The 55,388-nt window shown below is 59.6% G+C and carries 52 protein-coding genes and 6 pseudogenes (1 of these 58 running past the window's edge); 19 read left to right on the top strand and 39 right to left on the bottom strand.

All coding sequences use genetic code 11. The features are described from left to right. From glpK to ACS4RR_RS24630, 10 genes are all read right to left on the bottom strand, one after another. Positions 1-1,291 carry the 5' portion of a glycerol kinase GlpK gene (gene glpK, locus ACS4RR_RS24675; RefSeq protein ID WP_456190288.1) on the bottom strand. 212 nt of this gene lie to the left of the window's left edge, so the window shows 1,291 of its 1,503 coding nt (coding positions 1-1,291); it begins with the start codon at positions 1,289-1,291; its stop codon lies off the left edge, out of view. A 150-nt stretch (positions 1,292-1,441) separates the two neighbouring features. Further along, positions 1,442-3,166: an ABC transporter substrate-binding protein gene (locus ACS4RR_RS24670; protein ID WP_456190287.1), complete on the bottom strand. Its 1,725-nt coding sequence runs from the start codon at positions 3,164-3,166 to the stop codon at positions 1,442-1,444. Between the two features lie 81 nt (positions 3,167-3,247). Next, a complete protein-coding gene (locus ACS4RR_RS24665) occupies positions 3,248-3,544 on the bottom strand; it encodes a DUF2160 domain-containing protein (protein WP_003552210.1) in 297 nt (98 codons plus the stop codon). Then, positions 3,544-4,455, bottom strand: coding sequence for a carbohydrate ABC transporter permease (locus ACS4RR_RS24660; RefSeq protein WP_170280653.1), 912 nt, complete (start codon positions 4,453-4,455; stop codon positions 3,544-3,546). Before ACS4RR_RS24660 ends, ACS4RR_RS24665 begins: the two co-directional genes overlap by 1 nt. A gap of 1 nt (position 4,456) precedes the next feature. Continuing rightward, the gene (locus tag ACS4RR_RS24655) at positions 4,457-5,323 is read right to left on the bottom strand and encodes a carbohydrate ABC transporter permease (protein WP_162116627.1); all 867 of its coding nucleotides are present in this window, start codon (positions 5,321-5,323) and stop codon (positions 4,457-4,459) included. A gap of 2 nt (positions 5,324-5,325) precedes the next feature. Further along, positions 5,326-6,396 carry an ABC transporter ATP-binding protein gene (locus ACS4RR_RS24650; protein WP_456190286.1) on the bottom strand — a complete coding sequence of 357 codons (1,071 nt, stop codon included), beginning with the start codon at positions 6,394-6,396 and terminating at the stop codon, positions 5,326-5,328. Positions 6,397-6,405: 9 nt separating this feature from the next. Next, positions 6,406-7,485 (bottom strand): ABC transporter ATP-binding protein, encoded by a 1,080-nt coding sequence (locus tag ACS4RR_RS24645; protein ID WP_222385976.1) that lies wholly within the window; start codon positions 7,483-7,485, stop codon positions 6,406-6,408. A 41-nt stretch (positions 7,486-7,526) separates the two neighbouring features. Beyond that, positions 7,527-9,041, bottom strand: a complete 1,515-nt coding sequence (gene glpD, locus ACS4RR_RS24640) for a glycerol-3-phosphate dehydrogenase (RefSeq protein ID WP_456190285.1) — start codon at positions 9,039-9,041, stop codon at positions 7,527-7,529. Between the two features lie 122 nt (positions 9,042-9,163). Then, the gene (locus tag ACS4RR_RS24635) at positions 9,164-9,937 is read right to left on the bottom strand and encodes a DeoR/GlpR family DNA-binding transcription regulator (RefSeq protein ID WP_222385974.1); all 774 of its coding nucleotides are present in this window, start codon (positions 9,935-9,937) and stop codon (positions 9,164-9,166) included. Positions 9,938-10,035: 98 nt separating this feature from the next. Next, the gene (locus ACS4RR_RS24630; RefSeq protein ID WP_260299879.1) at positions 10,036-10,953 is read right to left on the bottom strand and encodes a DMT family transporter; all 918 of its coding nucleotides are present in this window, start codon (positions 10,951-10,953) and stop codon (positions 10,036-10,038) included. Between the two features lie 73 nt (positions 10,954-11,026). Between ACS4RR_RS24630 and ACS4RR_RS24625 the strand changes: the two genes are divergently transcribed. Beyond that, positions 11,027-11,956: a LysR family transcriptional regulator gene (locus ACS4RR_RS24625; RefSeq protein ID WP_260299880.1), complete on the top strand. Its 930-nt coding sequence runs from the start codon at positions 11,027-11,029 to the stop codon at positions 11,954-11,956. Between the two features lie 29 nt (positions 11,957-11,985). On the opposite strand, the pseudogene ACS4RR_RS24620 reads toward ACS4RR_RS24625, so the two are convergent. Together ACS4RR_RS24620 and ACS4RR_RS24615 are read right to left on the bottom strand one after the other, a co-directional pair. Beyond that, positions 11,986-12,473, bottom strand: a pseudogene (locus tag ACS4RR_RS24620) (GNAT family N-acetyltransferase); the annotation flags it as partial. Between the two features lie 77 nt (positions 12,474-12,550). Then, positions 12,551-13,072: a DUF992 domain-containing protein gene (locus tag ACS4RR_RS24615; protein ID WP_017969341.1), complete on the bottom strand. Its 522-nt coding sequence runs from the start codon at positions 13,070-13,072 to the stop codon at positions 12,551-12,553. A 592-nt stretch (positions 13,073-13,664) separates the two neighbouring features. Between ACS4RR_RS24615 and ACS4RR_RS24610 the strand changes: the two genes are divergently transcribed. Both ACS4RR_RS24610 and ACS4RR_RS24605 read left to right on the top strand, forming a co-directional pair. Next, positions 13,665-13,913, top strand: coding sequence for a YMGG-like glycine zipper-containing protein (locus ACS4RR_RS24610; protein ID WP_170256981.1), 249 nt, complete (start codon positions 13,665-13,667; stop codon positions 13,911-13,913). Between the two features lie 20 nt (positions 13,914-13,933). Continuing rightward, on the top strand, positions 13,934-14,293 hold the full coding sequence (locus ACS4RR_RS24605) for an EF-hand domain-containing protein (RefSeq protein WP_222387702.1): 360 nt from the start codon (positions 13,934-13,936) through the stop codon (positions 14,291-14,293). Between the two features lie 77 nt (positions 14,294-14,370). Here the strand turns inward: ACS4RR_RS24605 and ACS4RR_RS24600 are convergent, their stop codons facing one another. From ACS4RR_RS24600 to ACS4RR_RS24585, 4 genes and pseudogenes are all read right to left on the bottom strand, one after another. Then, positions 14,371-14,535, bottom strand: a complete 165-nt coding sequence (locus ACS4RR_RS24600; RefSeq protein WP_162116620.1) for a DUF1328 domain-containing protein — start codon at positions 14,533-14,535, stop codon at positions 14,371-14,373. Between the two features lie 99 nt (positions 14,536-14,634). Beyond that, a complete protein-coding gene (locus tag ACS4RR_RS24595; RefSeq protein ID WP_162116619.1) occupies positions 14,635-15,225 on the bottom strand; it encodes a hypothetical protein in 591 nt (196 codons plus the stop codon). Between the two features lie 147 nt (positions 15,226-15,372). Then, positions 15,373-15,630: pseudogene (locus tag ACS4RR_RS24590) on the bottom strand (VOC family protein); the annotation flags it as partial. 105 nt (positions 15,631-15,735) lie between these two features. Further along, positions 15,736-17,358 (bottom strand): ABC-F family ATP-binding cassette domain-containing protein, encoded by a 1,623-nt coding sequence (locus ACS4RR_RS24585; protein ID WP_222387704.1) that lies wholly within the window; start codon positions 17,356-17,358, stop codon positions 15,736-15,738. A 204-nt stretch (positions 17,359-17,562) separates the two neighbouring features. Between ACS4RR_RS24585 and ACS4RR_RS24580 the strand changes: the two genes are divergently transcribed. Both ACS4RR_RS24580 and ACS4RR_RS24575 read left to right on the top strand, forming a co-directional pair. After that, on the top strand, positions 17,563-17,892 hold the full coding sequence (locus ACS4RR_RS24580; protein WP_032986043.1) for a DUF6665 family protein: 330 nt from the start codon (positions 17,563-17,565) through the stop codon (positions 17,890-17,892). Positions 17,893-17,997: 105 nt separating this feature from the next. Further along, complete coding sequence (locus tag ACS4RR_RS24575) at positions 17,998-18,867, top strand: aldose 1-epimerase family protein (RefSeq protein ID WP_260299882.1); 870 nt, start codon at positions 17,998-18,000, stop codon at positions 18,865-18,867. 45 nt (positions 18,868-18,912) lie between these two features. Here ACS4RR_RS24575 and ACS4RR_RS24570 read toward each other — a convergent pair whose 3' ends face one another. Continuing rightward, entirely contained in the window at positions 18,913-20,502 is a 1,590-nt protein-coding gene (locus tag ACS4RR_RS24570) for a DHA2 family efflux MFS transporter permease subunit (RefSeq protein ID WP_222281244.1), read from the bottom strand. A gap of 24 nt (positions 20,503-20,526) precedes the next feature. Beyond that, complete coding sequence (locus ACS4RR_RS24565; RefSeq protein WP_222351078.1) at positions 20,527-21,711, bottom strand: HlyD family secretion protein; 1,185 nt, start codon at positions 21,709-21,711, stop codon at positions 20,527-20,529. 136 nt (positions 21,712-21,847) lie between these two features. On the opposite strand from ACS4RR_RS24565, the gene ACS4RR_RS24560 reads away from it, so the two are divergent. Next, positions 21,848-22,495, top strand: coding sequence for a TetR/AcrR family transcriptional regulator (locus tag ACS4RR_RS24560; protein WP_222281246.1), 648 nt, complete (start codon positions 21,848-21,850; stop codon positions 22,493-22,495). Positions 22,496-22,563: 68 nt separating this feature from the next. Here ACS4RR_RS24560 and uxuA read toward each other — a convergent pair whose 3' ends face one another. Together uxuA and ACS4RR_RS24550 are read right to left on the bottom strand one after the other, a co-directional pair. Next, positions 22,564-23,751 carry a mannonate dehydratase gene (gene uxuA, locus ACS4RR_RS24555; RefSeq protein WP_456190284.1) on the bottom strand — a complete coding sequence of 396 codons (1,188 nt, stop codon included), beginning with the start codon at positions 23,749-23,751 and terminating at the stop codon, positions 22,564-22,566. A gap of 42 nt (positions 23,752-23,793) precedes the next feature. Continuing rightward, positions 23,794-24,516, bottom strand: coding sequence for a GntR family transcriptional regulator (locus tag ACS4RR_RS24550; RefSeq protein ID WP_456190283.1), 723 nt, complete (start codon positions 24,514-24,516; stop codon positions 23,794-23,796). Positions 24,517-24,740: 224 nt separating this feature from the next. Here ACS4RR_RS24550 and ACS4RR_RS24545 point away from each other — a divergent pair, with 224 nt between their 5' ends. The 3 genes from ACS4RR_RS24545 to ACS4RR_RS24535 all read left to right on the top strand — a co-directional run bounded on the left by ACS4RR_RS24545 (position 24,741) and on the right by ACS4RR_RS24535 (position 27,100). Further along, positions 24,741-25,139 carry a DUF2934 domain-containing protein gene (locus ACS4RR_RS24545; protein ID WP_170280642.1) on the top strand — a complete coding sequence of 133 codons (399 nt, stop codon included), beginning with the start codon at positions 24,741-24,743 and terminating at the stop codon, positions 25,137-25,139. Between the two features lie 44 nt (positions 25,140-25,183). Further along, on the top strand, positions 25,184-25,435 hold the full coding sequence (locus tag ACS4RR_RS24540; protein WP_222281249.1) for a hypothetical protein: 252 nt from the start codon (positions 25,184-25,186) through the stop codon (positions 25,433-25,435). Positions 25,436-25,825: 390 nt separating this feature from the next. Further along, a complete protein-coding gene (locus tag ACS4RR_RS24535) occupies positions 25,826-27,100 on the top strand; it encodes an O-antigen ligase family protein (protein ID WP_222281250.1) in 1,275 nt (424 codons plus the stop codon). Positions 27,101-27,128: 28 nt separating this feature from the next. Here the strand turns inward: ACS4RR_RS24535 and ACS4RR_RS24530 are convergent, their stop codons facing one another. The 3 genes and pseudogenes from ACS4RR_RS24530 to ACS4RR_RS24520 form a co-directional block, all read right to left on the bottom strand. After that, positions 27,129-29,144 carry a polysaccharide biosynthesis protein gene (locus ACS4RR_RS24530; RefSeq protein ID WP_222281251.1) on the bottom strand — a complete coding sequence of 672 codons (2,016 nt, stop codon included), beginning with the start codon at positions 29,142-29,144 and terminating at the stop codon, positions 27,129-27,131. 121 nt (positions 29,145-29,265) lie between these two features. Beyond that, the gene (locus tag ACS4RR_RS24525) at positions 29,266-29,832 is read right to left on the bottom strand and encodes a sugar transferase (RefSeq protein ID WP_170278351.1); all 567 of its coding nucleotides are present in this window, start codon (positions 29,830-29,832) and stop codon (positions 29,266-29,268) included. 235 nt (positions 29,833-30,067) lie between these two features. Continuing rightward, positions 30,068-30,420, bottom strand: a pseudogene (locus ACS4RR_RS24520) (LysR substrate-binding domain-containing protein); the annotation flags it as partial. A gap of 384 nt (positions 30,421-30,804) precedes the next feature. Between ACS4RR_RS24520 and ACS4RR_RS24515 the strand changes: the two are divergent. Further along, positions 30,805-32,274, top strand: coding sequence for a DHA2 family efflux MFS transporter permease subunit (locus tag ACS4RR_RS24515; RefSeq protein WP_456190282.1), 1,470 nt, complete (start codon positions 30,805-30,807; stop codon positions 32,272-32,274). 222 nt (positions 32,275-32,496) lie between these two features. Here the strand turns inward: ACS4RR_RS24515 and ACS4RR_RS24510 are convergent, their stop codons facing one another. From ACS4RR_RS24510 to ACS4RR_RS24495, 4 genes are read right to left on the bottom strand one after another with little or no spacing between them, the layout of a single operon-like run. After that, entirely contained in the window at positions 32,497-33,486 is a 990-nt protein-coding gene (locus ACS4RR_RS24510; protein WP_456190376.1) for a substrate-binding domain-containing protein, read from the bottom strand. Between the two features lie 53 nt (positions 33,487-33,539). Next, on the bottom strand, positions 33,540-34,583 hold the full coding sequence (locus tag ACS4RR_RS24505) for an ABC transporter permease (RefSeq protein WP_018070765.1): 1,044 nt from the start codon (positions 34,581-34,583) through the stop codon (positions 33,540-33,542). Next, complete coding sequence (locus ACS4RR_RS24500; protein ID WP_456190281.1) at positions 34,583-36,100, bottom strand: sugar ABC transporter ATP-binding protein; 1,518 nt, start codon at positions 36,098-36,100, stop codon at positions 34,583-34,585. Before ACS4RR_RS24500 ends, ACS4RR_RS24505 begins: the two co-directional genes overlap by 1 nt. Continuing rightward, positions 36,097-37,095: a LacI family DNA-binding transcriptional regulator gene (locus tag ACS4RR_RS24495; RefSeq protein ID WP_456190280.1), complete on the bottom strand. Its 999-nt coding sequence runs from the start codon at positions 37,093-37,095 to the stop codon at positions 36,097-36,099. The genes ACS4RR_RS24500 and ACS4RR_RS24495 overlap by 4 nt, the downstream gene beginning before the upstream one ends. Positions 37,096-37,293: 198 nt before the next feature. Between ACS4RR_RS24495 and ACS4RR_RS24490 the strand changes: the two genes are divergently transcribed. Continuing rightward, entirely contained in the window at positions 37,294-37,734 is a 441-nt protein-coding gene (locus ACS4RR_RS24490) for an RbsD/FucU family protein (protein ID WP_456190279.1), read from the top strand. 709 nt (positions 37,735-38,443) lie between these two features. Then, positions 38,444-38,554, top strand: a pseudogene (locus tag ACS4RR_RS24485) (LysR family transcriptional regulator); the annotation flags it as partial. Positions 38,555-39,622: 1,068 nt separating this feature from the next. Here the strand turns inward: ACS4RR_RS24485 and ACS4RR_RS24480 are convergent. Next, positions 39,623-40,105, bottom strand: coding sequence for a hypothetical protein (locus ACS4RR_RS24480; protein ID WP_456190278.1), 483 nt, complete (start codon positions 40,103-40,105; stop codon positions 39,623-39,625). A 925-nt stretch (positions 40,106-41,030) separates the two neighbouring features. Here ACS4RR_RS24480 and ACS4RR_RS24475 point away from each other — a divergent pair. From ACS4RR_RS24475 to ACS4RR_RS24465, 3 genes are all read left to right on the top strand, one after another. Continuing rightward, positions 41,031-41,975 (top strand): reverse transcriptase domain-containing protein, encoded by a 945-nt coding sequence (locus ACS4RR_RS24475; protein WP_456190277.1) that lies wholly within the window; start codon positions 41,031-41,033, stop codon positions 41,973-41,975. Next, on the top strand, positions 41,926-42,894 hold the full coding sequence (locus tag ACS4RR_RS24470; RefSeq protein ID WP_456190375.1) for a group II intron reverse transcriptase/maturase: 969 nt from the start codon (positions 41,926-41,928) through the stop codon (positions 42,892-42,894). Before ACS4RR_RS24475 ends, ACS4RR_RS24470 begins: the two co-directional genes overlap by 50 nt. Positions 42,895-43,130: 236 nt before the next feature. Beyond that, the gene (locus ACS4RR_RS24465) at positions 43,131-43,406 is read left to right on the top strand and encodes a WGR domain-containing protein (protein ID WP_456190276.1); all 276 of its coding nucleotides are present in this window, start codon (positions 43,131-43,133) and stop codon (positions 43,404-43,406) included. Positions 43,407-43,604: 198 nt separating this feature from the next. On the opposite strand, the gene ACS4RR_RS24460 is transcribed toward ACS4RR_RS24465, so the two are convergent. Next, the gene (locus tag ACS4RR_RS24460) at positions 43,605-43,769 is read right to left on the bottom strand and encodes a hypothetical protein (protein ID WP_456190275.1); all 165 of its coding nucleotides are present in this window, start codon (positions 43,767-43,769) and stop codon (positions 43,605-43,607) included. Positions 43,770-44,168: 399 nt separating this feature from the next. On the opposite strand from ACS4RR_RS24460, the gene ACS4RR_RS24455 reads away from it, so the two are divergent. Then, positions 44,169-44,447 (top strand): HU family DNA-binding protein, encoded by a 279-nt coding sequence (locus ACS4RR_RS24455; RefSeq protein WP_011654510.1) that lies wholly within the window; start codon positions 44,169-44,171, stop codon positions 44,445-44,447. Between the two features lie 62 nt (positions 44,448-44,509). On the opposite strand, the gene ACS4RR_RS24450 is transcribed toward ACS4RR_RS24455, so the two are convergent. From ACS4RR_RS24450 to ACS4RR_RS24420, 7 genes and pseudogenes are all read right to left on the bottom strand, one after another. Next, complete coding sequence (locus ACS4RR_RS24450) at positions 44,510-44,842, bottom strand: hypothetical protein (protein ID WP_456190274.1); 333 nt, start codon at positions 44,840-44,842, stop codon at positions 44,510-44,512. Positions 44,843-44,898: 56 nt separating this feature from the next. Next, entirely contained in the window at positions 44,899-45,222 is a 324-nt protein-coding gene (locus ACS4RR_RS24445; RefSeq protein ID WP_456190273.1) for a DUF736 domain-containing protein, read from the bottom strand. Positions 45,223-45,687: 465 nt separating this feature from the next. Next, on the bottom strand, positions 45,688-46,107 hold the full coding sequence (locus ACS4RR_RS24440) for a hypothetical protein (RefSeq protein ID WP_456190272.1): 420 nt from the start codon (positions 46,105-46,107) through the stop codon (positions 45,688-45,690). Continuing rightward, entirely contained in the window at positions 46,097-46,357 is a 261-nt protein-coding gene (locus ACS4RR_RS24435; protein ID WP_033182464.1) for a type II toxin-antitoxin system prevent-host-death family antitoxin, read from the bottom strand. Before ACS4RR_RS24435 ends, ACS4RR_RS24440 begins: the two co-directional genes overlap by 11 nt. Before the next feature lie 73 nt (positions 46,358-46,430). After that, positions 46,431-46,790: pseudogene (locus tag ACS4RR_RS24430) on the bottom strand (DUF2493 domain-containing protein); the annotation flags it as partial. Then, positions 46,789-48,384: pseudogene (locus ACS4RR_RS24425) on the bottom strand (ParB/RepB/Spo0J family partition protein); the annotation flags it as partial. The pseudogenes ACS4RR_RS24430 and ACS4RR_RS24425, both read right to left, overlap by 2 nt. 54 nt (positions 48,385-48,438) lie before the next feature. Continuing rightward, positions 48,439-48,585 (bottom strand): hypothetical protein, encoded by a 147-nt coding sequence (locus ACS4RR_RS24420; protein ID WP_456190271.1) that lies wholly within the window; start codon positions 48,583-48,585, stop codon positions 48,439-48,441. Between the two features lie 606 nt (positions 48,586-49,191). Between ACS4RR_RS24420 and ACS4RR_RS24415 the strand changes: the two genes are divergently transcribed. The 3 genes from ACS4RR_RS24415 (at position 49,192) to ACS4RR_RS24405 (ending at position 51,518) form a co-directional block, all read left to right on the top strand. Then, positions 49,192-49,662: a hypothetical protein gene (locus tag ACS4RR_RS24415; RefSeq protein ID WP_456190270.1), complete on the top strand. Its 471-nt coding sequence runs from the start codon at positions 49,192-49,194 to the stop codon at positions 49,660-49,662. Positions 49,663-49,777: 115 nt separating this feature from the next. Continuing rightward, positions 49,778-50,611 carry a type IV toxin-antitoxin system AbiEi family antitoxin domain-containing protein gene (locus ACS4RR_RS24410; protein ID WP_456190374.1) on the top strand — a complete coding sequence of 278 codons (834 nt, stop codon included), beginning with the start codon at positions 49,778-49,780 and terminating at the stop codon, positions 50,609-50,611. Continuing rightward, positions 50,601-51,518, top strand: a complete 918-nt coding sequence (locus tag ACS4RR_RS24405; protein WP_456190269.1) for a nucleotidyl transferase AbiEii/AbiGii toxin family protein — start codon at positions 50,601-50,603, stop codon at positions 51,516-51,518. The genes ACS4RR_RS24410 and ACS4RR_RS24405 overlap by 11 nt, the downstream gene beginning before the upstream one ends. A 263-nt stretch (positions 51,519-51,781) precedes the next feature. On the opposite strand, the gene repC is transcribed toward ACS4RR_RS24405, so the two are convergent. The 3 genes from repC to repA form a co-directional block, all read right to left on the bottom strand. Then, positions 51,782-52,996, bottom strand: a complete 1,215-nt coding sequence (repC, locus tag ACS4RR_RS24400; protein ID WP_456190268.1) for a plasmid replication protein RepC — start codon at positions 52,994-52,996, stop codon at positions 51,782-51,784. A 155-nt stretch (positions 52,997-53,151) separates the two neighbouring features. After that, entirely contained in the window at positions 53,152-54,177 is a 1,026-nt protein-coding gene (gene repB / locus ACS4RR_RS24395) for a plasmid partitioning protein RepB (RefSeq protein ID WP_026154663.1), read from the bottom strand. After that, on the bottom strand, positions 54,174-55,388 hold the full coding sequence (gene repA / locus ACS4RR_RS24390) for a plasmid partitioning protein RepA (protein WP_017969074.1): 1,215 nt from the start codon (positions 55,386-55,388) through the stop codon (positions 54,174-54,176). The genes repB and repA overlap by 4 nt, the downstream gene beginning before the upstream one ends.

The raw sequence follows: 55,388 nt of genomic DNA, 5'->3' as shown, positions 1-55,388 counted from the left end.
CGACAGGATTTCCGGTCATGTCGGCCAGGCACTGCATCGTCCAATCCGACGCCGCCATACCGCCATCGACGCGCAGCACCGTTTCCAGGTGGTTGACGCCCCAGTCCTTCTTCATCGCCACCAGCAGATCGAGCGTCTGGTAGGCGACGGATTCGAGCACGGCGCGGGCGAATTCCGCCGGCCCGCTGTTTCGCGTCAGACCGAAGATCGCGCCGCGCGCAGCCGGATCCCAATAGGGAGCGCCGAGGCCGGTGAAGGCCGGAACGATGTAGACCTGCTGTCCGGGATCGGCCTTGGCGGCAAGCACCCCGGCCTCGGATGCCTGGCCGATGATGCCGAGGCCGTCGCGCAGCCATTGCACAGCGGCACCGGCGATGAAGATCGAGCCTTCGAGCGCATAGGTCGTCTCGCCGTCGAGCCTGCAGGCGATCGTCGTCAACATCCGGTTGGAGGAGGAAACACGATCCCGGCCGGTGTTCAACAGGGCAAAGCAGCCGGTGCCGTAAGTGGATTTCATCATGCCGGGTTCGAAACAGGCATTGCCCATCGCCGCTGCCTGCTGGTCGCCGGCGACACCAAGGATCGGAAGTTCCGCGCCGAACAGCGCCTTGGCGACGCGGCCGAAATCATCGGCGCATTCCCTGACGTCAGGAAGCATGGCGGCCGGAATGCGGAGAATGCCGAGAAGCTCCTCATCCCAGGCATCGTCATCGATATTATAGAGCAGCGTTCGCGACGCATTGGTCGCATCGGTGGCATGCACGCGTCCATCAGTCAGATTGTAGATCAGCCAGCTATCGATCGTGCCGAAGCAGACCCCACCGGCCTCGGCCTTCTCACGCAGACCATCGACGTTGTCGAGCAGCCAGCCGAGCTTCGTTCCGGAGAAATAGGGGTCGAGCAGCAGGCCGGTCTTGGCGCTGAACAGCTTCTCATATCCATCGGCCTTCAGGCTCTCGCACATTTCCGCCGTGCGCCTGTCCTGCCAGACGATCGCCCGGTGAAGCGGCGCGCCTGACCGTCGGTCCCAGATGACCGCCGTCTCGCGCTGATTGGTAATGCCGATCGCGGCAATGTCGGCGGCATCAATACCGGCATCGGCGATCGCCCTGCGCACAGTATCGACGACGGACTGCCAGATTTCGGCGGCGTCGTGCTCCACCCATCCGGGCTGCGGATAATATTGGGTGATCTCTGCCTGCGCCGAGCCGGCCATTTTCATGTCGCCATCAAAGATGATCGCGCGCGACGACGTTGTGCCTTGGTCGATCGAAAGAATATAGCCGCTCATATCCGTCTCCGGCTCGCACGAAACCGCTCCGCCCGGCAAAGCGGGCGGATGCGGAGATTTCATGAGAGAAAGATTTTGGGTGCCACCGGCTTGCGGCCGGTGGCGGGAAGTGATGGCCGGAAGCCTCGTTGCCTCCGGCCGAGGTCCGCCTTACTTCGACTGCCAGCTCTTGACGAGTTCGTCGTAGTTGACCGTGACCGGCTTTTCCTTCTCGTTCTCGATCTTCAGCTGCGGCGCAAGGTTGCCCTTCTTCACCGCATCCGCGTTCCAGTAAGCGAGGTCATGCTCTTTGGCGAGTTTCGGGCCGATATCGCCCTGGACGCCCGATTTCTCGATACGGCCCATGACCTTCTCTTGCTCGCCGCAAAGAGAATCCATGGCTTCCTGTGGCGTCTTGGCGCCGGCAGCGGCGTCACCGATAGCCTGCCACCAAAGCTGAGCCAGCTTCGGATAGTCGGGAACGTTGGTGCCGGTTGGCGACCACTGAACACGCGCAGGCGAACGATAGAACTCGATCAGACCGCCAAGCTTCGGAGCGCGCTCCGTAAAGCTCTTGTCGCGAATGGTGGATTCGCGGATGAAGGTGAGACCGAGCTGGCTCTTCTTCACGTCAATCGTCTTCGAGGTCACGAACTGTGCATAGAGCCACGCGGCTTTTGCACGGTCCGTCGGGGTCGATTTCATCAGCGTCCAGGAACCGACGTCCTGATAGCCAAGCTTCATGCCGTCTTTCCAGTACACGCCATGCGGGCTCGGTGCCATGCGCCATTTCGGCGTACCGTCTTCGTTCATGACAGGCAGGCCAGGCTTGACCATGTCTGCGGTGAACGCCGTGTACCAGAAGATCTGCTGCGCGACGTTACCCTGCGCCGGCACCGGACCGGATTCCGAGAAGGTCATGCCCTGAGCTTCCGGCGGTGCGTACGCCTTCAACCAATCGAGATACTTCTGGATCGAATAGACCGATGCGGGGCCGTTGGTATCGCCGCCACGCGCGACGCACGAACCGACAGGACGCGAATTCTCGTCGACCTTGATACCCCATTCGTCGACCGGAAGACCGTTCGGCAGACCCTTGTCTCCGTTGCCAGCCATCGACAGCCAGGCGTCGGTGAAGCGCCAGCCGAGCGACGGGTCCTTCTTGCCGTAGTCCATATGGCCGAAGACCTTCTTGCCGTTGACGTCGCGGCCAGTGAAGAATTCGGCGATGTCCTCATAAGCGGACCAGTTGACCGGAACGCCGAGATCGTAGCCATACTTCGCCTTGAAATCGGCCTTGTTCTTCTCGTCGTTGAACCAGTCATATCGGAACCAGTACAGGTTTGCGAACTGCTGGTCGGGAAGCTGGTAGAGCTTCTTGTCCGGTGCCGTCGTAAACTTGGTGCCGATGAAGTCGTCGATATCGAGGCCGGGGTTGGTAACGTCCTTGCCTTCGCCGGCCATCCAGTCGGTCAGGTTGCGCACCTGCTGATAGCGCCAATGCGTACCGATCAAGTCGGAGTCGTTGACCCAGCCGTCATAAAGGTTCTGACCGGTCTGCATCTGTGTCTGGATCTTCTCGACAACGTCACCCTCTTGAATGACGTCGTGCGTGACCTTGATTCCGGTAATCGCGGTAAAGGCCGGAGCCAGAACCTCGGACTCATACTTGTGGGTGGTCAAGGTTTCCGAAACAACCTTGATGTCCATCCCCTGGAAAGGCTTCGCAGCATCGATGAACCATTGCATTTCCTTTTCCTGGTCGGCGCGAGAGAGCGTCGACACGTCGCCGATCTCTTTATCCAGAAAAGTCTTTGCCTCGTCCATGCCGGCATAGGCCGACCCGGTCATGGCCAGCAGCACGGCTGCTGTCGTCGTCAATAAATGCCTTCGCATGATATCCTCCCAGGGTTTTGCGATTGCAGTCTTCACGTCTCAGGCGGCCAGAAAAGCCCCGGCCGTCTGCATCAGTTTGCCTCACACGTAACGGAATACGCCAACGGCGTAGACAACGGAGAGAGCGAGAGCCCACCAGAGGCTTGATCCAGCGAGACCAAGCCAGGCAAGATGGATAAAGGCGCTGCCGAGCAGCGAAAGGAAAAGCCGGTCACCGCGCGTCGTCTCGAAGCGCAGGATTCCGATCCGGGGATTGCCGCCCGGAGCGGCGTATTCCCAGACCCCCATGCCGATCAGCAGCAATGCGATGACGACGAAGAAAGTGGCCGTCGGCCAGGTCCATGCCATCCATGAAAAATCGGGAAGCGAAAAGCTCATCAAACCCTCCCCAGGGCGAAGCCCTTGGCGATGTAATTGCGCACAAACCAGATCACCAGCGCCCCTGGGATCAAGGTCAGAACACCCGCGGCGGCGAGCAGGCCCCAATCCATGCCGGATGCAGAGACGGTACGGGTCATGGTGGCAGCGATCGGCTTCGCGTCGGTCGTCGTCAGCGTGCGTGCGATCAGCAACTCGACCCAAGAGAACATGAAGCAGAAGAAGCAGGCGACACCTATGCCGCTCGCAATCAGCGGCGTGAAGATCTTCAGGAAAAAGCGCGGGAACGAATAGCCATCGATATAGGCCGTTTCGTCGATTTCCTTCGGCACGCCGGACATGAAGCCTTCAAGGATCCAGACCGCAAGCGGCACGTTGAAGAGGCAATGCGCCAATGCCACGGCGATGTGCGTATCGATGAGCCCAAAGGCTGAGTAGAGCTGGAAGAACGGCAGGGCAAAGACCGCCGGCGGCGCCATCCGGTTCGTCAGCAACCAGAAGAAAAGATGCTTGTCACCAAGGAACCGATAACGGGAGAAGGCATAGGCCGCCGGCAGCGCGGCTGCCACCGAGATCACCATGTTGATCACGACATAGGTGATTGAATTGATGTAGCCGGAATACCAGGCCTTCTCCGTGAAGATCGTCACGTAATTGGCGATCGTCGGGTTATGAGGATAAAGCGTCAGAGAATTGACGATTTCCGCATTGGTTTTGAAGCTCATGTTGACGAGCCAATAGATCGGCAGCAGGAGCACAATGATATAGATCGTCGGAACCAGCCACCACCAGCGCGATTCCTCGCCGCGCCGGCGCATCAGACGGCTGACTTCATCGGCGGAGAGCCCGCTTGCGACACTGGTAACGCCAGAGATTTTTCGGCTCGCTGTCGTTTCGTTGGAGGCGCTCATTTCAATTCTCCGCGTCGTGGCTTGTCATGACGGTGTAGAACACCCACGAAAGCAGCAGGATGATCAGGAAATAGACCAGCGACATGGCAGCGGCCGGGCCGAGGTCAAACTGTCCGAGGGCGGTCTTGACCAGATCGATCGACAGGAAAGTGGTCGCGTTGCCGGGACCGCCACCAGTGACGACAAAAGGCTCGGTGTAGATCATGAAACTATCCATGAAACGCAGCAGTACGGCGATCAGAAGAACGCGCTTCATCTTTGGCAGCTGGATATAGCGGAACACAGCCCAACGAGAGGCACCGTCGATCTTGGCTGCCTGATAGAAGGCATCCGGAATGGAAACGAGGCCTGCATAGCAGAGCAAGACGACCAGGCTCGTCCAGTGCCAGACATCCATTATGATGACCGTCACCCAGGCGTCGAGCGGATCCTGCACATAGTTGTAATCGATGCCGATGGCATTGACGTAATAGCCGAACAAACCAATGTCGTTGCGGCCGAACACCTGCCAGATCGTGCCGACCACGTTCCACGGGATCAACAGCGGCAGCGCCATCAGAACCAGGCAAACCGGCACGCCGATGCCTGATTTCGGCATGTTGAGCGCAATGAAGATACCGAGCGGGATCTCAAGAGCGAGAATGATCAACGAAAAAATCAAGTTTCGCTGCAGGGCGGCCCAGAATCGGTCGGAATGCAGGATTTCGGTAAACCAGTCCGTTCCGTTCCAGAAGAACTGGTTGTTTCCGAAAGTGTCCTGAACGGAATAGTTCACAACCGTCATCAAGGGAATGACAGCCGAGAAAGCCACCAGCACGAGGACCGGCAGAACCAGAAACCAGGCTTTGTTGTTCCAGGTTTTTTCCATGATTAAGCCTCCGGTCCGGCGCGCCAGGAGTCGGCATAGATACTGATGCCCGATGGCTCGAAGGTCACCCGGGGATCAGCCGGAATTTCCTCGTCCTCAGGAACGATGACTGCGATTGGCTGGCCGGCAAATTGCGCGCGGACGATCTTCTGCCGGCCGATATCTTCCACTTTGCTGACCGTCACAGGCATACCCTCGCGGCCGACCCGGATAAATTCGGGCCGGATGCCAAGCTCTACCTTGGACGCCGACGAAGTCTTTGGCGCATAGTCGAGCGACAGCGCGTGCTCGCCGACCCGAACCGTACTGCCCTCTACCTTGGCCGGCATAAAGTTCATGCCCGGCGAACCGATGAAGTAGCCGACGAAGGTATGGCTTGGACGCTCGAAGAGTTCGGTCGGAGTGCCGATCTGCACGATCTCGCCGTCGTACATCACAACGACCTTGTCGGCGAAGGTCAGCGCCTCCGTCTGGTCATGCGTGACATAGACCATGGTAAAACCGAACTGCTTATGCAGCCGCTTCAGCTGCGATCGCAGCACCCATTTCATATGCGGATCGATAACAGTGAGCGGCTCGTCAAAGAGAATCGCGTTCACATCCGAGCGCACGAGTCCGCGGCCGAGCGAAATCTTCTGCTTTTGGTCCGCAGTCAAGCCGCGCGCCCGCCGCTTGGCCCAGCCGGCAAGATCAATCATCTCGAGGATCTCGCGGACGCGCCGGTCGACTTCCGCCTCGGCCACGCCGCGGTTGCGCAGAGGAAAGGCGAGGTTGTCGTAAACCGTCATCGTGTCGTAGATGACCGGAAACTGGAATACCTGCGCGATATTTCGCTGCTGCGTCGGCAGGTTGGTAACATCCTGCCCGTCGAAGAGAATCCGTCCTTCGGAAGGCTGAATGAGGCCGGAAATGATATTGAGCAGCGAGGTCTTTCCGCAGCCCGAAGGCCCGAGCAGCGCATAGGCGCCGCCGTCGTTCCACTCGTGATGCACTTCCTTGAGAGCGTAATCCTTCTCGCTCTTCGGGTTTGGCCCATAGGCATGGCGAATATGATCGAGGGTGATACGTGCCATGATCTTCTCCTAGCCCCCTTGCCTGGCTGTGGTGATCGCCCGGCCGTCCGCGCCGAACGCCATCAGGTGACGCGTATCGATGAAAACGGAGATGTCCGTATCCGGGTCGATATTGTGGATGCCGTGCGCAAGCATTACCCAGCGGGTGTCGGCAAATTGCAGGTGGACGAAACTTTCCGACCCGGTGATCTCCGAAACCTGCGTCCTTGTCGTCATCCGCGCTGAACCAGCCGTCTGGGCGGTTGGTGCAAGATGATGCGGGTGAAACGCGATCGTTGCCGGCCCGTCCGGCACATTCCGAAGATGCGGCGGCACTGCAAGAAGCAAAACGCCATCGCGCAGGAAGTTGCCTTCCGATTTGACCAGATCAATGAAATTCAGCGGCGGATCGGCAAAGGTTTTCGCCGTCGTCAGATCGAGCGGATGACGATAGACCTCGACCGTCGGGCCAAACTGGGTGATCCGGCCCTCGCTGAGCGCTGCCGTATTACCGCCCAGCAACAAGGCTTCGGAGGGTTCGGTCGTGGCATAAACGAAGATTGCGCCGGACTGCGCGAAGATGCGCGGCAATTCCTGCCGCAGTTCCTCACGCAGCTTGTAATCGAGGTTGGCAAGCGGCTCGTCCATCAAAACGAGGCTCGCATTCTTCACGAGTGCACGGGCAAGCGCCGTGCGCTGCTGCTGGCCACCCGAGAGGTTGAGCGGCGTGCGATCGAGATAAGGCCCGAGTTTCAGAAGTTCGGCGGCCTTGCGCACCTCCAGATCGATGGTCTTGGCATCCTTGCCGGCAATCCGCAGCGGCGAGGCAATATTCTCGTAGACCGTCAATGCCGGATAATTGATGAACTGCTGGTAGACCATCGCGATGTTGCGCTTCTGGACAGGCATACCCGTCACGTCAGCGCCATCAAAATGGATCGTACCGGTCGTCGGCCGATCAAGGCCGGCCATCAGACGCATCAACGAGGTCTTGCCCGACAAGGTCGGCCCAAGCAGAACGTTTAGCGTTCCTCTTTCAAAAACAAGATCGGTTGGGTGGATATGATAGTCTCCTCCCACCATCTTTGCGGCCTTCCGCAGTTCCAGCATTCCTGTTCCCGTGCCTCCACGCAGCGGGGACCACACGCCGCCTATCCGACCATCGCCGGTATGGCAGCCATGTACTCCTCCAGTGACTGGGCCTGCTCCTTCGAAAGGCGCAGACCATCCTTTGTTCTCCTCCACAGCACGTCTTCAGCGTGCCGGGCCCATTCATGTTTGACCAGATAGGTTACCTCGGCCTCGTAGAGATCGCCGCCGAACAGCCGTCCGAGATCGTCGAGGCCGCGGGCTTCGCCGAGCAGCATCTTGGTCCTGGTGCCGTAGCGGCGCACCAGCCGGCGGGCATGCCGATCTGCGAGGAACGGATAATGCCGTTTCAGGTCGGCGACCTCGGCATCGTAACCCCGGACCGGGAAGTCGCCGCCGGGCAGATGGCTTTTCGCCGTCCACGGGGCGCCCTTGACGCCGATCGCAGCGCCGATCTTCTCCAGCGCATGTTCGGAAAGCCGGCGATAGGTGGTGAGCTTGCCGCCGAAGACGTTGAGCAGCGGCGCGGCATTTCCTTCGCCCTCCAGCTTCAACACGTAGTCGCGCGTCGCCTCCTGCGCCTTCGAGGCGCCGTCGTCATAAAGCGGCCGGACCGCCGAATAGGTCCAGACGATATCCTCCGGCCCGACCGGCTCCTTGAAATATTCCGACGCCGCATTGCAGAGATAGACCGTCTCCTCCTCCGAAATCCTGACATCCTTGGGATCGGCGGTGTAGTCGCGATCCGTGGTGCCGATCAGGGTGAAGTCGCCCTCATAGGGGATGGCGAAGATGATGCGGTTGTCGGGATTCTGGAAGAAATAGGCGCGCGGATCGTCGAATTTCTTCTTCACGACGATATGGCTGCCCTGGACGAGGCGGACATGGTGGGCTTCGTTTTGGCCGAAAGCAGAACGTATGACATGGTCGACCCAGGGACCGGCGGCATTGACCAGCATACGAGCCTGATGGCTATCGTTGCGGCTGGCGACCGTGTCGGTGGTCTCGATATGCCACAGACCGTTCTCGCGCCTTGCCGACACCACCTTGGTGCGCGGCATGATGGTCGCGCCCTTGTCGGCGGCATCGCGGGCGTTCAGCACCACCATGCGGGCATCGTCGACCCAGCCGTCGGAATATTCAAAGGCCTTTGAAAACAGCGCCTTCAGCGGCTTGCCGGCCGGATCGCGGCGCAAGTCAAGCACCGATGTCGGTGGCAACAGCTTGCGGCCGCCAAGATGGTCGTAAAGGAAGAGACCGAGCCGGATTAGCCAGGCCGGCCGGATGCTGCCCTTGTGGTAAGGCAGTACGAAACGCAGAGGCCAGATGATGTGCGGCGCCATCGCCCAGAGGATCTCGCGCTCCATCAGCGATTCTCGCACCAAGCGGAACTCGTAATGCTCGAGATAACGCAAGCCGCCATGGATCAGCTTGGTGGCGCCCGACGAGGTACCCGAGGCGAAATCGTTCATTTCCGCCAACGCCACCGAATAGCCGCGCCCGACGGCATCGCGCGCGATGCCGCAGCCGTTGATGCCGCCGCCGATGACGAATATGTCGTAAATCTCCCGGCCCAATATCCCCTCCGAGCCCACTCCAAATTTCGCATCGCACAAAACTTGCGCAATTGCGAAAGCAACATCAGTTAAAACGAAAGAGATCCGAATGTCAAACGAATGTTTGGCGGGGAGATGGTCGTCTAGCGAAATCTGCTGTTGGTTTCGATCAGCTTCACATTGTTTTCGAGGCAGAGATTGCGGATCGACGGCACCGGACAGTGATCGGTGATGAAGGTATGAACCTGGGAAAGCTGGCCGATCCTGACTGGTGCGGTGCGTTCAAACTTCGTCGAATCGGCAACGAGAATGACATGTCGGGCATTGGCGATGATTGCCTGAGCGACCTTCACTTCGCGAAAATCATAGTCAAGAAGCGCACCGTCGATGTCGATCGCAGACGCGCCGATCACGGCGTAGTCGACCTTGAACTGGCGGATGAAATCGACGGCCGCCTCGCCGACGATCCCGCCGTCCGCACCGCGCACGACCCCGCCTGCGATTACCACCTCGATCGCCGGGAAAAGGCGCAACCTATTGGCAACGTTGATATTGTTGGTGATTACCATCAGCTCGTGATGGTTGGCGAGCGCCTCGCCCACCGCTTCTGTCGTCGTTCCGATGTTGATGAAGAGCGAGGCGCCGCTCGGGATGAGCTCGACCGTCGCAATGCCGATTGCCTGTTTCTCGGAAGCGGCGATCTGGCGGCGCGCTTCGTATTTGACATTCTCCGTCCCACTCGGGAATGTGGCGCCGCCATGGATGCGCGTCAGCAGCTGCGCATCGCAGAGATCGTTCAGGTCCTTGCGGATCGTCTGGGGCGTCACCGAAAAGCGGGAGGCGAGCTCCTCGACTAGAACCCTGCCGCTCGATTTCGCAATCGCCACGATTTCAATTTGCCGGTCGGTCAAGAACATCAGCGCGCGCCTTTCGATCTGCCTTCGTTTTAAAGAAAGCGAACCGCAGCGCAATGCCTAACTGGTACCGGGCAGCCTTCCCCGCCCGAATCCGACGCTTACCGCTTCCGCATCACGTTGACGACCAGCACGCCGAAGATTGCCATGACGCCACCGACCGCGCCGAGCACCGTCGGCGTTTCGCCCAGCCAGACGAACCCGATCAGCGTGGCAACCGGCGGAACGCCATAGAGGAAATTCGAGGCGCGGGCGGCGGTCAACCGCTTCAGGGCGATCGCCCAGGTGAAGTAGCCGATCGCGGTTGGGAAGATGACGAGATAGGCAACGCCCCAGTTCACCTCCGCCGGTGCGGCGGCCAGCGCCTGGATCGTCGCCGGAACGGCTGGAAACAGCGGCACGGAACCGATCATCAGGATCCAGGCAGTGACGGCAAGCGCCGGCAGCCGCCCGAGCAGCGGCTTCTGCAACACGCTGGCGATCGATGAGCAAAGCGCTGCGCCAAGGATGAGGACGGCATTTGGATCGAGCTTGAAACCTCCGTCGGAGGCGACTGCAATCAGCGCCACGCCGCCGAAGGAAATCGCGGTGCCCGCCCAGCCCCATCGGCCGAAGCGCTCGCCGAGCGCGAATGTGGCAATGAGGGCGGTGAAAACCGGCATGGTGTTGATGATGAAGCTCGCCGGTCCTGCCGCAACGGTCTGCTCGCCTGTGTTCAGCAGAACCGCATAGGCAGCAATGAAAAGCACGGCGGCAACGGAGAGGCGAACGAAATCGCGTTTTTCCGGCATCGGCCGGTAGATAACGAGATAGACGAGCGCGATGACACCGGCTGCCACATAGCGGGCCGTCGCCAGTTCGATCGGCGTCAGCGGTCCGAGACAGATACGGATCACCACGAAGGAGGACGCCCAGAAGAGGATGGTGACGAGGATCGCCACAAAGGCCACCAGATCAAACCCGCCTTGCTGTTTCGTCGAAATCGGTGCGCTTGCCGCCATGCTCATTTTCGCCTCCATATGTTCCTGCGACAGTGGATTAGGTCTTCGAGGCGTGCTTGAAAAGCATCGCAATCGATGATCAAATGTGCGTATGGTTCACAGCTCGCCAGTGCTTCCGCCGCTCGATACGCTCGAGACCTTTGCCCGCGCCGCCCGGCTCGGATCGTTTTCGGCTGCAGCCGAGGAAAGCGGCATCACCCACGGCGCGGTGTCGCGACAGGTCTCGCGCCTGGAGCGCTGGATGGGCGTACGGCTGTTTGCGCGCGAAGCTCGGGGCGTGCGCCTGACGCCGGAAGGTATGCGGTTCTTCGCGCGGGCGGAGGAAGCGCTCGCGCTGCTCGGCAACAGCGGCGAGCGCTGGCTGCCTCGTCGCAACAAGGCAGTGGTGCGCCTTTCGGTGACGCCCTCCGTCGCCTCTCTATGGCTGTTTCAGCGCCTGCCGAAGCTCGAAGGAAACGAGCTGCATGTCGAGCTGACGCTCGAACACCGGCTGGCGGATTTCGGCGAAGGCACGGATCTTGCCATTCGCTGCGGCAAGGGGCCGTGGGCCGGCGTGCGTGCCCTGCCGCTCTGGCAGGAGAAATCGTTTCCGATCGCCGCCCCGATGCTGGCGGACCGGCTCGGGCAGCGCTCCGATGCCTTTTCGCTGCTCGAGATGCCGATCTTGCATGATTCGAATATTGAAGGCTGGCGCCGCTGGCTCTCCCCTGAGGGTGTCGACTACACGCCGCGCGGCCACGACCGGCGCTTCGAGGACTACAATCTGGTGATCGATGCCTGTGCACAGGGGCTCGGCATCGCGCTCGCGCGCCCGCCGCTGTCGGATGCCGCGCTGGCCATCGGGCGCGTTGTCGCTGTCTCGGAGCGGACGCTCGATTACCATGTGGCTTTTCACCTGATTAGACCGGACGATGCGCTTAGAAGCCCTGCCATCGAATTCGCCAGCCGCTTTCTGCGCGAGGCTGGCCATGATGAGGCAACGATCGCCGCCTTTGTCGCACCTGGTAGGGTGAAAGCGTAGGAAGCCCAGCCGCGGCTCCGGCGATCATACTCCGGCGAAAACTTCAGGGGCATTTCCTTCACCAGTTGGAAACCAGCGGCCCCATAGATGGGTAAGCCTGGATCCGGGGCATGAATGACGGCGGCGGTGCAGCCAATCGACCTCAGATAGTCGACAGCCTTGTTGGTCAGCGCCAGTGCGATTCCGCGCCGGCGGAAAGCGTCTCCGACATAGACGGACCAGATGTAACCGTGCAGCCGCCGCTCCGGCCGGATGACCTCCGGAAACGACGATTGGTGCAGCTGGCAGGATGCGGAACCCGGCGATGGCCCTGTCGATGATGGCAAGGAACGAGGTCAGCCGGCGCTCTTCGCGACCGTCTGATGAACGACAAGATCCGCGCCGCCGCATCAGGCCTGTAGTGTTCCGGTGGTGTGCCGTAGCTCTCCCAGATATTCAGATAGTGCCCAACCAGGATCTCGTCCTCGCCGGGCGTTGCCATTCGAATATCCATGATGTCGTGATCCGGCTTGGGCATGCGAGGGCGCGAAATCGCTCCTCAGAAGAGGTGGCGCCCCCTTGCCGCCATGCGGCGGGAGGCGCCAAAAAGGCATATCAATTCGCTGCCGTCAGCGTCATCGAGGCACTGCCGGCCGCAACGTTGAGGCCGAGCTGACCGGTCAGGCTGACCGTCTGCAGATGGATCGAACCGGAGGTGCCGCCAACCAGGAGATTAGCGCCGACACCAGCGCCGAGCGTCGCTTCGGCTGTAGCGCCGACATAGAGGCCGGCGAGCGATCCGCGGTGATAGCCGGCCGTCGGCGCGAACACCGCCCAGATCAGGCGGCTGCGCGTGGTGAAGCCAATGTCGATGCCGAGCTTTCTCACTTCGCCGGTATAACGATCCGAAAGTTCGTTGCCGACGGTCGACTGGAAGATGCAATCAGCTTCCTTGGATGAACCAAGCACATAACCCGTGCCGCCACCAATATCGCAGGTGAGGTAGCCGATTTTCACGCCATTGCGCAGGTCCGGCTCTTCATATGTCCTCGTGACGAGGTCAGCGGCATTGACCGCCCCTGCGCCGACAAGCGTCAACGATACCGCGGCAAACGCCGTCGCAACAATTTTCTTCATAAGTCTCTCCTTCTCAAATCGTGACGGGAGCATACCCGGCTACTCGCCACCAGATTCGGCAACAGATAACGGACGGAACCGCAAAACGGATCCCGAACCGGCATCATTTACGCATCGCATGTCGAAGCGCGTGGGAGGGCGCAAGCGACAAACACGCTTACGGTTCAGCCCCCTTTGGGACATTTCGAAGGCATCTTTTCGCGTCATCCGGTTATTTAACGATGTTATCAGCGATGGTTGCCGGAAAGGCACGATCCCGAGCGCTGTCAACTCTCAACGAGCGGTATTATGCACATCGCAGGCACCCCTATTTGCGTAGACGATCGATGATCGCGTAGGTTGCCATGCCATATAGATATCTGTACTATTTTTGAAATACTCTCCATGCGGCACTGTAACTGGAGAGGAAACGGCATGATGTCTTGGCATTGCCGCAGAATTTCCGCTTGCTTTCCGGAATTATGCTTCTGTTCGAACAGAAACTAAGTTTGAATTTGAGAAATATAATCAGGCGATATTTTCTCGGGGGCCGGACAATCGTACGCCCGCCGATCTCTATTGGAGATGGCGGGCAATCTATCGGGAGGGAAAGATGGGCATAAGCAGGACAAATATCATACTGGCGGGATGCCTTGCCGTCTCCGCCTGCCAGTCCGGGCCGACGTCGCAGGCCGTCTCGGATCGTAATTCCGAATTCGGCTGCATTGCGGGAACCGTCGGCGGCGCGATTGTCGGCGGCTTGATCGGCAGCACGATCGGCGCCGGAACCGGGCAAGTGCTTGCTATCGGCGCCGGCATCGGCGGCGGCGGTTACGTCGGCAACCGTCTGGCTTGCCGCTAATTGGAGAGGGATAACAAGCGATGAAGACCTTGGCTTTGGTGACCACATTCATACTGTGCCAATGCGTTGGGGCAGTGGCGCAACAACAGCAACAGCCTGGATCGATGTATCAGGGCCAGATGGATCGGCTTGACACGAATACCACCAAGACCGTCGACCGATCAGAATACGAGACCTTCATGGGCACGGCTTTCGGAAGTCTCGACAAAAACAAGGACGGCAGCCTGCAGTCCGATGAGACGGTGCAGATTCTGACGGTCGCGCAATTCACTTTGACTGACGCGAACCACGACGGCCGCATCAGCCGCAGCGAATTCATGCAGCGGGTGATGGCGGATTTCGCGACAGCCGACCACGACCGGGACGGAAACCTTCAGTGACGGAGGCGTCAAACCGGATGTGGCAATGAAGAAAAACCCGGCAATGTTCGCCGGGTTTTATGCTCGATTTGTTCGCACTAGGTTCTTCTCATCAGTTGCATAACGAGCGAGACGACGAACAGCACCAGGAAAATGAAGAACAGAACCTGGGCAATGGAAGCTGAAGCCCCTGCGATGCCGCCAAATCCGAGGACGCCGGCAATCAAGGCCACGACGAGAAACACGAGAGCGTAATAAAGCATCGCAATCTCCTTGTACGTTGCTGCGGTGATAACGAAGGCAGCCCCATTTGGTTCCCGTCCGTCTGATGGCCGGGACATGCAGCGTCGCATCAGCTCCATTCAGCCGACGTGAAAGACGCCGCTGTACATTCGGTCGCCTTCATTCGGCTCGGGAGGTTCGGCTGCGTCGAGATAGGCCTTGAGCGGCCCGGTTAGGACGAACCAGATGCTGGCTCCCAGCATGAAATAGGCTCCCACCGGATCGTCGATGCGGGCGATGAACGGAAGGCAGGCGGATGCGAAGAGGACGATGATCCGCACCGACCACTCCGCCTCACGTTTAGCGATGGCGCGCGCTCTTAGCGACTTGTATTCCCGGGCGCCGTAACCGCCTTGCCCTGCCTTCACAGCCGAAAGCAGCTTTCGAGCGGACGGCAGCGCCAGCATGACCAGCGCGGCAACACTGAGCGTGAAAGTCTCGCCGGCCATGACCTGCCCGCTCGCGATCAGGAGAAAGGAGAGCACAACGAGATTCCACGTCGGCTCCAGCAGCTCCGGCGGTTGCCGCGTGCGGATATGCCAACTCCGCAGCAAACCCGCCGCGCCGTGCAGTAGCGGCTGATCGATGTAGCGATTGATCCAGTCCATGCCGATGCGCCCGTCCCCGATTGCATGAAGAGGCCTCCGAACACCACGGAATTTGGTCATCATCGTGGCAACAGCCGCCGAATCCGTTCTTTGCGTGGAAGAAGCCGCCTGCCCGTACGGCCGATGACGGCAAAATACGAAGGTGGCATCAGAGTACTGCAACAGCCGTCTAAAGTGCGTCGCTTTAAATCTTTATTTTTGCGCATGTCGTTATCGCAAACCGCTGCACACTTTTGCGCGACATGCTTTGGCGCAATTCCGCGCGACCTCCCAGACATGGCCCGACGGATCGGCAAAAGCCGCGGTGCGGCGGCCGCATGGGCGATCGGTCGGGCCGTTGAGCAGCGCGACCCCGAGTTTGCGCAGTTCTGCAAAAACCGCATCGACGTCATCGACCTTGATCGTCAGCAGCAAGCGTACGCCCGAACCGAGCGCTGACACTGCGACCGGCTCGACCAGTTGATGCGCCTGCGCTGCATCGAGTTGCTTCGAGCGGCCAACCGATATCGCTGGCCGGCTCTCCGCTTGTCGTTCCGACGCTGACGGTTTAGACATGCCGCGCAAAGAAAATCGTCAGCTTCGCAGTCCGGGCGCCTCGTGGCCGGTGCGCGCCACATATTCGGTATAGCCGCCGCCATATTGATGGATGCCCTCGGGCGTCAGCTCCAGTACCCGGTTGGAGAGTGCGGCCAGGAAATGCCGGTCGTGCGAGACGAACAGCATCGTGCCCTCATATTGCGACAGCGCCTTGATCAGCATTTCCTTGGTGTCGAGGTCGAGATGGTTCGTCGGCTCGTCGAGCACGAGCAGGTTCGGCGGATCGAACAGCATGATCGCCATGACCAGCCGCGCCTTCTCGCCACCGGATAGGACCCGGCACCGCTTCTCGACATCGTCGCCGGAGAACCCGAAGCAGCCGGCCAGCGCGCGCAAGGGCCCCTGCCCTGCCTGGGGAAACTGGTCCTCCAGCATCTGGAACACGGTGCGCTCGCCGTCCAATATGTCCATGGCGTGCTGGGCGAAATAACCCATCTTGACGCTGGCGCCCAGTGCAACGCTGCCCTGATCAGGCGCGGTGGAGCCGGTCACCAGCTTCAGCAGCGTCGACTTGCCGGCGCCGTTGATGCCCATGATGCACCAGCGTTCCCGGCGGCGCACGACGAAATCCAAACCGTCATAGATGCTGCGGCTGCCATATTTCTTGTGGACATTCTTCAGGTTGACCACGTCCTCGCCGGAGCGCGGCGCCGGCTGGAACTCGAAGGAAACGATTTGACGGCGCTTGGGCGGCTCCACCCGGTCGATCTTCTCGAGTTTCTTCACGCGGCTCTGCACCTGGGAGGCATGCGAGGCGCGTGCCTTGAAGCGCTCGATGAACTTGATCTCCTTGGCGAGCATCGCCTGCTGGCGTTCGAACTGGGCCTGCTGCTGCTTCTCGTTCTGCGCCCGCTGCTGCTCGTAGAATTCATAGTCGCCGGAATAGGCCGTCAGCGTGCCGCCGTCGATCTCGATGATCTTGGTGACGATACGGTTCATGAACTCGCGGTCGTGCGAGGTCATCAGCAGCGCGCCTTCATAGCCTTTCAGGAATTCTTCCAGCCAGATCAGGCTTTCCAGATCCAGATGGTTGCTCGGCTCGTCGAGCAGCATGACGTCGGGACGCATCAGCAGAATGCGGGCGAGCGCCACGCGCATCTTCCAGCCGCCCGACAGCGCACCGACATCGCCGTCCATCATCTCCTGGCTGAAGCTTAGGCCCGCGAGCACTTCGCGGGCGCGTCCATCGAGCGCATAACCATCCAGCTCCTCGTAGCGCGCCTGCACCTCGCCGTAGCGATCGATGATCTCTTCCATGTTGTCGGCCTGCTCGGGATCGGCCATGGCCGCCTCGAGCTCACGCAATTCCCCGGCAACGATGCTGACAGGACCTGCGCCATTCATCACCTCGGCAACGGCGCTGTGGCCTGCCATCTCACCGACATCCTGGTTGAAATAGCCGATGGTGACGCCTTTCTCGCAGGAGACCTGCCCCTCGTCGGGTTGCTCCTCGCCGTTGATCATCCGGAAGACGGTCGTCTTGCCGGCGCCGTTCGGGCCGACGAGACCGATCTTCTCGCCTCTGTTGAGCGCTGCGGACGCCTCGATGAAGAGGATGCGGTGGCTGAGCTGCTTGCTGATATTTTCGATACGGATCATGGTTTGCGCGGGAGCCTGGAAAGAGATTTTGGCGCCCTTATGCCACGCGTTGACACGGCAGGATAGGCCTGTTTCCCACCCTCTTGATGTCGGGAGCATGATGCTGAAACAGTGAGCGGTTTTCGGACGACATCATGCTCACCTTCTTTAATTTTGGGCCGGATTGGCTAATATTGTGGCTCGCGCCAACGGAGACCTGTGCCAATGAGCGTTCGTCCGCCGCAATCCTTCAGACAATCCGAGCAGGATAGAAACGGCTTCAACGTCCTCGAATACGAGTTGATGTCGGCGCGCGCGGATTCGCTCGGACGGCACGGGCTAAAGGTGGAGGCAGCCCTTGCCGCCCTGAAGGCCTGGGCTGCCGACCGCCAGAGCGCCGAAGACCGCGAGAGGCTTCTCAACGAAGCCTCCGACGCCGTCTGGGCGTTCTTCATCCAGCGTGAGATTTGCGGCTTGCGGAACAACCGCGACGCCATCCAGCGCTACGGCATCCCGAACGAAGTGATCGCGAGATTGGGCGCGATCAGGAAATGACGAGGGCAGCGGCTGGTGTGCTGCCGTCCCGCCCCTCTACTGGGTGGAAATCCCCCGTGCGGAACGGTATGGCTTGGTGCCGCACCAATGCGAAAGGGAAGCGCGATGCCAATCTCCATCCGGATCGGGAATCAGGATCTCACCATCGATGTCTCCTCTCTCGGCGCCGAGATGCAGGCGCTGACATCAAGCGACGGACGCTCGTGGTTATGGACCGGCGACGCAGCCTTCTGGACCGGGCGGTCGCCTATCCTGTTTCCGATCGTCGGCAAGGCGCCTGATGACAAGATCGCGATTGATGGCGCGGTCTATCCAATGGCCCAGCATGGCTTTGCCCGCCGCAGCGAATTCGCCCTTGCTGCCTCCACTGAGACGATGTGCCGGTTCGAACTGGCCGCCTCGGAGGCGACGCGGGCGGTCTATCCGTTCGAATTTCAGCTGGCCGTGGTGCATGCGGTCGAGGGCCGCGCGTTGACTGTCACGGCGGAGGTCACCAATCGCGACCCGAAGCCGATGCCCTTCGGCCTCGGCTTCCATTCGGCCTTCGCCTGGCCATTGCCCGATGCTGCCGGCCGCGACCATATCGTCATGCTCGACAATAAAGGCGAGCCGGCGCTGGTGCGGCTGGGAGGCGGTCTCATCAATCCCGCGCCCCTGCCCTCGCCGTTCGATACCGGCCGGCTGGTGCTCGATCATTCGATGTTCGAGCAGGATGCGATGATTTTCCCTGATGGTGCGGGCGAAGGCCTGACCTATGGCGTCGAAGGCGGCCCCACCATGCACTTCCAGTTCGAAAACCTGCCCAATCTTGCGCTGTGGACCAAGCCGGGAGCGCCCTTCCTCTGCATCGAGCCCTGGCATGGAACGGCCGCGGAAGCCGGCGGCTCCGGCGAGCTATCGAAGAGGCCATCGACCACGATCCTGGCGCCGGGCGCCGTGGCCCGCTTTGCCTTTACGGTCGAAATCCCGCAATAAAAGGCAGCAGAAGGCGCTCGCCGGGAAGTCCGGTGAGCGCTGGTTTCAGTGAGCGCCGGCGCCACCGCCGGCCCGCGGTTTTTGGGTGAGCAGCAGGGCGACGGCCGCAATGGCGAGAACCACGCCAATGACGGCGAAGGTATCGGCAAAGCCGAGGATGAGGGCCTGGCGTTTGACGACCTGACCAAGCGCCACGACGGCTTTCTGGGCGGCGACGGCATGATCGGAAACGCCATGCTGCAGGAAGTAGCCTGTCAATTGGTCGAGACGGGTGCGAACTTCGTCACGGCCGAGCGTCACCGACTGGCCAATGATGTTCGAGTGGAACTGCTCACGTTTGGTCAGCACCGTTCCGAGCGTTGCCGTGCCGACGGCGCCGCCGAGATTGCGCAGCATGTTGGTGAGGCCCGAGGCGGCGGCCGCATCAGAAGGGGCGATGCCGGCGGTGGTGATGGCGGTGATCGGCGTCAGCACCAGGGCCTGGCCGATGGCGCGGATGATATTCGGAATCCAGAACTGGTCGCCTGCGGTATCGGCCGACAATGTGATGTTCATGAAGCAACTGATCGCAAAGATCGAGATGCCGAGGAAGCCGATGTAACGCGCATCGAAGCGCTTCATCATCATCGGCACGAGCGGGATCAGAAGCAGCTGCGGCAGGCCGGTCCAGGCCAGCACGTTGCCGATCTGCTCGGCATTGTAGCGCTGCACCTGGCCGAGATATTGCGGCAGGATATAGACGGTACCGAAGAGGGCGACGCCGACCAGCACGTTGACGGCAACGCCAATGCCGAAGTTGCGCTGCTTCAGCAGGCGCAGCTTGACCAGCGGCTTTTCCACCGTCAGCTCGATCCAGATGAAGGCGACGAGGAAGACGAAGGCGAGGATGCTCAGCTTGACGATGAAGGGCGAGGAGAACCAGTCCTCCTTGTTGCCTTCTTCGAGCACCGTCTGCAGCGCCGAGAGGCCGATCGCCATGCTGATGATCCCCGCCCAGTCGCCTTCCCTCAGCAGGCCGAGCCGCATCGGCTGCTTGTCGAGCGTCAGGGCAAGGGCGACCGCCATGATGGCGCTCGGGATGGCGTTGATGAAGAAGATCGTCTGCCAGCCGTAATTTTCGGTGAGATAGCCGCCGATGGTCGGGCCGATCGCCGGTGCAAAGGTGACCGAGAGCGCGAAGGCTGCAAGGCCGAGCGGCTGCTGGTGCTTCGGCAGCTTGGTCAGCACCATGGTGAAGGCCATGGGGATCAGCACGCCGCCGGCAAAACCCTGCAGGCCGCGCAGCACGATCATCGTGCCGAGATCATGGGCGAAGGCACAGCCAATCGAAAACAGCGGGAAGAGGACTGAGTTGACGAGGATATAGCGGCGGAACGAGAAGACGCTGCTGAAATAGGCTGTCAACGGGATGACGACGATCTCGCCGATCAGGTAGGAGGTCGAGATCCAGGCGCCATTGTCGACGCCTGTTCCGATGCCGCCCTCGATGTCGAGCAGCGAGGCATTGGTGATCTGGATATTGAGGATCGCCATGAAGGCACCGATCATGCCGGCGAGAACGGCGATCCAGTCTCTGGTGCTGGCGCCGGTTTTCGGCTGCGGGACAGCGATGGTTGTTGCTGCGATGGTGGACATGACACGAACTCCTTGTCCCCCGGCCTAGCTGCGGTCATTCTTGGTGTCGATGCTAGGCTGGACCGACATGCCGGGGCGCAGGTCGCCGTTGGCGGCGGCGTTGCCGTCGAGCACGATCCTGACGGGAATGCGCTGGACGACCTTGGTGAAGTTGCCGGTAGCGTTATCGGGTGGCAGCAGGGCGAATTCCTGACCGCTTGCCGGCGCGAGGCTGTCGACATGGCCGTGATAGGTGCGGCCGGGGAACATATCGACCTCGATATCGACTGGCTGGCCGGCCTTGACGTCGGTGAGTTGGGTTTCCTTGTAGTTGGCGATGACATAGGCAGCCGTCGTCGGCACGACCGACATGAGCTGGGTGCCGGCCTGGACATATTGGCCGACGCGCAGCGTCCGGTTGCCCACGGTGCCGTCGACGGGCGCGGTGATCGTCGCATAGGAAAGGTTGAGCTCAGCCTGGTGCTGGACGGCCTGGCTGTGCGCAAGCGCCGCCTTTGCCTGGGCCAGTTCGGCGTTGAGAAGATCGACCTGCTTGACGGCGGCATCGAGCGAGGCGATGTCGCGCACGATCGACGCCTGGGCGGCAGCGATTTGCGAGGCGGCCTGTTGCGCCGTCTGGACCGGGGCATAGCCGCTAGTGGCAAGGTTCGAATAGCGCTTGTTGTTCTGCTCGGCAAAGGTCTCGTTGGCGCGGTCGACGTCGACCGTCGCGCGGGCGGCGGCGATCGTCGATTGCTGGATATCGAGCGAAGCCTGCTTGGCGTTGACGGTGGCCTCGGCTGCGGCGACGTCGGCCTTGGCCTGATCGAGTGCTGCCTTGAAATCGCGGTCGTCGATGCGGGCAAGCGGCTGGCCGGCCTTGACGGTCTCGTTGTCCATGACGAGCACCTCGGCGAGATAGCCTGTTACCTTGGGGGCGATGGTGCTGCTGTCGGCCTTCACATAGGCGTCGTCGGTCGAGACATGGAAGCGGCCGACCGTCCAGTAATCATGGCCGTAATAGGCGCCGGCGGCGATCAGCACGAGAGCGGTGGCGCCGAACAGCAGGGAGCGGCCGCCGCCCTTGCGGGCGGGCTTTTCCTCGGCAACAGGGGCGGCGGCCTCGGCGATGCGCGGCGTCTTGCCGGCGTCAAGGCTTGCCGGGATAGCTTCGACAACAGTTTCGGCGACATCATTGTTGTTCAAGGCATGCAGCTTCTTGATGGTCATTGTCTCTCTCCGGATGACGGGTCGCCGTCTCTTGGGCTGCGGCCTCTGAATTCGAGTGAAATCCTATTTAGGAAACTTGATGTTTTCCAAAATATGTATTAGAAAATGGATGTCAATGAGAATTTGGAAAATCGTTATGGTCCAAAATCACGAAATCGAGAAGAAGCCGCGAGGACGCCCGCAAGTCCGCTGCGACGAGGATACGAGAAGCCTGATCATCGAGGCGGCGAACAGGCAGTTCCACCAGAACGGCTATGCCGCGGCGAGCATCGCTGCGATCGCGCAGGAGGCCGGGATTTCGACCAAGACGCTCTACCGCCTGTTTCCGACGAAAGCAGATCTCTTTTCGGAGATGATCACGGAGCGCACGGAGCGTTTTTTGTTGGCGCTTGACCCCGGCACACTCGCCGTGGCCGATCTCAGGCAGGGGTTGGAACGCATGCTGATGGCCTATGGCATGCTGACGCTGTCAGTCGATACGATCACCGTGACCCGGCTTGTCATCAGCGAATCTGATCGATTCCCCGAGATCGCCAACGCCTTCTATGAAAAGGCGGTCGTCAGAACCAATACACTGATGGAGAACTGGCTTCACAAGCAGATCGATCGCGGACTGATTGCGCTTGATGATCCGCATGCGGCCTGCGGCATGCTGCGCGGCATGATGATCATGGAGCCGCAGCGTGCCGCGATGCTGCGCCAGGAGCCACCGCCGAAGATCGAGACGATTGCGGCTCGGGCGAAGATGTGCGCCGATCTTTTCCTGAAAGGTTGCGCGCTCTGAAGCACCGCTCGGGCTTCAGAGCGCGATGATTTCCGCTGAAGGGCGAACGCCGCGAACCGGGGCGGCATTCAGTTCGGCGGCGCGCCGAGCGCATGCAGGATGCCGCGCAGTTCGGCGAGGCCGCGCATGCGGCCGATGGCGGGGTAACCTGGCGTGACGACCTTGTCGAGATCGTCGAGCATACGATGGCCATGATCCGAGCGGAAGACGATGGTGTCTTGCGCGCCGCGGCGGCGATCCTCCGCAACCAGTTCGCGGAGAACGGCGACCATGTCGACGTCGCCTTCCAGATGCGCACTTTCATGGAACGTCCGGCCATCGCCCTCGCGCGTCGTGGCGCGCAGATGGGCGAAGTGGATGCGCGAAGCAAAACGCCGGGCGATCGCCGGCAGGTCGTTCTCGGCACGCACGCCGAGGCTGCCGGTGCAATAACACATGCCGTTTGCCGCCGATGGCACGGCATCGAAGAGCGCGGCATAATCATCGGCCGTCGAGGCGATGCGCGGCAAGCCGAACAGCGAGCGCGGCGGATCATCGGGATGCAATGTCAGCTTGACACCGCGCGCTTCGGCAGCCGGCGTCACCGCCTCCAGGAATTCGATCAGGTGCCGACGCAATCTTGCGGCATCGATACCGCTATAGGCGACCAGCTTTTCCCGGAAGGCCGGAATGGTCAGCGGTTCGGTGGTCGACCCCGGCAGAGCCGAGGTGATGATACGGGTGATGTCGGCGATCTCCTCGTCCGACATAGCCTCGAAAACGACACGCGCCCGTTCGCGGTCCTCCTGTGAATAGTGCTGCGCCGCATCCGGCCGCTCCAGGATGAAGAGATCGAAGGCTGCGAAGCGTTCATGATCGAAGCGCATGGCGGTAGCGCCTGTCGGCGTCACGAAATCGAGGTCGGTGCGAGTCCAGTCCACGACAGGCATAAAATTATAGCAGACGATCGGAATGCCGCAGGCGGCGACCGCTTCGAGACTGGCGATCCACGCCTCGATCTCGGCCTTCGCCTCCCCGCCCTTGCGCTTGACGGCGTCGGGGATCGGGATGCTCTCGACCACCGACCAGACGAGCGGGGAACGGTCGCCGGGCGTCGTCTCGATCAGGGACTGGCGTTCGCGCACTTCCTTCTCCGTCCAGGCCCTGCCGATCGGCACCTGATGCAGCGAAGAGACGATATTCGTCGCGCCCGTTTGGCGGACTTCATCCAGCGTCACCGGCGCTTCCGGTCCGAACCATCTCCAACCCTGTCGCATCTTCTTCCTTCCCTAAGTCTTTCGTTTCGTGTTGGCCTGCCGTCAGCAGAAATAGTCGGGGTAACGCGCGCGCAGTTCGTCGACATCGGGAATGACGGCGCTTAGGTGATGGATCATCGCGCTGCGTGCAGTCGCCGCATCGTGAGCGGCGAGCGCATCGCGGATAATCATATGTTCGTGCACGACGTTGTCCATGCGCCCGAGCACCGGCAACGTCAGCCGCCGAGCCCGGTCGATCTGCACCTTGACCGTTTTCAGGATCGCCCAGATGCCGGGATAACCTGAGATCTGTGCGATCGCCTCATGAAAAGCCTCATCCTCCTCATGGAAGCTCGAGGCATTGCCGGTCGCAGCATGCCCCCGCTGGCGGGCAATGATGGCGTCGAGACGGGCGATATCGGCGGCAGTCGCAGTCAGAGCCGCGGTCTCGACGGTCGTGCCTTCGAGCGCCTTGCGCACGACGACCGCCTCGGGGATCGCCGAGACCGGCACCCGCGATACAACGGTGCCCGACTGCGGGTAGATATCGACCAGTCCGCCTTCGGAAAGCCGGAGCAGCGCCTCGCGCACCGGCGTGCGGCTGACACCGAATTCATCGGCGATCCGCTTTTCCTGCAGCAGCATGCCAGGCGGCATCCGCAGCGACACGATGTCGGCATAGAGGCGAACGTAGATGACGCCGGCAGTGGTGATGCGGCGCAGCCTGCTCCCGACTTCCTGCGACGTCGCGACTGCCGAACCTTTGGTTTCTAATGCCTGGCGCATGACATACCGGCGCGTTAAAACTTCGTGGCATACTAGTATATCAGCTTTATCACCTTGCCAAGACGTCCGGCAGACTGTGGCAGTATGACTGCATCTGGAGGGGCGGCACTTCGCGAATGCGCGGGCGAACAGCACAAGCCTGGAAGCCCGATCTTTTGCGCCGAAGCATTCTTTGTTTGGAACTTAGATCGTACGAGTTGGTTGTGATCCTCAAGGAGATGCTCATGAAAAACCCAGCACGACGCAAGACAAGCGACGGGAAGGCCGACGGCGGCCGACCGGAAGCCCCACCCGCGGACGCAGGCGGACGGAAAATGACTCGGCGAGCCGCAAACCAAATCGATAGGCAGAGCGGGTCGCCAGCAGCCAGACGCGACGAGGAGATCCGAAAAAGGGCGTACTCCCTGTGGGAGAAAGAAGGAAGACCGGAAGGCAAGCACGGGCGTCACTGGACTCTCGCCGAGCATGAACTCGATGCGCAGCAGGGCGAAGCCGACAACCCTCCAAATCTCGCAGCACTGCGAGAGGCCTCGCGCGAACATACCGATGCATTCCTCGTTAAGACGGATCTCGAGGATGCGGATCAACGCGAAGCCTCCCCCGGTACGCGCGAACAGGATTGAACTTTCCGCGCGCCAATTCAGACCTCTTGCAGAAAGTTCCCGACATGGCCGACAAACAGAATTTGAGCGCCGGATTCACCGGCACACCCGCTGAGCAGCCACAGGGATTGACCAAAGTCGCGAAGTCGGCCGCCAAAGAGATGAAGCGTGAGGCTTATGCGGTCGCCTCCGGCGCCAGAGAGCACCCGCACACCGCAAGCGCATTGCTGCTCGCCACCGGCGTTATCGCATTCGGGTTTGGTTATCTCCTTGGTCGATCATCGGCGGAAGGTTCGACACGCCCATCTTGGCGATAACGGCGGCCGCTTCGATAAAAAACCTGCGTCGGTTCTTCGATTACTGCATAATTCAAATTGCTACGTCGTCCTTTGTGCGTTCGAAAAGACGCGCGGCGCTGTAGCTCTGACGGTTCGGATGTTGCCTTCTTCTCTCCCCGCGATACGCTTTCGTCGGCCGCTGGACGAGCAGACTTCAAATCAAGCCCGCACCTTATACGTGTTTTCCGTTGAAGCCGTTCTTACCGTATTTTCCATTTGCCGCTCTTCATCGACGAGAACCAAGTCTGTCCCGATGCCTGTTGCTGGAATACCACGTCCCTTAAAGCCACAGATTGCATCCTCATCACCGCTTGACAGCCGTGATCACGATCCTTAGCGAGGCAGCATCAATGCGGCAGGACCGGCAAAGTGAATTATCTTAGGCAACTCAAGATGGCAGTGCTTCATCCCGGGGATGAGACCGGAAGCGCGCTCGACCGAAACAACCGCATTGCGGTCTTTGCCTTTGCAATCCTTCCAGGGCTTTCGCCGAACTTTAACTCCTTCATCCTCCTCGCGTCGATGGTATGGGGCGCCTACTGTCTGGCCACGGGCAGCCTCGCCTTGAACCTGTCGAGATCCGACCGGCTGGTTGCCATTGGCATGTCGATCTACCCGCTGGTGATGATCGCCAGCATCTTCATCAATCCGCCTTACTCCGAAGAACTGGACTGGATATTCCGGCTCCTGCCTTTCTTTTCAATCTGGCTGATATTGCCACGGATGCGCCAATCTCCCGATGGCAGTCTCGTGCCGCTCTTTATCCTCGGCGCGGGCATTGGCATGATCGTCACCTTTGTTTTCAGTCTCCTGCAGATCATGTTTCTGATGGAAAGGGCAGAGGCTGGAACTTCGAACGCTGCACTCCTGGGCGTCATAGGCATTCTTTTCGGCGGCATCGCGCTTCTCAACGTTCAATCTCCCAGAAGCGTGGAGCAACGAATTGCGATATTGGGATATGCCGCCGGGCTAGGCTGCGTGCTGCTTTCGGGGACACGTTCGGCCTGGCTGGTCATTCCCGTCCATATCGTCATCTTTCTCTGGTACTTCCGCAAACACAGCTTCCATCTGAGTTTGCGCAGCCTTGCTATTACCAGCTCCTTGCTGTTGGCGGGACTTATCGCCCTGGGCAGCGGCCAGATCCTCCATCGCATCCAGGCGCTGCAGGAAAATCTGACGACGCTCGAACGCACCGACGGCGAGATCACGTCGCTCAGCGCGCGGTTCGCATTGTACAAAGGCGCACTATCGGCAATCAGCAAGGACCCGTTGACGGGTTATGGTCCGCAAAACCGGATGGCTTCGGTTTTGGCAGAGTTGCCCGATAACATACGGCCGAAGTTGCCCTACTCGCATGTCCACAACGGTTTCCTCACCGCGGGAATCGACGCCGGCGTCTTCGGCATTGCAGCGCTTTCGCTGATGCTACTGACGCCCCTGATAGGCGCGTGGAGAAAAGAAGCGGGACCGGGCCGGGATTTAGCGATCGCGCTCGCTCTTCTGCTTGTCAGCAGCTACGTCATAACCGGCAGCTTTGGCATCATGTTCAATCAGAAAGCCTTGGATCCGATCTTCGCTTACATGGTCGCCCTTATTTGTGTGGATCGCGGCAGCACAGGCTTTGCGCCCGTCGTTCGCGACTGACGTCTGGCACCCCTTGAGCCTGCAGACCCTACAGCGTGCTTTGAATTGTCTGAGGCAGACGTATTGGCTCGGCGCCGGCGAAAGCCATATCCGAGACCTCACCCGTTGACGAATAGCCGGAAACAAGCTCCGCCAATGTCGCGCGTGCAGCGATCATATCGTTCCGGTCCAGTGCGGCGTTGAGCGAGTTCAGTCTTTTCGACAGCTCCGGCCAGGACAAGAAATCCTCACGCGCCTTCATGATCCGAGGATGTTCGGTTGTTTCAGGATTATCCCCGATCAACAGTTCTTCGTAAAGCTTCTCGCCGGGCCTAAGACCTGTAACGGAAAGCTCGATATCCCCTTCGAGATTGTTCTCGTCGCGGACGGTCAATCCGGAAAGCTCGACCATCTTGCGGGCGAGATCTGCGATGCGAACGGGCTCGCCCATGTCGAGCAGGAAAACATCGCCGCCGTCGGCCATGGCGCCGGCCTGGATGACGAGCTGCGAGGCTTCCGAAATGGTCATGAAATAGCGGGTTATATCGGGATGTGTCAGCGTAACGGGGCCGCCTTCCTTGATCTGCTGGCGGAAAAGCGGCACGACCGATCCAGACGAGCCGAGGACGTTTCCGAAGCGGACCATGGAAAAATTAGTTCGCATTCTGTCGGTCGTCGATTCTGCTGCGAGCGCCTGCAGAAGCATCTCCGCCAACCTCTTGCTGGCGCCCATCACATTTGTCGGACGCACGGCCTTGTCTGTGCTGATCAGCACGAAATTCGAAACGCCGCATTTAATCGCTGCGCGCGCCGTGACCAGCGTACCCATGACATTGTTCTTGATGCCTTCTACGGCATTGTGTTCGACAAGGGGCACATGCTTGTAAGCGGCGGCATGATAGAGCGTCTGCGGTCGCCAGCTCTGCATGATATGTTCCATGCGATCCTGGTCGCGGACGGAACAGAGGATTGGGACGATCTGCAGATTTTCGTATCTGTACAGTTCTGCCAGCTTCCGCAATTCGGCATGGATATTATAAAGCGCAAACTCGTTCTGATCGAGGAGGATCAGGCTAGAAGGCTCATTGCGGAGTATCTGGCGGCATAACTCTCCGCCGATCGAGCCACCAGCACCGGTGACCATCACCACCTTGTTGCGCATCGCCGTGTCGAGCAGCTCCTGCCGCGGCGCGACCGCTTCCCTGCCCAGCAGATCTTCGATCTCGAGCTCACGGATGTCGGAGACGGCGATGCGTCCCTGAGCCAGAGCCGTGAGATCCGGCAACGTGCGTACATTGACCCTGGCTTTGCGGATATGCTCCAGGATTTCGTTGCGACGCTGCCGCGTTGCTGATGGAAGAGCAAGGAGCACATTGTGCACGCCAAGGGTTCCCGCGAGCACGGGAAGATCCGAGGGGTCATAGATCGGCAAACCACCCATGACGCCGCCCTTGAGACGCGGGTCATCATCCAGATAGCCGACGACATTGAGTTCGGCGCTGTTGATCAAGGCACCGGCCAGTTGCCGCCCGGCCGTCCCTGCCCCATAGATCAGCACCTTGGCGAGCATATTCTTGTGCAGGATGCGCTGGTAGGTATCCCCGAGCCAATAACGGATACCCAACCGCGACAGGCCGATCGCAATCAACAGCAGGAAGGGCTGGAGGATGCCGACGGTTCTGGGAACACCCGGAACGCTGAGGGCGGTAAATATCGTCATGAAGGCGACGCCGTAGATCGCAATCGCCTTTAGGACAGTAATGAAAGCAGCCATGTTGGCATAACGGAAGATCGCCCGATACATGCCCATGACGATGAAGATGGGAAGTGCCATGCAGAGCGAAACGAAGACCGGCAACCACTGGACGCCGGTCAGCACCGTCCATTCGTTCAGGCGGAAGCAATAGGCCAGCCAGAGCGTCAGAACACAAAAGCTGGAATCCACCAGCAAAGCGAGAGCGCGTTTGGCAACCCGCGGCATCGCCAGCAGAGGGGCGACGAGCGCTTGCATCGGCATTAAGAACCATCCTGAGCGCGATGTCTCAGTGGGGGTATTTCCAGGCATTGTTTACCAGCGTTTCGCAGATCGATCGACACCACCTTCTTGTCATTTTCTGCAACGAGCGCAACTGAAATAATCGGAAACCAAGGTCTTCCGCGCTGCTTATCTATCAGAAGTAGGTAAGTTAATGCCTTATTCCCTTACGGCGGATTACCTTCCCGGCGGTCATAAACAGAATGCTTATGTCGAGGCCGAACGAGCGACGTTCGAGATATTCGATATCGAATTTTACCTTCTCCGGAATCGGCAATTCGTCCCGGCCATTGATCTGCGCCCATCCCGTCAATCCCGGCAGGAGCTTGTCGACGCCGTGGGCCGCCCGCAATTCAATAAGGTCGTATTGATTGTAGAGTGCCGGCCGTGGGCCGACGAAACTCATCTTCCCCTCGAGAATGCACCAGAGCTGCGGCAGTTCGTCGAGGCTGGATTTGCGCAGAAACGAGCCGATGGGTGTCAAAAACCGATCCGGGTTTTCGAGCAGATGTGTGGCAACTGTTGGTGTGTCGACGCGCATGCTGCGAAATTTCGGCATCAGGAAGATTTGATTGAAACGGCCGACACGTTTTGACCAGTATAGGATCGGTCCCGGCGAGGTAAGGCGAACACAAAGAGCGACGATAAGGATCGGCACAAGCAGGATCACCGACGCAATCAAAGCCAAGAAGAAATCCATCGCCCGTTTCAAATCCATATTCCGAAGTTCTTCCGCCCCTCGACCGACCATCCGGCATTCGCCGCTAGCGCTTGCCGTATCGTCAAAAAGCGTTTCGCGTCAACTGGAGGACATGGTGTTTTATCTAAACGAGGATCGTCAGAAACGTGAACTTCGTGTCTAGATCAGGCGGGCTTCCTTCTGCAGTGTTGGGCGGCCATTGCTTTGCTTGTTGATGGGCCTCGAATCGTCGAGGCACGCATCACAAGGCGTCGGGCTGCCGCTGGAGCCTTGCCGATAACTCCGGCGGCGACCAGTTCGGCAGGACGTGCACGGGCCTTCCGGTGCGCAGATATTCTCCTACGTAGAACTTCGGCAGCATGGCGAACCCATACCATCGGCAGTCATGCTCGCCAGAACTTCGCCGCTGTTGGCGCTAAACGCGCGCCCTGCCGAGATGTTGGCACTGCCACTGCCGTCCGATAATGCCCAGCTCTCCCGCTTGCTCTCGCTGCTGTATGCAAGGCAGTCGTCAGGGGTCAGTTCGGTGGGATGCTTCATCTTTGGAAATCGGCTTCCTGGAGCGGCTATCAGGATACGGCGCACGACGCTGATCTTCCGCCAGACGATTGTCGGCATTGCACCGGGCAGTTGGCGTCGCAACCTATGACCCTGGCGATCGGGATGCTACGTTGAGACAAGCACCGATGTCAGGCGATCATCGGCGTAGCCTTCCGACGGGGGAGCAGATCGGGTGGCTGGTTCGTTGGCCAAAGGACAAGGTTGAATATGAGAGAGCTCTGCCAAGAACGTCCCTACGCAGAGAAGCCCAAAACACCAACTGATCAACGCGACTTCCGCTCATGTCGGCCACGCAGATCGCAAGAGCGCCCAGGCACGCCGAACCCTTGCAACGCATTTCGCGAAAAAATGTAATGGACATTGTCGGATCTCTTCGCCGCAATACGTCGTGCTGAAGACGTCCCTGTCTTCCTCATTTAAGGTATCCGTATGAGCATCGATTCCCAGATCATAAATGCTGTTGACGATTCTCCCATCGCGGAAGAGCACAGCGCCCGCAACAAACTTGTAATCGGCCTTCTCCTGGTTTCGGCCTTTGTCGTCATTCTCAATGAAACGATCATGGGCGTAGCCTTGCCCCACCTGATGGCCGATCTCAAGATCTCCGCAAGCTTGGCACAATGGCTGACCACAGCTTTCATGCTTACCATGGCGGTCGTTATCCCCGTCACCGGCTACCTCCTACAGCGTCTCAACACGCGGCACGTCTTCATCCTGGCCATGTCGCTTTTCAGCGTCGGCACGCTGATTTCCGCGCTCTCGCCGGGTTTCGTGGTGCTGGTCTTGGGACGCATCGTGCAGGCATCCGGTACGGCGATCATGATGCCTCTGCTGATGACCACGATCATGCACCTCGTGCCACCTCAGTCGCGTGGGAAGACGATGGGCAATATATCGATCGTCATCTCCGTTGCCCCCGCCATAGGTCCCACCATATCAGGCCTCATCCTCAGCGCGCTCGATTGGCGATGGCTGTTCCTCCTCGTCTTGCCGATCGCTCTGGCCGCCCTTGCACTCAGCGCTTGGAAAATGCGAAACGTCACGGAGCCGACGGAAGCACCGATCGACATTCTTTCCATTCCACTTTCCGCCATCGGCTTCGGCAGCTTTGTCTACGGCCTCAGTGGGCTGGGCGAAGCAGCCCTCCAACCGCCTATCATCTCGCCATGGCTCCCATTGGCCGTTGGTGCGGTCGTGATTGCGGCATTCGTCGCCAGGCAATTGCAGCTCCAGCGGCAAGGCCGGGCTTTGCTCGACATGCGCACCCTGATGATCAAGGCCTTCACCATCCCGGCGGTGATGATGGCAGTGCTGATGATGTCGATGTTCGGCGTGTTCATTCTGCTTCCGATCTACCTTCAGAACGTGTTGGGTTTGACCACACTGCAAACTGGTCTGCTCCTGCTGCCGGGAGGGCTGATCATGGGTCTCTGCGCCCCCACGGTTGGCAGCCTGTTTGATCGATATGGACCGGTGCTGCTCGTTGTTCCGGGTGCCATTCTGTTCAGTGCACTGATGTGGGCTCTGACGCTCATTCAGCAGGACACATCATTCTGGCTGCTGCTCGTGGCCCATATTATCCTCAGCATCGGCCTTGCACTGATGTTCACACCGCTGTTCACCGCGAGCCTTGGCTCCTTGCCACCCAACCTCTATTCGCATGGCAGCGCGATGATAGGCACCACCCAGCAGGTCGCCGGTGCGGCTGGCACGGCACTCTTCGTCGCGATCATGACAATGACGGGTTCAAATGCTTCTTTGGCTGGCGCCGATGCCGCTGCTGCGACGACTGACGGAATTCGCGCCGCGTTCCTTTGCGGTGCAATCATCTCCGTGGCATCGGTTATCATAGCCTTCTTCGTCAGAAAGCCAGCTGGCGGGCACGCTGCGACCTATTGAACAGTGGCTTGAACAAGGATGGACGCTATCTGAGCCGCGGGCGAGATGTCTTGATGAAACTGGTGAACCAATAGGACCTCCAGGCCGCAAACTCATTTGGATTCGGACGATGGCCGTAAAAGCGTAAGATGTCGGCTCGACGAAAGAGATCGAGCACGCCAGCCAATTGGTATGGTTCAACCCGGCTGGACGGTCGCGTCTGGCCGGGTTGAGTCTGGAGCTTTACTTACCCATCATCTGCTTCGCGTTATCGGCTGTAATGGCGGTGGTATCGACCGTTACTGTCGCCGGCACCGACGATGCGCAGTCCAGCAATATCGACTTAGCCATATCGACCGCCTCTTTGGCTCCTGTCGGATATGTGAAGGTCGCGGACCAGTCGCCCTTTGCGACTGCCTCGATCCCGCCTGCCGGACCTGGCAAGCCATCAGTGCCGATGATCTTCACGCTCTTGCCGGCACCTTTCGCAGCTAGGAGCGCACCCGCCGCCATCATGTCGTTGCTGGCATAGACCATCTTGATATCGGGATGAGCCTGCAGCATCGCGGCGAACGCGGTCTGTGCTTTATCCGGCAACCAGTCTGCCGCTTGTTCTGCCACGATCTGGATCTTGGAATTGGATTTCACGCCATCCTTGAAGCCATTCAGCCGTTCGACGGCCGGTGTGGAACTCGGCAGGCCCTGCAGTACGGCTGCCTCGCCGCCGTCCGGCAGAAGCGTCTTGCTCGTATATTCGCCGGCGGCCAACGCGATTTTGTAGTTATCTCCTCCGATGAAGGCTGTATAGTCCTTGCCAGCCTCACCGTTCGTCTTGCGGTCAAGTTCGACGACCGGGATACCCGCGTCCATTGCCCGCTTGACGGCGGGCGTAAGCGGAGCCGCCTCGAAAGGCGAGATCAACAGAAGGTCAACCTTTTGGGTGATGAAATTGTCGACTTGCGATGTCTGAGTGTTGACGTTGCCCGCGCCGTCAGCGATCTGCAGTGTGAACTGCGGGACTGCCTTGGCGGCGGCCTCCAGTTCATCGTTGACGTGCTGGCGATAAGGCTCCGCATTGTTGGCCTGCGAGAAGCCGATGACGAACTCGCCATCTTTGGCACAAGCCTTCACGAGCGGATCGGCAGCGTGAGCCACGCTGGCAATAGCAAGGCATGAGCCGGCCAGGAGTGCCATGCGTCCGGCATGCCACATTCGAAGTGCATTCTGTGTCATTACTTTCTCCTCCACATTGATCCCGGATCCACCCTCCGGGTGATGCCGCCACACTACCTGCCCAATCCTTCGCGGCGACGAACGAGGGATTGAAGGACTGCCGCCAGAACGATAATTGCCGCTGTCGCAAGCAACTGCATGGCGGGCGTGATGTTGTTCAGTTGCAGTATATTGGCCAAAGCGCCGAGCATGATCGTACCGGCGATTGTTCCGACCATTGAACCTGACCCGCCAAACAGGCTGGTTCCGCCGATGACGACAGCCGCGATGGCCGTCAATTCATATCCGGTCCCATCATTGGCGCTCCCAAAATTGAATTGTCCGGCATGGACGATGCCAGCAAGTGCGGATGCAAAGCCGGTGATGGCGTAAACGGCGATCTTGATTGCCGAGACCGGAACACCTGAGATGCGGGCTGCGCGCTCGTTGCCGCCGACGGCATAGACGTAACGGCCGAACCTCGTCGTGTTCAGCACGAGCGTGGCGATGCAGGCAAAGATCAAGAAGACGATCGTGGCGACGGGAACGACGTTACCGAATAGCCGACCGCCGAGAATGGCAAAGATGGGTGGAGCAAGCCCAGGACCATCACCATAGGAAATATTGATGTACTGATTGTCCGACACAACGAGTGCAAGCCCCCGGGCTGCCTGCAAGCCGGCAAGAGTGACGATAAACGCTTCAAGCCGAAACTTGCTTGAGATCGCTCCCTGGACCAACCCGAAACAAGTGCCCATCAGCAGCACTGCCAGCACCGTCGTGACCAGCCCAAAACCGCCTGAGACCATCAATGTTGCCGTTACGACGCTCGCAAGACCAAGTGTGGCCCCAACCGAGAGATCAATCCCGGCGGTGATGATCACGAACGTCATTCCGATCGCAATGATGCCAGTTTCGGACACCGCGCGGACGATGTTTGCGATGTTGTCGGGTTGAATGAACAGAATGACACCGTGCCGACGCGGTGAGAAAATGATGCCTCCAGCGAAAACGAGTATAAGGCCGATCAAGCTCTGGAAGCGGACCAACACCGCGAGCGGATCAATCCGCTTGGCGGGCTGAACCGCTGGATTGGATGCGATTTGCTGTTCGGACATCAGGCCTCCCTCCCGTTGGCGGCCGCCAGGACTTCGTGTTCGTCGACGCCGCCAGAAAACTCAGCAACGCTGCTGCCGTTGCGCAAAACCACTATGCGATCGCATAGGCCGATCAGTTCGGGCATCTCGCTAGAAGCGACAAGAATGCCCAATCCCTCTGAAGCCAGCTTGCGCAAGCGGGCATAGATTTCTCCCTTTGCGCCGACGTCGACGCCACGTGTCGGCTCGTCGAGAAGCAACAAGCGCGGATTGCCCAGCACTTCCTTTGCGAGGACGACCTTCTGCTGATTGCCCCCAGAGAGTGCCCCGACCGCGATGCCGGGATTCTTTGGACGAATGTCGAATTGGCCGAAAGAGCTCTTGATCGCATCCTCCTGGCGCCGCGCCGACAGCAAGCCCTTTGGTGATATCCAGCGGATGATCGACATCACCAGATTGAGACCTACAGACATACGCAACATGAGACCGGCCCCACGCCGGTCATCAGTTACAAATGCCAGTCCTGCCCTGCGAGCAGCCGCGATCGATTTAAGCCTGGTCGGCCTGCCACCAATCGTAATGTCCCCGTGCCATTGGCCGGGCACGCCTGTTCCGTATAGAGCGCTCAAAAGCTCGGTTCGACCCGCCCCCATAACGCCGGCGAGCCCGACGATTTCGCCACGCCGAACATCCAGATCGACTTTGATTGGCGCCTGCCACCCGGGTGACACGCGGTACGGGCGGAAGGAAGCCTGTCGCATCCGCAGGAGCACGTCACCAACACTCGGTGCGCGGCGGGGATAAAGCTCGTTCAAAGGACGTCCAACGAGAAGCTGCACCAGTTCGGCCTGCGGCGCATCTGGTTTGGTGACGCCAGCCACCTTGCCGTCGCGCATGACCGTCACGCGATGAGCGATCTGCGGCACTTCCTCAAGGCGGTGCGAGATATAGACGATGCCAACGCCCGACGCTGCCAGGCCACGCATGATGTCGAATAGTCGATCCACTTCGCCAACAGTCAAGGCAGCCGTCGGCTCATCCATGATGAGGGCTCTCGATGCGTAGGAAAGCGCCTTGACGATGGCGACGACCTGGCGCTGGCCGATGGAAAGCTCACTCACGAACTGGGCTGGATCGATAGATCGGTCGATCGCTTCTAGTCTTTTACGCGCCTCTTGCAGCATCGCCTTGCCATCCAGCATGCCGTGCTGATGGACAAGTTCGCGCCCGAGGAAGAGATTGGCAGCCACGGTCAGGCTCGGAACGAGGTCCAGTTCCTGGAAGATCGTTGCGATCCCGGCTGCTTGTGCATCACGCGGGCTGTGAAATCGCGCGGGTTTGCCGTCGATGAAGATCTCTCCCTCGTCCGGCGTATTCACACCGGACAGCAGGTTTATCAGCGTCGATTTTCCTGCACCATTTTCACCAAGCAGCGCATGGATTTCGCCAACCTTTAGGTCGAAATCCACGCCGCGAAGCGCCTGAACCCCGCCGAAGCGCTTGACGGCACCTTTCGCTGAAAGAACGACGTGGCTCATGCTGCTTCTCCACACGATTCACGCACTCGCAAAACTGGCGACAGTCGAATGGTCTCGTGGGGGCGGCGCTTGTTGCCGATCCGCTCGATCAGCAAGTCCGCCGCCTTCCTGCCAATCTCATCGCAAGGCTGGGCCATCAGCGTCAGGCGCGGTTCGAAATAATCTGCCCATTCGAAATCATCGATCCCAAGGACAGAAATGTCCGCGGGAACACGCAGCTTCCGCTCTCGGACGGCTCTCATAGCCCCGATCATCGCCAGATTGTTGGAAGCAAGAATCGCTGTCGGCGGCTCCTTCAGCCCCAGCAAACGGTGCGTCGAAGCGGTGGCGTCGGCGGTGCTGCGATTGCCGTCGCTGATTAAATTATCCTCTACCTCTATTCCCTTCTCCGTCATCGCTGTGCGGAAGGCCTTTGCGCGCTCCACAGTCGTCGCAAAGCCGGGCTGACCGAGAATGATCCCAACCCGCCGATGATGCAGCGTGACGAGATGATCGACGAGCGTTCGTATTGCGGCGACGTTATCCGTCCCGACTTGGTCGAAACGGTTGTCCGACAGCCTGTCAACAAGCACACAGGGAAGGTCGGACCGGATGAGATAGTCCAGCGCCTTTTTAGGATCGCCCGAAGGCGCAAGTATAATCCCGTCGACGCGGCGCTGATGCAGATGCTGGATCAGTTCCAGCTCCCGGATCGGATCATCCTGCGTGTCACAGAGGAACGCGATCAAGCCTCGTTTGGAACACTCGGCCTCAATCGCGCAGATGATGTCACTGAAGTAAGGATTCGAAATCGCGGAAATCGCGAGGCCGACAGTGCCTGTCGATGACAGTTTGAGCGAGCGAGCGACTGTATTGGGGATGTATCCGATTGCCTCCACGGACTCGATGACGAGCTTGACCTTCTCGGGTGAGACGTAGCGCGTCTTATTGAGAACGTGCGAAACCGTGGAGACTGAGACCCCAGCCGCCTTTGCCACCTCGGAAATAGTTGTCATGAGCGCACTCCAGCTCTCGCCAGCAGCGCAACAAACACGTTTTTCAATCTATCCTCCCAAGCGGAATTCCAACCTCCAGAGGCTCTCCCAGGATCCGCTATGTCGTCACGCTAGCGCCATCGAAACGTTTGCGCAATCGTTTTTTTCTGCTAATCGTTCATCGTTCTTGTCGGTGAAATCTCTTGGGAGGGAGATGCCATGCTGAAGGGTGTGCCGCCGTTTATTACGGCCGACGTGTTGTGGGTCATGGCCTCCATGGGTCATGGCGACGAACTGGCAATCGTAGATCGAAACTTCTCCGGTTTTCGTGTGGCGACCCAAACCACGAGCGGAAAGCTTCTCATCTTGGAGGGCGTCGATGCACCGACTGCAGTCCGCGGGATCCTTCAGATGATGCCCTTGGACACGTTCATCAAAACGCCTCTGATGCACATGGAGGCCGTCGATTCGCCAGGCGAGTTGCTGGACGTACACAAAGACGTCCTCGCGGTTTGCAGTGAGGCAGAGGGGCGTTCGATAGCGAGCCAACCTGTCGAGAGGTTTGCATACTATCCCATCGCGATGCGATCATTTGCAGTCATCCAGACGGCTGAATCGCGCGCCTATGGGAACTTCATCCTTAAGAAGGGCGTGGTATGATGGTCAGGTCTTCTTCTTGCCGAACGCCCTTACGGGGGTCGCATTCCCAGTGATCGACTTGCTGCGTTGGCAACATCGCGGCAGTCTGCCTATGCCGCATGCTGTCGATGGGGGCTGATGCGGAATGGTAAGCCTGTAGCCGGACGCGCTCGAAATCGTATGCGGTGACCCACCACTCTCACCGTTTAGTTGATCATGATCGGTAGCCACGGCCCTGTAGCGCCCAGCCGTCGCGCTGCAAACATACCGAACGTCACGTCGTATAAAGCCAACCTCCCCCGACTTCACTGGGACACGCCGCATCAACGCATAAGCGCGAAGTTTCGATCATGGACAGATGTGCGTTGAGCCGCCACGTCAAAAGAAGTTAGGGGAAGACGCGTTCTTGCATGGTAGGGCTGACGGTCGGTAGCCGCCGCGCGCAGCCGGGATCTGGAGGCCTTCCAGGCGGGCCGGTCCGCAAAGACGGGCGATGGCTGGCAGTACCACGCTGGACGCGTGGCAATTCCCGGTCATCTGGCACAGTCGTTCGAAGCGTTGTCGGGAAGAAGTTGGGAGCTCCCAACTTTCACAAAAAGGCCCCTGCCTTTTGCAGGTAACAGAATTGATCCGAGCGTTGGTATCCCCGCCTATTCCAGCCGATCGGCAGGTGCTGGGTGGGTCAGCCGGACAAGTCGGGCCGACTTGAGATTCTCGGCGTGCGTCGGCGCTCTATCCGTCGCGACGTCTGCTCAGCGCTCGGCTGGCAGCTTTCCTGCAATTTCTCAAGCAGACGGTTGCCAACGGAATGCCCGATGGACTGGCGGCTTACGTTGGCAAATGGCAGGTAAGAGCATCCACGCTAAAAGTAGCCGAGACAATCATTCGCAAGATCGCTCATCAGCGCAATCGCCGAACGGCGCGTTCGCGAAATCACCTATCGGTTCATACTCCCAATCTGCAAAACGCCGATTTGCTCAACCACCTATGCGCCGAAATCGTCGATGAGTAATAAACGCGATCGCCGGTTCGCCGATGCGCGGAGTTGGCGAAGCACCCCCTCGCCTATTATGCCAGTCGCACAATCGCTGACGAACCTATTCGCTGCTCCACCGACCAGCCCAACCGCCGAAACGCGAGAACGCCGGATCTCTCATTGACCGATTGGCGAAACGGGGGAATTGCCCGTCCGCCGATTCACCGACCAGCGATTCAAGGTGGCGCCGTGAGGAGGTGCCTCTTTCTGCCGCCGAACGACCTCTACCAGGACCAAGTCCATGTCCGGGCAGACCCTACGCCTGCGAATAAGCGGTGACAGATTCCGGCACTGATCATGCCTCTCGGCCATCGCCCCTCGGGCGAAAACGGCTAATGGTATACCATTAGCCTATCCTGCCATCCATCATCCAACTGGGCTGGCGACCATGCCCGAGGCGCCGATGCTGTTGCGAGTCGCCAGACAAAGCAACAGCGATCACGGGCTCATTGCCTGTGATCCGCGCCGGAGGAACAGCACGGTGTCCAGGCCGATTTGATGGGAGATGCTGAAGCGAGCTGTCGTCGTGAGGAGTCGAGAGGACCGCGACCGGAGGGAACGGGCATCGACGACATGCGAACGATGAGACGGCGAGCGCACCGCAGGAGAGGATGATCACCTGGAGCGGATGACCGAAGAATGCGGGCGTAGCGCAAGGAGTTCATCCTCTCCGTCTTGTTTGGGAAAGTCGCGGCAGCGTCCGCCAACCGGCCCGAAAGGCCGGGCGGGCTTCATCCCGCACCACAGGGAGAGGGGTGTTTGAGGGGAGAGGCGGCAAGTCTCTCCCCTCAGGAACGCGCGCTGGCTCGATGCCTGCAAGCGGTCAAGCCAATGGGAAAGACGAGAGGCGGAACGGCCTCTCGTCCCATCAGCTCAAGCGTAAACGACGCGCGCGACGCTGATGGCAATACCTGTTTCCCGCGCAATATCGTGGATGATCGTAGCGAGGGGACCGATCTCCGTGTCGCTCACCGAGACGGTCGTCGGATAGCTGATCTCGATGCCGTCGCAGTCTGCCGACAAGGCGTTGTGCCATTCACCGCCGTTGACCCGATACCCATAGGTGAAGTAATCGATCTCTAGCTCATCGAGGAGCACAAACGTGCGGCGGGCGAGGACTTCCTCCTCGCCTTGGAGTTGGCACGATATCGTCCCCTCCAAATCGTCCCCGATGACCAACTCGCGTTGCAGGGCCACGATACGGCGCGTCGAGCGGATAGCCCCATCAAGGCCGGCCATCAGCCGGTCGTGGAGCATCTTTGAGAATTCATCCTCGCAGCCGATACGGTTCGCGCTCACGAGAAGCTTGAAGCCGGCGAGCTTGGCATGAAGCATGAGAAAGTTGAAATCAGACATAAGAAGTCTCCTTTTCGTTCTGACGAAAAGGTGCCCGCATTGGCGACCCAAGGGGTCAAGGATCGCGAAAGCGACCGCCAGCGGCGGCGAGCGGAGGAACCGATTTTTTCGTTGTGTCGCGTCAGCGGCGCAGCGGAAAAATTGGAGGGGCCGCGACGTCCTTGAGGCCGCCGGGGCGAATGCGACAATAGGAAGTCAGAGAGAGATAGACCACGTCGCCGACAGGCGACGTGACCGTTTGCCGAGCGCAGCCGGCCCTGCAACCTTTTCGTCTGGCTGCTCGTGCAGATAATCGCACTGAGGATGCGGCAGCCGCGAGAGGGGCGTGACCCGAATGGGGTGCGCCGTTGTGGCGTTTGGCTCTTACTCACCCGGCTTACCGGTGTCGGAAAACGACTGAAATCCCGAAAGGGGAACGGGACCAGAGCATGCCGGGATAAGGCTCGAAATCGGACGCCGCAGTCTGTTGGAGAGCGCAGAGTAAGGTGTGCATGGTGAAAGCTGATATGCCTGAATCCCAGTTTCCAGTTGCTAAAGGGTTGGCTGTAGCGAATGCGGCTGAAACGCTATGTCGTGCGAGATGGAAAGCGCTGCCCTGTGCGCCCCATCGCCAGTTCGCGCGAGACGACTTCCATCGGAAGGTCAAGGAAATAAACGGGACACCTAAACACACCGCGACTCCTCACACACGCAACTACGGGATCGCCTGTAACAGGTTCACTAGCGGACCTGTATGGCGACGGAGCCGTCATAGTACCCAAATGCCCTGCGTAATGGCTGGGACAGCCGCCGACAGGCGGACGAGCACGCGTATAAGTCCGGCTAGTCCGGTCGAAAGCGCCTCTGATCGGGGGAAGGACGATGCCGCCAATAACGGCATTTGCAGTATGCAAAGAAGACGTTCTTTGACGGAGAGGTACTGCTGATGCAGGCCGCGACCATCCAGAAAAGAATTGAATCACTACCGACATTGTCGGGGTCGGGAAGGAAGATAAACGGCCTTCACCGCCTGTTGAGGTCTCCGTACCTCTTCGAGCGGGCATACGAAAAGGTCTCTCGGAACAGGGGAGCCGGCACGCCGGGAATTGACGGTAAAACCTTTGACGTAATAACCCCGTCAGAGTTGGCCGACATTGCCGCGCGTGTATCAGAGGGTACTTATCGCTTCCGACCAGTCCGACGGGTATATATCCCGAAGGGCAACGGCAAGACACGACCGCTGGGCATCCCCACGGTGGAGGACCGGCTCGTCCAGGAGGCGGTCAGGATCATTCTCGAAGCAATCTACGAACCCGTGTTTCTCGATGAGTCACATGGGTTCCGCCCGAGACGATCCTGTCATAGCGCCCTTGAGCTTATCAAGAAAACTTGGACGGGCTGCAAATGGCTGATCGAAGTGGATGTGCGCGGGTTCTTCGACAACATCGACCACGATATTCTGCTTGAGCTTCTGAAGAGGCGTATCGATGACGACAGGTTCATCGAACTGATCGAAGGAATGCTCAAAGCGGGCTACATGGAAGATTGGATCTTCGAACGCACGTACAGCGGCACGCCACAGGGCGGGGTTGTCTCGCCCCTGCTTGCCAACATCTATCTGCATGAACTCGACAGGTACATGCAGTCGTTGAGAGTGAGCTTTGATCAGGGCCGCAAACGACGTCCGTTCGCGGCCTACGCGGCGCTACAACATCGCGTACATCGCCTCCGCCGAGAAGTTGAACGGCTCCGTGCCAGTAGCGCGGATCAGGGCCAGATTAACGCCGTGATGGCGCAGATCGAAGGCCTTAACAAGGAAAGGCGGAAAATGCCGTCCGTCGATCCTATGGCCGAACTTCAAAAGGCTCCGTTACTGCCGGTATGCCGATGACTTCCTGATCGGCATCATCGGCAGCAAGCAGGAGGCGCGCGAGATCATGGCTTCCGTTGAACAATATCTGACGGAAACGCTGAAGCTCGCCGTTGCGCCCGAGAAAAGTGGGGTCCATGCCGCATCAAAAGGGGTAACCTTTCTTGGCTACCGCATATCGACATATACCTCGACCGGCGCCGGACAGAAATCCGACCGCAAGGGGCCCGATGGGCGGACGTGGCGCATCTTAAGTCGCCCGACCACCGGCAATGTCAGTCTGCGTGTGCCACGAGAGAGGGTCACCGCGTTCTGTCGCAGGCATGGCTACGGCGATCTCGCCAGGAAAAATGGCCATCGACGAGTACAGTTCGCACATACCAGCGATCGCAACATCGTCCTCGCCTATAACTCGGAGTTCCGTGGCTTCGCCAACTATTATGTGTTGGCCGATGACGTCAAAAAAGCGTTGGGACTGTTGGAACTGGTGACGTTCCGCAGCCTCGTGAAAACGTTGGCGATGCGTCATCGGACAACAACGGCAAAGATCCGGACACGTCTGAGCAAGGGCACGGATTACGAGGTCTCCTCGGTAATACGTGGTGAAGTTCGCAGCCTCAAACTGTGGCGACTGAAGCATCTACGCCGCCTCTCCTGGACAAGTCCAGTCGTGGACGATGTCACTAAGGGAGCATGGTGGGTCAAAAGCCCAAACGACCTCATCGACCGCCTTGATGCGCGCGAATGCGACATCTGTGGCGATACGCGCGGGCCGTTCGCAGTGCATCATCGTCAAAGCGATCGGCATTTGCGAGACAAACCGCTGACGAACCGGAACTTGGCAACCGCGCAGCGTCGGGCGATGATTGTCTGTCCGGCCTGCCAGGAAGTCACAAGTTCCTGTCGGGTGAAACCGCATATGGAGAGCCGTGTGCATTGAAAGGTGCAAGCACGGTTCGGAGGAGGGCGTAGGGGTATTCTGTTCGCAGATGCCCCACGCCTACCCTACCGGAGACCGCTTACGGGCTCCGTGAGCGCCAGCGAATAGCACCGTCCGCCGCAGGCGGCTCGCCCGGATCAGCCGCCGACAACCCATCATCAGCATGAATCAATCGAGACCGACCGATTCAAATATGTCGTTGGACGCCGAGTCTGCCTTGCCCGATTCTTCGGTTCATGATTGCGCAACGCTACCAGCTCTATGTCGAACGCATCGACGCCAAGAAAAACATGGCCCGCTACTATGCCATGTCGATTGAACCGAATCTGTTCGGCGATGCCTGTCTCATCCGCCGATGGGGCCGAATCGGTGCAAGAGGTCAAAGGCGGGAGCATCATTTCGCGCGGGAGGAAGAGGCGGTCAGGCTCTTCCTTCAGCTTCTGCGAAAGAGACGGTCACGCGGATACAGGCCGACACCGCATATCCGGCAAGATGCATCGGGTGATCGATAGCGAAGAGAGTGCCGCGGAGGCGGATGCCATCCTCATGTCGATCGTATGGGATCGAAACAGGAGTTGGGGTATCCCACCGCTTCCGCCCTTCCCGCAAGAACCTCCGCAGGTTCTGACATCTGCGGGTGGCGCGCGAAGCTGGCCTGAAGCGCCGGTCGATCCGGCGCGTCAGGCCAGGCGACATGGCGAAAGCCACCCTCAGAAGGGTGGCTCGGTGTCGATTGCGCCTTCCTGCTCTGCGGTGATCACCGCCAGTTCGGCACGCGCCAGCTCCAGTTCGTTTGCGATCTCGCGGCGCTCCACCTGGTCGATTGCTTCGCGCAGTTCGAGGCAAAGCTCTTCAATGTGTTGTTCCAGAAGCATCGTCGTCGTCTCCTTGACGTTTGTGAAAGACGACGCGCGCGGTCATGGGTGCGTGGCGGGGTCAGGGATCGCGGAACGCGACCGCCAGCGGCGGCGAGTGGGGGTGCCGATTTTGTCGGAGTGCAGGGAACCGGAGCGGAGGCAAAATTGGGGGCACCGCTCGTCCTTGAGGCCGTCATGCACCCATGACACCCTCGGATGGACTGAGCAGACATTTCCTCTCCGTATCGCGCCCAAACCCGGGGACGGGCTCGATGCCCGTCTTCGGGTTACTGATACGTGACCACGTGAATAACTGTGGAAATCCGGGGCTTTCCGCGCCATTAGCCGCAGCGTGTCGATGACAGTTTCGGCCGGCAATGGCAGGGATTCTGCGTCTGAAACGATGCGGAGAAGAAAATGACCACGACCAATGAAATTGCCGACAAGATCGCCGGCGAACACAGCCTCACGAAGGCCCAGGGAAAGGCGATCGTCGAAGCAGTGATTGCATCGATCACCGAGGCAGCCGTTGCCGGCAACGAGACGTCGCTGCCCGGCTTCGGCAAGTTCAAGGTGAAGGCGACACCGGAGCGCGAGGCTCGCAACCCGTCGACCGGCGCGACGATCAAGGTTGCTGCGGCCAAGAAGCTGGCCTTTACGCCGGCCAAGGCATTGAAGGATGCGCTGAACAAGTAATCTTGTTGGCCAAGTAAAAATTAGCCCGGCGTTGCGCCGGGCTAAGGTCATTTGAGTTTGAGCTAGTGGGCGGATGTCCGGTTGAGAAGATCCTGGATAATCGTCTCGCTGACCGCGTAATGCGCTTCACGGGCATGGTCGTCCAGCAGCCTGTGAAGAATGCCGGATGCCAAGGGTGTGAAGTCGAAACCGCGTGCGATTGCTGCGGTACGCAGTTGCGACAGTGTTTCGAACTCCCTTATGTCAGTGCCAAGCCAGAGTTCGAGATCCTCGCCACCGGCGCCCAGAAATGCCTGGAGGAAGAACGTCTGAAGCGGGCGGTCGTAGCCGACAATGGCATCCGGGTCGGAGTGGCGGGATGCGGTCCTGGTGACGGTAATTGTGTAGCGGCTCATGGCGGCCTCCTTTGGAATGGGGAGGCCGGCCCCGATTGCGGGGCCGGCGGTCCGGTTCAGGCAGGGCTGTTCCAGAGGATCACCTTCTTGCCGGGCTCGCCGCCGGGCGCCGGGGCGACGTTGCCGAAGATCACGCCGATCTCGGGCGCTTCGAGCTTCGTGGAGATGTATTCTTCGCCGGCCTGGCGGGAGATGCGGTTCCAGGCCGCGCCGATCTCAAAGCCGGTCTTGCGGTGGATGATGCGGTAGTCCGGGGCTTCTTCGCTCGCCTTGCTGGCGTTCGGGACGAGGGCGATCGGGGCGTTGACCCGGATGGTGGCGAAGACGCCTTCGAGAGTGCCGTCGGTCTTTTCGGTGAGGGTTGCGATCGTGGTAGCCATGGAATTGTCTCCTTCGTTGCATCGGGACCATTCCCGATGGCGCCCGAAGAAGGGACCGCGCCGCAGGCGTCACCGGAGCGTAGCGAAGGGAAACCCCCTTGCGGGGTTGACGCTGATCGCGGCCGGTCCCTTAGAAAGGCGACATAAAGAACGGGAATGGTCCTTGATTGCGACGTCGTCAGGAGACCTCGCCGTGGCGGCCGTTTGCTGCCGCGCGGAGTGCCGCGCTCGTGACATGCGTCGTGGTGTTCGGATCAATGGACCCTGGCCGTCAACCAGTCGGGCACATCGCGAGAGATTGGCACAGTCCTGATCCCATCCTCATCATCAAAGACGGCTTCGGTCGGCATAACGCTCGAACTGTAGGCCTCTCCTGACGCGACTGCAGTTCTGCGGAGCGCAATCGAGTGACAGACGTGATTTCAAGGGATGTCGCTTCGGAGGGCGGCAGGGATGCGGGAAGTCTCAGTCGTGGCGGTTGACCCGGCCGGTTCGGCCGCGCGCCTCGGCAAACAGTCTGGCGATCTTCACCATGAAGGACTTGCTGAAGCGGCCGACGATGTCCTGACCGGGCTCGATGTACCAGGAGCGTTCGACAATATCGTAATTGTATTCGTCGACCATGATCCAGCACTGCTTTAGATCGCTTAAGCCCGCACGCTTGCGCTCGATCTCCGGGATCTCCAGAGCGATCCGGCCCGTCTGCGGCGGTTGGGTGGTGATGGCGAGAAGCGCCAGGTGGGTGTTTCCGTCGGCAGCATTGCGGATGGCGACGACGACGCAGACGGGGCGCTGCTTACGGCCCTCGGTTTCCCCGCGCTGCTGCTGCCAGGCCCATAGATAGGGATAGGAGATGACCTCGCCGGGGCGGAATTCACGGCTCATCGTCGTAGCCTTCGCCGCGCGCCAACTTATCGAGCGCCTCGTCGAACAGTTCTGCATGCTCGGCGGGCATTTCCGAGATATGATAGGCCCGGCGCGGATCGCCGCCGGTGCGCATGCGCTCATAGTGCTCGTAGCTCATCAGCACGAAACGCGGCTTCTTGTGCCGGGTGAGCATCACCGGCTCGCGGCTCGCCGCGTCGGTGATATCGCCGATTTGTTTATTCAAGTCACCTGTCGTGAATTGCTTCATCGCTATTGTCTCCACTTCAATTTCCATATAATCCATCTTCCCCATGTTTTCCATATATTCAGGAAAGCGGCGCTCACGTGCCGTCTCCTGAAGCCTGCCAGACAGGAATGCCGAGCCGGCGTGCCTTGTCGGAGAGATTGCCGGTGATGCCGTTTCCAGGAAAGACAATCAATCCGGCGGGCATGACCGACAGCATCTCGTCATTGCGCCGGAACGGCGCGGCCTTGGCGTGCTTGGTCCAGTTGGGCTTCAAGGTGATCTGCGTCACCCGGCGCGCGTCCGCCCAGCAGGCCGCGATACGTTCGGCACCTTTCGGCGAGCCGCCGTGCAGCAATACCATGTCGGGATGCTTCGCATGCGCCTGGTCGAGCTTCGCCCAGATCCGGTCGTGGTCATTGTAGTCCATGCCGGAGAAGGTGATCTTGGTGCCGGAAATCCCACAGATCATTCGGTTCTTTGGGAAGATCCTGGCCCCAGCCATCGTGCCGCTGATCTATCTCCTTCGCCCAGACCGTATCGCCGAGGCCGGGCGTCTGGCTGAAGCGAGCGCTCTGCAGCGTCACCTCCAGGCACGAATCCGAGCCGTAGACGTAGAAGGTTTTCAGGACAAAAGCATGCAGGACAGCGACAAAGGCGATGATGGGATCGTTCGCAAGCGCATTGCGCAAAGCGATCGTCCGAGCTGCCGTGAGATCGAGAACCAGGCGATCGGGAAGTGGCTTGATCGCTTCGTCCTCGTCGTCCGGTTGGGTGCCTTCCTCGCCGGCGGCGCCGATTACCGGGCGAGCACTGTCATGAGCGTCATGATCGTCACCGATATCATCCGTCAGATCCGTCTCATCCTTCGGTTCATCCTTGGGTCGCACGAAGCCTCGCTCGATCTTAGGCTCGCCGCTGGCGCCGAGCGAGATGAAGACGCCGCCGCGGGCGATCTCCTGTGGATCGAACACGAAAGGCCGGTCGTTGAGCCGGTCGGGCTCGGCACCAAGCTCCTCCAGTTTCTGTTCGGTCGCTTCCGAGTACTCGCTCGCCTCCGCATATTCTGCGTCGAGCTTGTCGTATTCGGCACGGGTGGCGTCATAGCGGGCCAGTTCATCAGTCATTTCGGCCTGCTCGCCGTAGACGCGGCGCAGGCCGGAGGTGTGGCCATAGGGAAAATCGAACGCGGCTTCGACCCATTTCCAGCCTTCGCTCACCTGGATCGCCTCGGCGTCAGTCTTGAGCTTTTCTATCACAAGCTGCTCGAGCAGCGCCGGATCCTGCAGCCAGCCACCCTGATCCTGGTCGAACAGATCGCGCATGGTCACACCGCCTGCGGCCTCGTATGCTTCGATGCCGACATAGACGGCGCGGCGGTCGCTGGCACGGATTGCAGTTTCGGTCAGCAGCCGACGGACGTAATAGGGCTCGCGGCTATGCGAACGCGAGATCGTGTCCCAGACCTGCTCCTGGCGAACCTGGTCGTTGGTGATCGAGAATGCCATGATCTGTTCGAGCGTCATCTCGTCCTCGGCATAGAAGTCGAGAAGCCGCGGTGAGACGGATGCCAGCCGCAGCCGCTGTCTGACCGTCGCGACCGAGACGAAGAAGCGTGCGGCGATCTCCTCCTCGCCGAGCCCTTGCTCCCGCAAGGTCTGGAAGGCGCGGAACTGATCGAGCGGATGTAGGCTGACTCGCTGGACGTTTTCGGCGAGCGAGTCCTCGACCTCGAGGGTTTCGCCTTTGCTGACGATGCAGGGAACACCTGCAGTCTTGGCCAGTCGCTTCTGCGCGACCAGGCGCTCGAGGGCACGATAACGGCGCCCGCCGGCCGGAATGCGATAGATGCCGGTCTCTTTGCCATCGCCGTCGAGCTCCGGACGGACGTTGAGGCTGGTGAGAAGCCCGCGATGGGCGATGTCTTCCGCCAGGTCCTCGATCGAGACGCCTGCGTTGATCTTGCGGACGTTCTGCTGGCTGAGCACCAGCTTGTTGAAGGGAACATCCCGGGCTGCGCTGAGGGTGATTTTCTGAATGGCCTGGGCCATGTCGGTTTCTCCATGACGAACCGGGCGGAGCCTCTCTCCAACCCTCTCAATCCGTCACAGCGTTCCCCTTCCCTCCTCTTCCTCTATCGCCTCCTCACCATGTCCCACCGTCTCTTCGGCAAGCGAAGCCTCCTTTGCGGCCAAGATCCGGTAATGCTGCGTCAGGGATCGAAGCCCTCGGGTGAAGACTGGCACGGCCATGCTTCAGCTTTGCCGACAGCCCGGGCCGAAGGCAATGCCAGTCGAACCGATCCGCGACGAGTTGTGCACGAGGTGCTAAAGCGAAGGGAGCGTCCAGGTGTGCAATCCGCTCCCTCAGCTCCTCCCCGGGCGTTGCGCGCGAGGGACATTGTCCACGGGCTTCCCCTGGTTCGCCTTGAATAGGACTTCATGTGCGTAAGAATACTAATTTGGTTCTTGTTTTGTTCCATTTCGCCCTAAAAGTCGGGCCAAACTAAAATAGGAAATCATCCCAACTAGCAAATCGCAGCCGATAGCGCAGAAGAGCCAAGGGACTAGCTAATTTGAGAATTTTACGTGCGGTTCGGGACCGGGATAAGAATGTGTCAGTGGACGACGATGGCGCCCTCGCCCGAGGGTTCGATCGCCAGGAGATGAACGCCGATGGAAAACCCGCAAAGTTTCAGCATCGACATCCCGCGTCGTTGCCAAATGCTGATCGACTAGCTCTGGCCACTGATCTCTGAAAAACGCGATGACGGTTCCGTCCCCCTGAACGCGTCGTTCCTATTGGCGATCTCCACGCCGATGATCAACCTACCGATCGAGCGGATATGGAAACCGGAGATGGGTCACGCAGTCGGCCATTTGAATGACGGCGTCCTAAGCAGCCGATTAGCTGGAGCCATGCGAAAAAACATCGGCAACCACCCGATCTCCCAAGCTCCATTTTACCAACCTGACGTTTGGCGATACCATTATCTGCCGAAGGGTACGGGCATCCCGGACCTTTCGCAAGGAGGTTTGCCTGCCGACGTGGGAGCTGCTTTCCAATTGCCAGCGGGGCTGACTGCAGGGGCTGCGCTAACGGCTGCCCTCTTTTGCAAGGTCTTACGCAACGGTCTTGCTCATGGCGGCGTGCTTTATCTTGATGAGCACGGTCGAAGCACACCTGGCGCGCCGGTTCGGGCGTTCTGCTTCGTGAGTACGAAAGAGAAGGATCGCAGGATTGAAGGCTTGCAATTTTTGCGTGTGGGCATGATGAACTATCGTGCCTTTCTGCAGCTTTGGGCAAAATGGCTTCAAGATGAACAATGACGGGCAGGTTTCGCCGCCACATGATTAACCGTGAAAGTCCGTTAGAAACGGACATTTTTCCCTCTTTATAAGGTCTTCTTGCCGGCCACTTTAAAAGGTGCCATTTTTGTCCGTCATGAGCTATCAAAAACGCGGCAAATTAAAGTCAATGCTGGATGAGGTTCCGGCAGGTTTCATCGTGGATTCCGCATGGATGCGGAAAATGGAAATCCGCCGGAGCTCGACACATGATTATTTGCGCCGCGGCTGGCTGGAGCCCGTCATACATGGCGTCTATCGGCGTCCCTCGCGGGATGGTTCGGCAGAAGAACGCATCGACTGGCGCATTGCCGTCATGTCTGCACAGACGATCATGAATTACCAGTTCCACGTCGGCGGCCGCACGGCGCTCGGGCTTCGCGGGCATGTGCACTACCTGGCGCTGGGGGACGCCGAAAAAGTCTTCTTCTATGCCGATGCGCCCCGCTGGCTCGTGAACCTTCCCACCAATGGCCTCCCCGTCCTCCGCAGCACGCGACTCTTCAAGACGGCGGATCTTGGCATCGAACCACTGGCGGCTGAACCGGACGGCAACGCCATCCTGTTTCTACAGAACTGGACGATACGCGCTTCAGCGCCGGAGCGGGCCATCCTCGAAGCGCTGGACGAACTGCCGGGCAACGAAAGCTTTCACAACATCGATACGATCTTCGAGGGTCTGACCAACCTGCGCCCGCGTCGTATCACCGGGCTTCTGGCCGACTGCACCAAGGTCCAGGTGAAAAGGCTTTTTTTCGTATTTGCCGACCGCCACGAGCATGCCTGGCTCAAGCATGTCGACCGATCGATCGTCGATCTTGGAAGCGGCGACCGTTCATTCATCAAGGGCGGTAAACTGCATCCCACATACCGTATCACCATTCCGGAAGAGTATCTTCCCGGGAAGCCGGAGGGCAACGATGACCCGTGAACAGTATATTTTCCAGCTCGAGCTCCTCGTTCAGGCTTTGCCGATGATTGCCGACGAACCAGTTTTCGCCTTGAAGGGTGGAACCGCCATCAATCTCTTCTACAGAGATCTCCCGCGTCTCTCGGTCGATATCGACCTGACCTACCTTCCGCTCAAACCGAGGGTCGCGAGCCTGGCCGAAATCGACGAGGCCCTCGACCGGGTCGCTGGGAAGGTCGAAAGCATCAAGGGCGTCCGGACAAAGCGAATAGCTGGCGGTGGCGGCGGCGATACACGCGTCGAGGTGAGGCGGGGCCAGACCGCAATCAAGATCGAAACCTCTCCGGTCGCCCGCGGCACGGTGCACCCCGTCGAACGACGCAGGGTCAGCGAGCGGGTCGAAGATCAATTTGGTTTTGCAGAAATGCAGGTTGTCGCCTTCGAAGACCTCTTCGGCGGCAAGATGCATGCAGCGGTCGATCGCCAGCATCCGCGCGATCTCTTCGACATCAAGTTGCTTTATGAAAACGAGGGACTGACCGACCCGCTGTTTCGCACCTTCCTCGTCTACGTGGCGAGCTCCGGACGCCCGCCCCACGAGTTGCTGCAGCCCAAAAGGGCAGACGTCGCCCATGTCTTCAATCAAGAATTCGATGGGATGACAATCGAGAAGGTCTCGCTAGACGAATTGCTGGATGTCCGGGAGCGGTTCCTGAAGGACATCCAGGAGCGCCTTGATGACAAGGCCCGCACGTTTCTGCTGTCCCTTCACGATGGTGACCCCGACTTCGAGGTTATCGGCTTGCCGCACGCCCTCGCCTTGCCGGCGGTCCGCTGGAAGATCCTCAACCTGCAAAAACTAAGGAACGACAATCCGTCCAAACACGCCGAACAGCGAGGGGAGATCGAGCGCCTCTTCATACGATGATGCGCCTTTGGCCTATCTGCAGGATCGATGATCCGACGACTGGCTCGCTTCTCCTGCCGCCCGACGCCGCGCCTATCGGAGACTACCCCCTCGGTCTTCCTCGAAGGCCGTACTCCCAGCTGGTGATTTCGCTCCAAAATATCGAAATTCAAAATTCAAACGACTACAAGGGTTTAGCAGAGTTGGTCGCGACCAACTTTTCTACCGAGCCTATGGAGGGGGCAAACTTCCCCGCGGTTCTCTTCGAAATGGCCCGGCCGCCCCTACCCCGCTCTCGTTTGCGCCAGGCCATTCGCCTTCAACAAGGCCATAATCATCGGCCCCAGCGAAAATTCGCCTCGCTCCGACCGTCGCGTGAGATCCCGCAAGTATCCGCCCGGAGAATTGATCATGTTTGCTCGCTCCAGGATGCCGGCAACCGCGATCGCCGCATTTTCCGGCCCCATGATCTCACACGCCTCCTGATAGGCCGACGGGCTGATCCCCAGCATCGACCGGACGACGACGGCTGCGGACATCAACTCGCGCCAGCTCCCTATCGCGCCGCCGGCCCCATAATCGATAACTTGCGGGCAGGCCTTCAACACCAGGCCGAGCGGGAATGCCTTCAACGGCTCTCGCTGGATTCCATTCGCCTCGCTCGATTTTGCCCCCTGCTCTTTTCGGGAGCTAGGTTCAAGTTCACTGAAGGATTCGGGTTTTGAATTCTGTATGTGCCGCTCGGTATGGGCAGCATTGCCGCTTGGATTTTCTGCTTTTTCCTGATTTTCCAGCCGGTTGAGCACTTCCTCTTTCAGCATCTGCATTTCTTCGAGGATTGCGTTCACGTCAGCGGTCGATGGCGTGCGTGGCAGTCGGGCAATCAACCCTACATAAATGCCTTCGATCGCCTGCCAATCGCCGTCTGCCCCTTCCTCCATGGCCGCCGAAATCAGCTTGCGCACGTCGCGCCGGCAGATCGTCAGATTCTCCTTCATCCTTTTGAAGGCGGCGCGCTCCGCCACGATCTGCTGCGCGAACATGGCGAGCTCCTCCGCGCGAGACAGCAATGGCGAAAGATCGAAACCGAAGGCGTTCTCGATATCACCCGTGTGGTCTCTGCGTACGTAGCGCTTACCGTTGGCGCTATCTTTTCGAATGATCAGGCCGGCCTCAACAAGCGCCGCAAGATGCCGTCGGAGGGTGGAACCCGCCATGCCATGGGCACGCAATGACAGCTGCGCGTTCGACGGAAAAACGATGAGCGATGCGTCCTGGCGCAAATCGTTTTCCGGATAGAAGCTCAGCAAGGCGTCAAGCACCGCCAAGCTGTTGGACTGAATGCCAAGCAGCGCCATTGCCGCGGAAACGTCGCGAAAGACTTTCCACTTCTCTGCCGACTTCCCCGCCTTGATCTCGGCAACAGCTTGCTGCCGTCTGACCAGGGCAAGCGAAATCGGCCGCCGCCCAAAGGGCGTCGTCACATTTCCCGTTTGCATCGTCTCTTACCTTTCAGCAGGCAAAAGAAATTTGCTCACCAAATCGGTGCCAAAGACTCTTGACGAGGATCTGAGGAAATGCGATTCTGTTCGTGCTAAAGAGACAGAAGGGCTTCCGCGACGGCAACGTTGAGGGGGCTCTTTTCTTTTGCGCGTTACGCTTCCTTCTTCTGTTTCTGTTTCGCACGGTGCGCTTCATAAAGCGCCGGCAATTGCTCGAGCACGAAGGCCGCAAAGTCCGGCGTCGCCTTCCGATCGATCATGATTTCCACCTTCGCCTTGCTCTGCTTCACCTGCGCCAGGCGCTCGCCAGCGGGGCTCGCCATGACTTCAGGGAGACCGCGTTCCAACCGGCGCGGCTTCAGATGTGCAATCAGCGCCTTGAACCGGTCGGCGGAATGAAGCACCTGTAATTCGGTGGAACGCACACGTTCGAGGACGTTGTCGGCCGAGGAAGCCTTTTCGATCAGATCGGCCAGTTCCTGCCAGCTTCTAAGGCCGATGCCGGGGGCAGGGCCGATGGCATCGATCAAGTCCACGGGAAGGGCTTCGATGATGGCGAGCATCTTGGAAAGATCGCCCTTGTCGACGGACATCGATGAGATGATCACGTCTCGAGAGAAACGTTCCTTCAGACGGGCGGCAAATCGCGCTTTCTCGATAAAGGAAAGATCCTGGCGCTCGTTATTCTCCTGGCCTTGAGCAACGACCAGTTGCTCGTCCGTAAGATCCCGGACGACCGCCTTGACCGCCAGGCCGAGTTCGGTCACCGCGCGTAAGCGGCGATGACCGAAGGCAACTTCATAGCGACCGGACGTATGAGGGTGAGGGCGCACGAGGATCGGCACCTGTTGGCCCTGTTCCTTGATAGACGCAAGCAGCCCATCGATGTCGCCCGGCATCCGGTCCTGCATGAACGAGGGATCGATGACGTTCGGATCGAGATCGATCACCGCCTGGCCCTCGGCAAGACGCCGTTCGATTTCTTCGGCTCGTTCCACGCGATCGTTCTGCTCGCGCAAAGCATTGCCGATATTGGCGGTCAGCTTTGTCGCCGGGTCACGGTCCTTGCGAGCAACGCCGAGAAGCGGCATGGTTCGGCTCTTTGCCAATTGCGGGTCGTGCGGCGAGGGCGCGGCAGGAACGGTTGCGGAAACCCCCAAAAGGTCCTTTCGGCTCATGTGGTTCTACCCCATGCTTTCTTGATCAAAGACTCGATCTCGTCATTGACGGCATTCATCGCCTCCAAGGCGCGATCGTATGTCGAACGCGTGAATTGGCCGCGCTCGACTTCGAAGAGTGTCTGGTTTGTAAGCCCGGCATCGGAGACAGCGGTCGTCTTCAACATCGGAAAATTGAGCACGTTCTCGCCGAAGATCGACCGGAGGTAACCGACCATCTGGTTTTGCGGGCCGTCGCTCGGCTCGAAGCGGGTGATGAGATACCGCATCCAGTTGAAGTTGAACCTGGCGCCAGCATTTTCGATTTCCCGCAGCAGATTTGACGTCATTGCCAGAAACTGGTTCATCGACATGACATCGAGCATCTGGGGATGCACAGTCACCAGGATCGACGTCGCGGCGGTCAGCGCAGAAAGCGTGAGATAGCCGAGCTGGGGAGGGCAGTCTATGACGACGACGTCGTAGTTGTCGGCGATGTCCTCGATGACCTGGCTGATCCGCCCGTAGAAAAGCGTATCGCCTTCTTTGCGGCTCATTAGGGCGCGCGGTGTGTCGTGCTCGAACTCCATAAGCTCAAGATTGCCGGGAATGAGATGGAGATCGGGAATGTACGTTCCCCGGACCACCTCTTCGATCGGGCGCTGTTCTTCATCGTAGCGAATGGCGCCGTAGAGCGTTTCGTTCGGACCGACATGAATTTCCGGCTGGTTGCCGAACAAGGCGGACAGGCTGGCCTGAGGATCGAGATCGATCGCGAGCACGCGATATCCCCGCATGGCAAGATACTGGGCCAGATGTGCCGACGTCGTGGTCTTGCCCGACCCACCCTTGAAATTCATCACGGAAATGACTTGCAGTTGCTCGCCATCGCGCCGGTGGGGCAGGTAGCGTCGATTTCCGCGACCCACCTGATCCATATGCTTCCGGATCTGATGGATATCCTCGATCGAAAATATACGACGGCCGCCCGCACCCGTACTGACGTTCAGTTCCGGCATGTCGGACGCGATTTGGCGAAGATAGGATTCTTTGACGCCGAGAAGCTTTGCGGCCTCCGACGGCCCAAACCCTCGGATGCCTTTCTCTGCAGACGGCGGAAAGACCTTGACATGATGCGCTTGCAATTGTCCCGACAGGGCCTCAGCATGCCGCTCCATCAAAGCGGTCAATCCTTCGATTTCCGACGCTGTCTTTACGGCGTTTTTCGCCAT

Origin of the sequence: Rhizobium zaerense (genome assembly GCF_051810725.1) — a bacterium.
In the GTDB taxonomy this organism is placed as follows: domain Bacteria; phylum Pseudomonadota; class Alphaproteobacteria; order Rhizobiales; family Rhizobiaceae; genus Rhizobium; species Rhizobium leguminosarum_I.
The sequence above is the reverse complement of the archived record's forward strand: the minus strand, read 5'-3'. Positions and strand labels throughout refer to the sequence as shown.

Excerpts from the sequence above, each read along its gene's own strand:
- ACS4RR_RS24570 (WP_222281244.1), bottom strand. The coding sequence starts at position 20,502 with ATGTCCACCATCGCAGCAACAACCATCGCTGTCCCGCAGCCGAAAACC.
- ACS4RR_RS24510 (WP_456190376.1), bottom strand. The coding sequence starts at position 33,486 with ATGACACAGAATGCACTTCGAATGTGGCATGCCGGACGCATGGCACTC.
- ACS4RR_RS24445 (WP_456190273.1), bottom strand. The coding sequence starts at position 45,222 with ATGGCTACCACGATCGCAACCCTCACCGAAAAGACCGACGGCACTCTC.
- ACS4RR_RS24495 (WP_456190280.1), bottom strand. The coding sequence starts at position 37,095 with ATGACAACTATTTCCGAGGTGGCAAAGGCGGCTGGGGTCTCAGTCTCC.
- ACS4RR_RS24505 (WP_018070765.1), bottom strand. The coding sequence starts at position 34,583 with ATGTCCGAACAGCAAATCGCATCCAATCCAGCGGTTCAGCCCGCCAAG.
- ACS4RR_RS24405 (WP_456190269.1), top strand. The coding sequence starts at position 50,601 with ATGACCCGTGAACAGTATATTTTCCAGCTCGAGCTCCTCGTTCAGGCT.
- ACS4RR_RS24515 (WP_456190282.1), top strand. The coding sequence starts at position 30,805 with ATGAGCATCGATTCCCAGATCATAAATGCTGTTGACGATTCTCCCATC.
- ACS4RR_RS24500 (WP_456190281.1), bottom strand. The coding sequence starts at position 36,100 with ATGAGCCACGTCGTTCTTTCAGCGAAAGGTGCCGTCAAGCGCTTCGGC.
- ACS4RR_RS24415 (WP_456190270.1), top strand. The coding sequence starts at position 49,192 with ATGGGTCACGCAGTCGGCCATTTGAATGACGGCGTCCTAAGCAGCCGA.
- ACS4RR_RS24450 (WP_456190274.1), bottom strand. The coding sequence starts at position 44,842 with ATGAGCCGCTACACAATTACCGTCACCAGGACCGCATCCCGCCACTCC.
- ACS4RR_RS24475 (WP_456190277.1), top strand. The coding sequence starts at position 41,031 with ATGCAGGCCGCGACCATCCAGAAAAGAATTGAATCACTACCGACATTG.
- ACS4RR_RS24595 (WP_162116619.1), bottom strand. The coding sequence starts at position 15,225 with ATGATGACCAAATTCCGTGGTGTTCGGAGGCCTCTTCATGCAATCGGG.
- ACS4RR_RS24465 (WP_456190276.1), top strand. The coding sequence starts at position 43,131 with ATGATTGCGCAACGCTACCAGCTCTATGTCGAACGCATCGACGCCAAG.
- ACS4RR_RS24625 (WP_260299880.1), top strand. The coding sequence starts at position 11,027 with ATGGTTCACAGCTCGCCAGTGCTTCCGCCGCTCGATACGCTCGAGACC.
- ACS4RR_RS24480 (WP_456190278.1), bottom strand. The coding sequence starts at position 40,105 with ATGTCTGATTTCAACTTTCTCATGCTTCATGCCAAGCTCGCCGGCTTC.
- ACS4RR_RS24540 (WP_222281249.1), top strand. The coding sequence starts at position 25,184 with ATGGCCGACAAACAGAATTTGAGCGCCGGATTCACCGGCACACCCGCT.
- ACS4RR_RS24645 (WP_222385976.1), bottom strand. The coding sequence starts at position 7,485 with ATGCTGGAACTGCGGAAGGCCGCAAAGATGGTGGGAGGAGACTATCAT.
- repC (WP_456190268.1), bottom strand. The coding sequence starts at position 52,996 with ATGCAAACGGGAAATGTGACGACGCCCTTTGGGCGGCGGCCGATTTCG.
- ACS4RR_RS24650 (WP_456190286.1), bottom strand. The coding sequence starts at position 6,396 with ATGGCACGTATCACCCTCGATCATATTCGCCATGCCTATGGGCCAAAC.
- ACS4RR_RS24580 (WP_032986043.1), top strand. The coding sequence starts at position 17,563 with ATGAGCGTTCGTCCGCCGCAATCCTTCAGACAATCCGAGCAGGATAGA.
- ACS4RR_RS24560 (WP_222281246.1), top strand. The coding sequence starts at position 21,848 with ATGGTCCAAAATCACGAAATCGAGAAGAAGCCGCGAGGACGCCCGCAA.
- ACS4RR_RS24490 (WP_456190279.1), top strand. The coding sequence starts at position 37,294 with ATGCTGAAGGGTGTGCCGCCGTTTATTACGGCCGACGTGTTGTGGGTC.
- ACS4RR_RS24550 (WP_456190283.1), bottom strand. The coding sequence starts at position 24,516 with ATGCGCCAGGCATTAGAAACCAAAGGTTCGGCAGTCGCGACGTCGCAG.
- ACS4RR_RS24615 (WP_017969341.1), bottom strand. The coding sequence starts at position 13,072 with ATGAAGAAAATTGTTGCGACGGCGTTTGCCGCGGTATCGTTGACGCTT.
- ACS4RR_RS24610 (WP_170256981.1), top strand. The coding sequence starts at position 13,665 with ATGGGCATAAGCAGGACAAATATCATACTGGCGGGATGCCTTGCCGTC.
- ACS4RR_RS24435 (WP_033182464.1), bottom strand. The coding sequence starts at position 46,357 with ATGAAGCAATTCACGACAGGTGACTTGAATAAACAAATCGGCGATATC.
- ACS4RR_RS24440 (WP_456190272.1), bottom strand. The coding sequence starts at position 46,107 with ATGAGCCGTGAATTCCGCCCCGGCGAGGTCATCTCCTATCCCTATCTA.
- ACS4RR_RS24635 (WP_222385974.1), bottom strand. The coding sequence starts at position 9,937 with ATGTTCTTGACCGACCGGCAAATTGAAATCGTGGCGATTGCGAAATCG.
- ACS4RR_RS24655 (WP_162116627.1), bottom strand. The coding sequence starts at position 5,323 with ATGGAAAAAACCTGGAACAACAAAGCCTGGTTTCTGGTTCTGCCGGTC.
- ACS4RR_RS24545 (WP_170280642.1), top strand. The coding sequence starts at position 24,741 with ATGAAAAACCCAGCACGACGCAAGACAAGCGACGGGAAGGCCGACGGC.
- ACS4RR_RS24530 (WP_222281251.1), bottom strand. The coding sequence starts at position 29,144 with ATGCCTGGAAATACCCCCACTGAGACATCGCGCTCAGGATGGTTCTTA.
- uxuA (WP_456190284.1), bottom strand. The coding sequence starts at position 23,751 with ATGCGACAGGGTTGGAGATGGTTCGGACCGGAAGCGCCGGTGACGCTG.
- repA (WP_017969074.1), bottom strand. The coding sequence starts at position 55,388 with ATGGCGAAAAACGCCGTAAAGACAGCGTCGGAAATCGAAGGATTGACC.
- ACS4RR_RS24660 (WP_170280653.1), bottom strand. The coding sequence starts at position 4,455 with ATGAGCGCCTCCAACGAAACGACAGCGAGCCGAAAAATCTCTGGCGTT.
- ACS4RR_RS24575 (WP_260299882.1), top strand. The coding sequence starts at position 17,998 with ATGCCAATCTCCATCCGGATCGGGAATCAGGATCTCACCATCGATGTC.
- ACS4RR_RS24455 (WP_011654510.1), top strand. The coding sequence starts at position 44,169 with ATGACCACGACCAATGAAATTGCCGACAAGATCGCCGGCGAACACAGC.
- ACS4RR_RS24460 (WP_456190275.1), bottom strand. The coding sequence starts at position 43,769 with ATGCTTCTGGAACAACACATTGAAGAGCTTTGCCTCGAACTGCGCGAA.
- ACS4RR_RS24605 (WP_222387702.1), top strand. The coding sequence starts at position 13,934 with ATGAAGACCTTGGCTTTGGTGACCACATTCATACTGTGCCAATGCGTT.
- ACS4RR_RS24420 (WP_456190271.1), bottom strand. The coding sequence starts at position 48,585 with ATGGCCGTGCCAGTCTTCACCCGAGGGCTTCGATCCCTGACGCAGCAT.
- ACS4RR_RS24410 (WP_456190374.1), top strand. The coding sequence starts at position 49,778 with ATGAGCTATCAAAAACGCGGCAAATTAAAGTCAATGCTGGATGAGGTT.
- ACS4RR_RS24565 (WP_222351078.1), bottom strand. The coding sequence starts at position 21,711 with ATGACCATCAAGAAGCTGCATGCCTTGAACAACAATGATGTCGCCGAA.
- ACS4RR_RS24585 (WP_222387704.1), bottom strand. The coding sequence starts at position 17,358 with ATGATCCGTATCGAAAATATCAGCAAGCAGCTCAGCCACCGCATCCTC.
- repB (WP_026154663.1), bottom strand. The coding sequence starts at position 54,177 with ATGAGCCGAAAGGACCTTTTGGGGGTTTCCGCAACCGTTCCTGCCGCG.
- ACS4RR_RS24525 (WP_170278351.1), bottom strand. The coding sequence starts at position 29,832 with ATGGATTTGAAACGGGCGATGGATTTCTTCTTGGCTTTGATTGCGTCG.
- ACS4RR_RS24665 (WP_003552210.1), bottom strand. The coding sequence starts at position 3,544 with ATGAGCTTTTCGCTTCCCGATTTTTCATGGATGGCATGGACCTGGCCG.
- ACS4RR_RS24670 (WP_456190287.1), bottom strand. The coding sequence starts at position 3,166 with ATGCGAAGGCATTTATTGACGACGACAGCAGCCGTGCTGCTGGCCATG.
- ACS4RR_RS24630 (WP_260299879.1), bottom strand. The coding sequence starts at position 10,953 with ATGGAGGCGAAAATGAGCATGGCGGCAAGCGCACCGATTTCGACGAAA.
- ACS4RR_RS24600 (WP_162116620.1), bottom strand. The coding sequence starts at position 14,535 with ATGCTTTATTACGCTCTCGTGTTTCTCGTCGTGGCCTTGATTGCCGGC.